Below are 57,671 nucleotides of genomic sequence, written 5' to 3'. Positions count from 1 at the left end.
AGGCGCTGCACCGCAAAAGGCACCCGGCGCACCAGCGGCAATAACCGGTCGGCGCCTTTCAACAACCACTTTTTACGGTTCAACACAGGCCGACCCCCTCGACGCGCAACATGCCGGCCTGGCCATGCCAGTAGCCGTTACAACCGTCGACGAACAGCGGCGGTGTCTCGCCCAGCCGAACCCGTTGATAGGCGGCAATGACCTCGGCCATGCCCTGAGCGCGAGGGCTCAGACGCAACAAGTCGGCGCCACAGGCCACCAGCCCGGTGTAATCCGCCAGCAGATTGGTCACCTCGGCCGACATCGTTTGTATACCGTTAATGGTGAACAGCGCCTGCCCCTCCTGACTGGTCAGCGGCAGACCGTCGGGGTAGTTGATGCAGCAAAACTGGCAGTCGTCCTTGGGCTTGTTTTCCGCCCGAGCGGTGAAGCAGCGCGCGGAATAGGCCAACGGCAAATGTCCGTAGGCAAAGATCTCGACTTCCGGCACCTCACGGCCCAGTTCGCGCACTTGATCGAGCACATCGCCAATCAGCGCCGCCGAGCATTCCACCGGCGGCACCCAACGGGTCATCCCGCAGTCCAGCAGTTGCGCCAGCGTATGACCGTTGTACAGGTTGAGCGCCGGGCCGCCCACGAACGGCAACTTGCGCTCGGCCAGAAACTGCACCGCGCCCATGTCGTTGGCCTCAACCAGCAATTGGCCGTTGTCGCAGAGCCGCCGCAGGCTGGAGAGCTCGGAGGCCGCTTCGATCAGCGTCAGGCTGGAGATCACCAGTTGTGCCTGGCTGCATTCCTGCAACTCGCGCCCCAGACCCAGCCATTGATCCAGTGAAAAGGCCCGGCGTTTCGAACACACGGTTTCCCCCAGATAAATCACATCCAGGGGCAAGGCCGACATCTCGGCGTAAAAGTTGCTGAGTTGCTCTTTGTCCCAATAAAACAGGACCGGTCCAAGGCTGAGCTTCATGTCGCCTCCCTCATTGCCATGATCGATGATATGCACCCAGGGTGGTCTGGCTGCCTTCGGACAAACCGGCCAGCACCCGGCGCCATTCTTCCTTGACCCGAAAACTGCCCGGTGAGCCGCGATGGGCATCCAGTGCCGCGCGCCAGACGCGGGTGACTTGTTCGACATAGGCCGGGCTGCGTTGCCGGCCCTCGATTTTGACCGCCTCGACGCCGATGGCCGTCAATTCCGGCAGCAAATCCAGGGTGTCGAGGCTGGTGGGTTCTTCCAGCGCATGAAAACGCTTGCCGCCGACCAGGAAACGGCCTTTGCACAGGGTTGGGTAACCGGCCGGTTCGTCAGGGGTGTAACGGTCGATCAGCACTTCACTGAGCCGTGCGCTCAAACCTTCCGCGTCGTCGCTCCAGCGCACCGCTTTGGCTGGCGAACAGACACCGCAGAGGTTGGGCGACTCGCCGGTGATGTAGGAAGACAGATGGCAACGCCCTTCGGCCATGATGCACAAGCTGCCGAAGCCAAAGACTTCGATGGGCACCGGGCTGCTCGCGGCGACCTGGCGCACCTGCGCCAACGACAACACCCGCGGCAGCACCGCGCGACGAATCCCGTAGCGCTGCGCATAAAACTCCAGCGCCGCGGCATGGGTTGCCGAGCCCTGGACCGACAGGTGTAACGCCAATTGCGGATGCCGCTGGCTGGCGTAGTTGAGCACGCCGGGGTCGGCGGCGATCAGCGCATCCACGCCGAAATCGGCGGCACGATCAACCGCTCGCTGCCAGCGTTCCCAGCCCTTGGGTTGCGGGTAGGTGTTGACCGCGACGTAGAGTTTGCGTTGATGCTGGCGGATGTGAGCGACCGCTGCGTCGAACTGTTTATCGTCCATGTTCAGCCCCGCGAAATGCCGGGCATTGGTGTCATCGCGAAAACCGACATAGACGGCATCGGCGCCTTGGCGCACTGCCGCTTTTAGCGCAGGCAGGTTCCCTGCCGGGCAGACCAGTTGCATGGGTAATCCTCATGGAAAAACGCGTCTCGATCCTCCATCGATGCCTGTGGCGCAGCGATCGAAAAAGGCGCTGCCAGTCTAGCGAGACCGGCAGACAGAGCCTTGACGGCAATCAATTGCCATCAATGCATCAGGTCGGCGAAGGACAGGAACATCACGTTGTCGTGCTTGAGCACTTGCTGCTCGCACTCGATCACCGCCAACCCGTCGGCCCAACACGCGGCAGTCAACATCGCCGAGCTTTGCTGAGGGTGCAGTTCCACACTCAACTGGCCGTTAGCGTCGGGAGTGAGTCTTGCCCGCAGGTACTGCCGACGCTTGTTGCGCTGCAACCAGTCGAACCCGGCGGGCACGGCCATTGGCACCGGCAACACGTCTTTCACGCCCTGGGCCCTGAGCAGGAACGGACGCACCACCACCAACGCGGTAATCAGCGCTGCCGAAGGATTGCCCGGCATGCCGATCCAGGGTTTGCCGGCCACTTCGCCAAACGCCAGCGGTTTACCCGGCTGAATGGCCAGCCGCCAGAAATCCAGGCTACCGAGTTCCTCGATGGCCTGTTTAAGGTGATCTTCCTCGCCCACCGAGACGCCACCGGAACTCAACAGCAGGTCGCATTCCGAGGACGCCAGGCTCAAGGCATGCCGGCTGGCCGCCAACTCATCGGCCATGACGCCATAGTCGTGCACCTCGACGCCCCAGCCACTCAACAACGCCGCGAGGCAGTAACGATTGCTGTTGTAAATCTGCCCCGGCGCCAATGGATCGCCCGGCTCACGCAGTTCATTGCCGCTGCTGAGCAAGCACACCTGCAACGGTCGATAAACCTCGACCCGCGCGATGCCAGCGCCGGCCAGCAACCCCACTTCTTGCGCACGCAGGCGTTTACCGGCCTGGAGCAACAGGTCTCCCCGGCGAACCTCCTCGCCTTCCTTGCGCACGTGATCGCCAGCGCTTACGGGCGGAAACCAGACACGCTCGCCATCGATCCGGCAGCGCTCCTGCGGCACCACCGTGTCGGCACCCGGCGGCAATGGCGCGCCGGTAAAAATCTGTACCGCCTGCTGCGCGAGCAAGGGGGAACACGCCGGATCACCCGCCGCAATTCGTCCACCAATCGACAAACAGCCGCCGTCCGGTGGCAGGTCAGCGGCCCTGAGGGCGTAACCGTCCATGGCACTGTTGTCCCAGGCCGGCAGGTTGACAGGGGAATGAATGTCCGCCGCCAGAACCCGCCCCAAGGCTTGATCCAGTCCGATCTTTTGCGCCAGGGGCGGCGGCGGTGCCTGATCCAGCAGACGGCTGATGGCCTCGTCCACCGGCATCAGATGGCCGAGGTCGCACACCCGGCCAGTCATGAGCGGGTCTCGCAGGCGTCGGTGACCCGTTGCCCTTGCGGTTTCAAATGCGGGGCGAAATTGCACGGGCCGGTGCGGCTGTCCAATTGTTCGAGCAGGATCTGGTTCCAGGCGGTTCGACACGCGCCCGGCGAACCCGGAACGCAGCACACCAGCACGCCGTTGCTCATCCCGGCCAACGCCCGGGATTGCAGACTGGACATGCCGATTTCCACTAGGGACACCTGACGGAACAGTTCACCGAAGCCTTCCACGTGTTTGTCCAGCAATGGCAAAACCGCTTGCGGAGTGTTGTCGCGCGCGGTGAAGCCGGTGCCGCCGGTCATCAGTATCACTTGAACCTGAGGATCGGCGATCCAGTGGGAAACCTTGGCGCGGATCTGATAAATGTCGTCCTTGACCAGATCACGATCGATCAATACATGCCCGGCCGTTTGCAGTAAATCCGTCAGAGTCTGCCCCGAGGTGTCGGTGTCAAAGGTGCGCGTATCGCTGATGGTCAGCACGGCAATGTTCAAGGGTTCAAAGGTGCGTTGCGCCAGATGGGCCATATCCAAGCCTTCCCGTAGATGAGGTATGGCCCAAAGCCTGAACCGGAATGGCAAGCGAGCCTATTCCTCCAAGGAGGTACCTCCACAGAATCAAAGAGCGTTCAAGGCGCCAAGCGGTTGCGTTGCCATACGCCATCGCGCAAACGGTAATCGAGACGGTCATGCAAGCGGTCGGCACGGCCTTGCCAGAATTCCAGACGCTCAGGGTGCAAGCAGTAGCCGCCCCAATGTTCGGGCCGCGGCACGGTCTTGCCGGCAAAACGTTGGGTGGTTTGTAGCAACAGCGATTCAAGCTCGGCCCGATTGACCAACGGCCGGCTTTGCGGTGAAGCCCAGGCGCCCAGGCGACTGTCCTGTGGGCGGGAATCGAAGTACGCATCCGACAGCGTCGGGTCGAGCCTGGTGACCTGGCCTTCGATACGCACCTGACGCTCCAGTCCCGGCCAGAAAAAGGTCATGGCGGCATGCGGGTTGGCGGCCAGTTGCTGGCCTTTATCACTCTGGTAATTGCCGAAAAAAGTAAAGCCTTCATCGCTCAAACCCTTGAGCAGCAGGACCCGGCAGTGCGGGCGCCCTTCACTGTCGACCGTTGCCAACACCATGCTGTTGGCTTCGACAGGCGCGCGCTCGGTGTCGCGGGCCAGCTGCATCCATTGCCGGAACATCGCCATCGGGTCGTCCAGCGCCGACTCGTCTTGCAGGCCAAAAAGGGTGTAGTTGCGGCGCATCTGTGCCAGGGAAAGGGGCATGACGGTGATCTCCAAAAAGGTTCTGCCCAGTGTGCTATGCACTGCGCAACAGCACCTTGACCACCATCAACACTGAGCATGCCCAGCCTTATTTGAGGCGCAGACGCCGAGCCAGTTTGTGCAGGTTGCTGGGATCGACTTCCAGAATCCGCGCAGCGCTGGCCCAGTTTTCCCCGGACAGGCTCAAGGCCTGGAGAATTTTCTTGCGCTGGTAATCGTCGACCGCTTCACCCAGGGGCAGGAATGGCTCATCAGCCGTCACGTCCAGGGGACTTTCGACGACCGCGCCCTGCCCGTCCATGGCACTGTCGAGGTCCAGAATCTCGGGTTCCAGCGTCATGATCAGGGCACGACTTGTGCCGCGACTGAGCTGCTTCAACGCGGCTCGGCTGATCACATGCTCCAGCTCGCGCACGTTGCCCGGCCAGCTGTAAGTCAGCAGCGCTCGCTCGGCCGCCGGCGACAGACGCAAACCGCGCAGACCGAGCCGCGCCCGATTGAGTTCAAGGAAATGCCCGGCCAGCATCAATACATCATTACCTCGCTCGCGCAGCGGCGGAATCGGCACCGGGTACACCGAGAGCCGGTGATACAGATCGGCCCGAAACAAGCCGTCGCGGATGCTGTCCGGCAGGTGCCGGTTGGTCGCGGCGATGATTCGCACATCGACATGCAACGGCTTGTCGGCGCCGAGGCGCTGGATCTCGCCGTTCTGCAGGGTGCGCAGCAACTTCGCTTGCACGGCCAATGGCAATTCACCGACTTCGTCGAGAAACAGCGTGCCACCGTTGGCCGCATCGAAACGTCCGGCACGGTCACTGGTGGCGCCGGAAAATGCGCCTTTGACATGGCCGAACAATTCACTCTCTGCCAGCGACTCCGGCAAGGCAGCGCAGTTGACCTGCACCAGCGGCTTATGACTGCGGCGCGACAGACGATGCAAGCGCCGGGCGAACAGCTCCTTGCCGACGCCGGTCTCGCCCAGCAGCAACACCGGCAACTCGGAATCGGCCAGTACGTCCAGTTCATTGAGCAACTGATGCAGCACCTCACTCTGCCCGAGGATTTCGCCTTCATCAGCCGGCCTGCGCACGTCTTGAATATCGCTGCGGGACAAGCGCAGGCTGCGGTTTTCCTGCTCAAGCCGGGTGACTCGCACGGCGGCTTCGATCTGCAAGGTACAGCGTTTGAGTTCTTCCCGCGCACGGCTGTCGAAGGTCCCGGCGTGCAGCGCATCGAGAGTGATCGCGCCCCAGATCCGCCCCTCCACATACAGGCTCACGCCCATGCAGTCGTGCACCGGCAGCGGTTCGCCGACGTGGTCGTCGAGCAAGCCGTCATAGGGATCCGGCAGGCGACTGTCGGGCTCGAACCAGGTGGTTTCGCGCGACGCCATGATCGCCGCCAGCCGCGGATGCTGGGCGATGACAAACCGGCGGCCCAACGCTTCATGCACCAGCCCCACCGTCGCGACCGGCCTCAGGCTGTCATCATCCAGACGCAGCAATCCCACGGCGCCACTGTTGAAGTACTCGCGCAGGGTCTGGACCAGTCGTTGCAACCGCACGGCATTGGGCAACTCGACAATCAGGTCGGCCGCCAGGCTTTCACGCAGCATGGTAGTTTTTACCCTCTATGGTTGGATTCACCCTAAAGCGTCTGGGTGCATATCACCACCACTAAAAATTAAGCCATATTTTTCAATACGTTAAATATGGCATGCCGCCATGAGCCTGGGGAACCGTTGAAATCCAAACAAGGAACCCCTGATGAGCCTGACTCTATTGGAACAAAGCCTCGGCCAACTGGCCTGCGACATTCCCGGCGCCACCCGCATTTTCCACACCTTTAAACTGGACTTCTGTTGTGGCGGGCATAAAAGCCTGCGTGAAGCGGCCGCTGGCAAAGACCTCGATCCGGTCCTGATTGCCGATGCGCTGCACCGGCTGCAAGACACCGGCGAAACCCAACACGACTGGCGCAACGAACCGTCTGAGCTGTTGATCGCCCACCTTCTGGCGCGCTACCACGCCCGCCATCGCGAGCAAGCCCGCTCCCACAGGGGATTTGTGTTGCTCACTTATCCGCGGCGGAATCGACTCGGGTCATCTGCCCGCGCTCGTAACGCGGATACAGATGGCTGACGCTGCGGATCAGCTCGTAGCGGCTCAGAGTGATCCCGGTAAACCGTTCAGGAATGAGACTGCGGATCATCTCGGCCATATCACTGCCATTGGCGGCGCCATCGCGCATGAGCTGATCGAGCCAGGTCAGGTAGTCACGCATTTGCTCGAAGGGCTGTTGATCGCTGCCCACGGGGCCGTGACCGGGGACGATCAGCGTCCACGGCAGGCCTTGAAGGGTGGCGATGTCCGCCAGCCACACCGCCGGCCCCGGACTGTTGGGCGTGGTCAGCGCCCGTTGGTAAAACACCAGATCCCCGGCAAACAGCACGCCGGTTTTCTGGTCGAGAATAGCCAGATCCGCGCCCGTGTGCCCACCCAGGCCCAGCAGACGCAGATCGTGATCCCCAAAACTTCGCACACCGGGTGTCAGCGTCCGGGTCGGCAACACCACCTCGGTGCCGCGCATCCAGTCGCCCACCAGTCGGTACAGGTTCTCGGCCATGGCATCGCCCTGCTGATGCAACAGCTCGGTGGTGCCGGCCAGCGCACCGATCGGCACGTCAGTGAAGGCCTGGTTGCCGAGCACATGATCAGGATGATGATGAGTCAGCAGCACCTCAATCACCGGTTTGTCGGTGATCGAGGCAATCGCCTTGCGCATCGCTTCGCCGTAGCGTTTCGACGGCCCGGTGTCGATCACCACCACACCCAGCTCGGTGACGATGAACGAAGTGTTGACGATGTTGCCGCCGTTGGCCTTGGCAAAATTGTCGGTGCTGCCTTCCAGCAGCCAGGTGTCTTCGGCGATCTGCCGGGGCTTGAGTGAGTAGTCCAGATCGGCTAGGGCCGGCAGGCTCAGGCTCATAAACAACAGCAGCATCCAGCGCATCACGCGCTCCTTTGGGTCAGGGTATGACCGCATCGAATTGATTGCCGCTGTTGTCGCGCAGCAACAGGCGCGTCTGCCCTGCCCCTTCGATATCGAAGGCCAGGTTGGGGTTTTCGCTGACAGCGGGAAACAACTCAAGACGGGCCAACAGCTGATCGTTCTGATCCCGCAGTTCGGCATGGTTGATGAAAAATTCCGGAATGCCACTGACCATGCCGTTGTCCATCGGGTGCGCCACTTGCAAGCGCACACGGCTGAACTCGCCACGGGGATAACGACCGCCCAGCACTTCACCGATGTGGTCCTCCCAGCCCGGCTGAGTGCGCACCACACTCGGCGCCGTGCAACCGCCGCCCGCCGCATCGATCAGCGTCGAGCCGACATGCCACAACCCATCACGGGTCAGCACTGCCGCGCGCAACGGCGTGGCCTGTTCGATACGGATGCGGATCGACAGCCACGGCAGCACGCGGTCCAGCGGCTGGAAATCGACAATTTTCGGCAAGGGGTTGAGTTCGGCCCAAGCGAGGATTTTCACCACTTCACCCTTGAACGCTCGCGCGTCGATTTCCAGTGGCACTTGCCGGGCATCTTCGGCGAACGGTGGCGCCAGCAGCTTGACCCGCTCGTCGAACACGAACGGCGCATCGCCGAGCATTTGCTTGTGATAGAAGGCCCACATCACCGAGGGCACCGGGTCCTTGCCCGGGTCGATGTCCACGGCGTGCGCGGCGATGGGTAGCCAACAGGCCAACAGACAACTCGCTCGCCAGTTCACTATTGATACATCTCAGGCACGTCATAGCGCAGGCCGTAATGGCCATAAATGGTTTTGACAGCGCCCTCGCGGATCAAGGCTTCCAGCGCCTCTTCCACGGCATAGGCCAGTTGACGGTTGCTTTCGTGCACCGCCATGCCGATCTCCCAAAGCTGCTTGCCCATGTTCGGGTAGGCGTTTTCTGCCAGCACCACTTGCGGGTCCGCCGCTTCATGCACTTGCCAGTCGATCTCACCGCGCATGGCCATGACTGCGTCGACTTCACCGGCCTTCATGGCGGCAAATGCCTGGGGTACGCCGGGATAGTGATGCGTTTTGCCGGCGAGCATGCCGTTGAACACCGAGGTCAGGTAGAACGACGGCACGCTGTCGACTTCGACGCCGATCGGGTGATGCTCGAACACGGCGACGCTACCGACCTTGTCCAGCCGACGGCGGTCATAGGCCACCTGCCATTGTTCGTTCTGGTACGGCCCGAACATCACCACATGGCCGTTTTCCAGCTCACCCAGTTCATTGCGTTTCTGCGCGTAATCGCGGTCGTACGGCACGCGCATCATCAGGTCAGCCAATTGCAGGTCGTGCAACTGACTGGCACGCCAGATGTAATCGCGCAGGTCGTCATCGAGCTTCTCGCCGGCCGGCGCCCAAATCAACGTCAGGCGCACGCCGAGGGCCTTGGCCAACGCTTCGGCGAGTTCGACATCAACGCCACGGGCCTGGCCGGCGTCTTCAAAACTGTACGGGGCGAAGTCCTTGTAGACCGCCACTTTCAGCTCCCCGGCGGCGATCATTTCGTCATAGGTGCGGACCTGCGCCTGCACGGCCTGGCAGCACAGCAACACAGCGCTGATCAACACAGCGAGCAGGCGCATGGGTTACTCCTCGACGCGAACGGTGTCCAGGTAAGTGCGTACCGCCCACAAGGCTTCCTGGCTCAGGTAGTCGGCCATCTTCGGCATGTAGACCCGGCCGTCACGCACAGCGCCATGGCGCACGCGTTCGACGAACCATTCATCACCCGCCTCGCCGACATCCAGCATGCGCAAATCCGGAGCAATGCCGCCGGATTTGGCTTCCAGGCCATGGCAGGCCGCGCAGTTCTGGTTGTAGGCCGAAGAGCCGATTTCCACGGCCTTATCGTGTTCCGGGGTAGCGCGATAAGGGTTCACCGATGCCCAACCATCGGCATCGACCGGTACGCCAGCGTCCTTGATCGGGGTCAGGCCCGGGGTGGCGACAGCCTGGGGGACCACGTTGCCGTGGGCCCAGACGGAACCTGCGCTGATAAAGCCGGCTAGCAGTCCGGCAACGAGTAAGGCGTTGCGTTTTGTTGTCATTGTTATGCCCTCTTGATTGCACGCAAAACCTCTTTGAAGAGGCTATGGCACCCATCTTAGGAACGGCTTCGCGCAAGCCCCATGCTGCTTTGGTGGCCGCCATCTAGTTCCTTGGTAGTAGGGCTTGTGGCGCACATCCAAATACAGCCGCGGATCGCTAAAACCGCGCCGCCCCGGGCGAGTTACTACCTTGGTACTGGCTCACTGGTACTTTCTGCATATTTCATTCTGCATCGCAGGCTTCCTATGCTGGCGCTACCAGTAATGGAGTGCCCTATGCGCCAGCTTGCCCCTTACGCCCTGATCTACCTGTTGGCGATTGCCTCCGCCGCCGGGGTGGCGACCCAGAGCCAGGCCGCCGACGCACCGTTGCAGGTGCAGATCGGCTACCTGGGCTATCGCCCCGACCCGGGCCCGTTGCTGTCGAACGTCATTCCCGAGCCGGTCGATGCCGGGTTGCGTGGCGCCGAACTGGCGATCACTGACAGCAACAGCACCGGGCGTTTCCTCAACCAGAGCTACAACCTGGTCAGCGCCAACGTCGACAATCCGGATGCCTTGGTCGAAGCGGCCAAGGCTCAACATGAACAAGGTCTGCGCCTATTTGTGGTGAATGCACCGGCGGAGAGCCTGCGCCGGCTCAGCGCGGTGTTACCCGACAGCTTGCTGTTCAATGCCGGCAGTCCCGATGACAGCCTGCGCAGCACCGATTGCCTGCCGAACGTGCTGCACAGCCTGCCGAGTCGGGCGATGCTCGCCGATGCGCTGGCGCAATTTCTGGTGGTGCGCAAATGGCAACGGGCGCTGCTGATCGTCGGCCCGACCCCGGACGATCAAGCCTATGCCGCCGCCCTGCGCCGCGCCGCCAAACGTTTTGGCCTGAAACTGGTCGCGGAAAAAGCCTGGAGTTTCGACAACGATCAGCGCCGCAGCGCCCAGGCCGACATGCCGCTGTTCACCCAGACCGCCGAGTACGACGTGGTGCTGGTGGCGGATGAACGCGGTGATTTCGGCGAATACGTGCCCTACCAGACCTGGTACCCACGGCCGGTCGCCGGCACGCAGGGGCTGACCCCGGTGGGCTGGCACAAAACCGTGGAAACCTACGGCGCCGCCCAGTTGCAGAAACGCTTCGAAGCCCTGACCGGGCGCTGGATGAATGACCGGGATTTCGCGGCCTGGATCGCCGTGCGCAGCATCGCCAGTGCCGTGAGCAAACTGCGTCAGGTCGATCCGGTGACGATCCGTACGCTTGAGATCAGCGATCAATTGCCGCTGGACGGTTTCAAGGGTTGCAAGCTCAGTTATCGGCCGTGGAACGGCCAGTTGCGCCAACCCATTCCCATCGTGCAGCCCCGGGCGTTGGTCAGCACGTCGCCGCAAGACGGCTTCCTGCACCCTTTCAACGAAATGGACAGCCTCGGTTACGACAAACCCGAGGTCAGCTGCCGCTTTCCCTGATCCGACTTTCCACAAGAACTACAACAAAAAGGAATCCACCATGCGTCGCACCCTGCTCTGCCGCTCCCTGCTTTTCTGGGCCCTGCTGCTCGCCGCCGGGCATGCCGCGGCCAGCACCGCCTGGGTCTCCAACGAAAAGGACAATAGCCTGAGCCTGATCGACCTGCAGACCCTGCAAGTCACCGACACCCTGCCCGTTGGCCAGCGCCCGCGCGGCCTGCTGTTGTCCCACGACAATAAGCTGCTGTACATCTGCGCCAGCGACTCGGACCGGGTCCAGGTGATGGACGTCGCCACGCGCAAGATCATCAAGGAACTGCCGTCGGGAAAAGATCCTGAACAGTTCGCCCTGCACCCCAACAATCGTTGGCTGTACGTTTCCAACGAAGACGATGCGCTGGTGACGGTGATCGACACCGAAACCTCCAAGGTGCTGAGTCAGATCAACGTCGGCGTCGAACCCGAAGGCATGGCCGTCAGCCCCGACGGCAAGTGGGCGGTGAACACCAGCGAAACCACCAACATGCTGCACTGGATCGACACCAGCACCCAGACCCTGGCCGACAGCACGCTGGTGGATCAGCGGCCGCGCTTCGTCGAGTTCACGCCGGATGGCTCGAAGCTCTGGGCCTCGGCGGAAATCGGCGGCACGGTGACCATTCTCGACGTCGCGACCCGCCAGATCCTCAAGACCCTGACCTTCCAGATCAAGGGCGTGCACCCGGACAAAGTCCAGCCGGTGGGGATCAAGCTCAGCGCCGACGGCAAATATGGTTTCGTCGCCCTCGGCCCGGCCAATCATGTGGCGGTGATCGACGCCAAGACCTTCGAGATTCTTGATTATCTGTTGGTCGGGCGACGGGTCTGGCAGATGTCGTTTACCCCGGATCAAAAGCAATTGCTGGCCACCAACGGCGTCAGCGGCGACGTGTCGGTGATCGATGTCGACAGCCTCAAGGTGACCAAGTCGATCAAGGTCGGGCGTTATCCGTGGGGCGTGGTGGTGACCCCATGAACGCACTGGAAGTCAGCGAGCTGAGTTTCGCTTATGGTGTGAAAGAGGCGTTGCGTCAGGTGAGTTTCAGCCTGGCACCCGGCCGTTTCGCGGCGCTGCTGGGGCCAAACGGCGCGGGCAAATCGACGCTGATTGCCTTGCTCACTCGACTCTACGATGTGCAGCGCGGGGACATCCGCGTCGGTGGCTGTTCGTTGCGCAACGCGGCGCGTCCGGCGCTCAAGCAATTGGGTGTGGTGTTCCAGCAAAGCACGCTGGACCTGGACCTTAGCGTCGAGCAAAACCTGCGCTATCACGCCGCGCTGCATGGGATGTCGCGGCGTCAGACCGGCCTGCGTGTCGACGCCGAACTGGCTCGTCAGGCCTTGACTGAACGCCGTCGCGAGCGGGTCCGCGAACTCAATGGCGGCCATCGTCGTCGGGTGGAAATCGCCCGCGCCTTGCTGCATGAACCGCGCCTGCTGCTGCTCGACGAGGCCAGCGTCGGCCTCGACCCCGCCAGCCGCCTGGCACTCAATCAACACATTCGCAGTTTGTGCCGCGAGCAAGGCATCAGCGTACTTTGGACCACTCACTTACTCGATGAAGTACAGCCGAGCGACGACCTGTTGATCCTTCATCAGGGCCGGTTGGTCGCCAGCGGGCAAGCCGACGTCCTGAGCCTGGAGCACGGTGGTGACCTGGGTTCGGCCTTCACTCGACTGACGACTTCGGGAGCCGCCCAATGAATGCCTACTGGCAATGTTTCAACGGCATCGTGCTGCGTGAATGGCTGCGTTTTGTGTTGCAGCGCACGCGGTTTCTCAGTGCGCTGGTGCGGCCGTTGCTGTGGCTGCTGGTGTTCGCCGCCGGTTTTCGTGCGGCACTCGGGATCGCGATCATCGAGCCCTATGACACCTACATTCCGTATGAGGTCTACATCATCCCTGGCCTTGCCTGCATGATCCTGCTGTTCAACGGCATGCAAGGTTCGCTGTCGATGGTCTACGACCGGGAAATGGGCAGCATGCGCGTGCTGCTGACCAGCCCCCTGCCCCGAACCTTCCTGCTGTGCAGCAAACTGTTGGCCACCTCGTTGATCTCGCTGTTGCAGGTCTACGCCTTTCTGGCGATTGCCTGGGGGTACGGCGTACAACCACCGGCCATGGGCTTGTTGATTGCGTTGCCGGCGTTGCTGCTGGTGGCATTGATGCTCAGCGCGTTGGGCCTGTTACTGTCCAACGCCATCCGTCAGCTGGAGAACTTTGCCGGGGTGATGAATTTCGTGATCTTCCCGCTGTTTTTCCTGTCGTCGGCGCTGTATCCGCTATGGAAGATGCGCGAGTCCAGCGAGTGGCTGTACTGGTTGTGCGCATTGAGCCCGTTCACCCATGCGGTGGAACTGGTGCGGTTTGCCCTGTATGAACGCTTCAATCCGTTGGCGCTGGCGGTGTGCGTGGGGCTGACGCTGATATTCGCGCTACTCGCCGTACTCACCTTCAACCCGCAACACGCCGCCCTGCGCAAATCCAGCTAACAACACAATTCCAATGTGGGAGCGGCGGTGCGACGATTCCACATTAGATTTCAGTAGATTCGGGGGTGAGTTGTGCCAGGTAGGGCCAGGGGTAGATCCCGCGCTCATGGCCGTCGCTGAAAATCAGTTGAAGGCCATAACCCTGGGAATTGAGTTCGACGACACGGATGCGCTCATCGACTTTCACCCTCAACCCTTGCAGGCGAAACGCCCGGCACTGCGAACACGGACACTGACGGCGCAACTCAGCGTGGTCCAGCAACTGTTCGCGACCATCCGGCCAGTTCACCCGCAGCTGCTGTTTACCTTGGGAATTGCCAATCGCCACCGGGTTCATTGCAGCTGACTCAAGGCGATGCGCACGGCTTTGCGCACTTCCGGGTCGCCGTCATCCTGCGCAGCCTGTAAAGGTGCGATGGCGCCCCGATCGTTCAGTTCTCCGAGCGCCAGGGCAGCTTCCTTACGCAGGTTGCTGATACGGTGGCCGAGGGTTTCGATCAGCGCTTCAAGGGCCGGGACGTAACGCAAACGACCGAGGCTGCGGGTGGCGCGTAGACGGACTTGCCAGTAATCGTCACTCAAGGCTTCGACCAGGGCTGAACCGGCGTCGACATGGCCGACCTTGCCCAGCGTGGAGGCGGCTTCTTCGCGCACTTGCCAGGCTGCGTCCTGCAAGGCGTGACGCAGCGCCGGCAGCACGTGGGCGTCGGAGGCCAGGCCAAGAGCACCGGTGGCGGCGCGGCGGACTTCGGTGTCCGGGTCGTCACTGGCCAATCGAGCAAGCGCCGGCAAGGCATCGAGCTGCTTGAGCCAGCCGAGTACGCCGACGGCTTCGCGGCGGACACTGGCGTCTTCGTCGGTCAATGCCCCTAAAGCGGCAGCGGCGGCAGCGGGGAAGCGCAACTCACGCAATGCCCGGAAAGCGGCGATGCGCACACTGATGTCGGCATGCGCGGTCCACGGCAGAATCACCCTGCCCGCCGCCTCGGTCTTGAGCAGGCTAAGGCTTTGCGCGGCGGCCGCTTGCACGGCTTGGGAAGGATCGGTCAGGGCCTGACACAGCGCTTCCACCACCGGTTCGTCCTCCCAGGCTTCGAGCAATCGCGCGGCTTCGGCGCGAACCTCTTCGGTCGGGTCTTCAGCCAGTCGATTGACCAACCAAAGCAAACCGTCCGGCTCTTCAAGGTCGGCCAGTTCGATCAGGGCAATTCTGCGCACGCCCGGATCGTCATCCGTCAGGCGCGGTTGCAGGGCGAGAATGTCGTCGTTATCGGTTACATCGAATAGAGAGGTCATAGGGCAAATCGCGGCAGTTTGTTTTCAAGGGGAAGTCCGAGAGGGTTCAGGCGCGGTAACTGCCGACCGTCTTCGTGACGCAGCAACTCGAGGCAATGACGCTTCAAGCGGGAAAATTCGTGGCTGGTGGCCCGTTCGGTGGTGCGTGGCCGTGGGAAATCGAGGCGCAGGTCTTCGATGATCCGCCCCGGGCGTGAACTCATGACCAGCAGCCGATCGGCGAGGAACAGCGCTTCATCGATGTCATGGGTGACGAACACCACGGTGGTGCGAATTCGCGTCCAGATGTCCAGCAGCAGCTCCTGCATGTTCAACCGGGTCAGCGCGTCGAGGGCGCCGAAGGGTTCATCCATCAGTAACAGGCGCGGGCGGTTGATCAGCACCCGGGCGATTTCTACCCGTTGCTGCATGCCGCCCGAGAGTTGGTCAGGCCAGCGCTCGGCAAACCCTTCGAGGCCCACCAGGGCAAGGATTTCGTCGGCAGCCTGGTGGCGTTCGGCTTTGCCGATGCCGCGCATTTTCAGGCCGAAAGCAACGTTGTCGCGCACCGTGCGCCAAGGGAACAGCGTGTGGTGCTGGAACACCATGCCGCGCTGTGGGGACGGGCCCGAGACTGGCGCACCGTCGACTTTCAGGGTGCCGGTTCGCGGTTGCAGGTGACCGGCCAGCGCACCGAGCAGGGTCGATTTGCCGCAACCGGACGGCCCGAGGATGCACACGAATTGCCCCGGCTCGATCTGGCAATCCAGACCTTGCACGGCTTCGAAGGCTTGCTTGTCTTCGCCGAGGACGATGGACAATTGTCGGATGTCGATCCGCCCTTCAGGGGTTTGCATCACGCTCATCAGGCTTTTCCTCGTGGTCGGTGCCAGGGAGTGAACAACCCGCCCAGACGTTTGATCAGCAGGCTGCTGCCCATCCCCAGTACGCCAATCAGCAACATGCCAACCACGATGTCGGCGTAGTTCTGGATGGTGTAGGACTCCCAGGTGTAATAGCCGATGCCGTATTGGCCGGAGATCATTTCGGCGGTCACCAGGCAGAACCATGAGGTGCCCATGCCGATAGCAAGGCCGGTGATGATGCTTGGCGCAGCGCCGGGAAGAATCACCTCCAACAGAATCGCCCTACGTCCTGCCCCAAGGCTTTTCGCCGAGGCGATCAGCCGTGGGTCGACGCCTTCGACGCCGTGCACGGTGTTGAGCAGAATCGGGAACAGCGCGCCGGTGAAGGTGATGAAGACCATCGACAGCTCTGATGAGGGAAACATCAGGATCGCCAGAGGAATCCAGGCGACGGCGGGGATCGGACGCAGGACTTCCAGCGGTGGTAGCAGCAGGTCTTCAGCCCATTTCGAGCGACCGATGGCCAGGCCCAAAGCGATGCCGATGATCAGTGCGGTGAGATAACCGGCGAAGACTCGGCTGAGGCTGCTACCGAGGTGCTGCGCAAGCTTGCCGGAGTCGCCGAGGCCGAGGGCGGCTTCGATGACCGCCAGCGGCGTCGGGACGTTGGCGAAGGTGACCAGGCCGAGGTTCCAGTGGTGGCTGGCGGCGAGTTGCCAGAATACAAGGCAGAGCAGCAGTGAAGCGGCTCGGGGGATCCAGCGGGTTGGCGATTTTGGCATGTCGGGTTCCAGTTGTAGATGGTGCAGGACGGGAGAACCACCCCTTGGTCTAACCCTCCCGAAACGTCGGACCGCCCCAGAGGGGCGAGGGGACTGACCGAGTTGTTCTTTCGAGTTACATCGACCTGAAATATCGAGTCGAACTCAGATTTTGGAAATCATGGAGATCGGCTCCCTTTCCCCCTCTCCCCTATGGGGAGAGGGTTGGGGTGAGGGGTGGCTTTTGACTCCCCCCCACAACTCAGCGAGTGGCGACGGCTTGAGTCGTAGCGTCGGTAAAGTCGAACACCTTCCCACCCTGTGCCGTAGCAAATTGCTGAGCCTGACCTCTGAGCAGAAACGCACTCAGGCGCCCTTTCGCATCACTGGCAAACCACGCCTGATCCGCCAGTAACTTGATCCCGCTGTCACTCGCCTGGGCATACACCGCGCGGATGTTTTTGCCTTCCTGCTTCAGGCTGGCCAACGCGGTGAACGCCGACTCTGCCGAGGCGTACTGCCGAACCTTCGGCTCGCCACGCACCCAGATCTCCGCCACATGGCTGAAATCAGTGATGGCTTTGCCGCTAGACGCATCCACAGCCTTGAGCGGTGTCTGCCCGTAGTTGGCCAGTTGCGCGGTGTAGTCCAGGTTCGAGGCCTTGAACGCGGCGCGGATGTATTGGTCGTCGATGAAGGTATTGAGGTCCAACCCGCGATCAGCCTTCTTCAACAGCTTGAGCGTGTCGATGGCAGTCCCGACGGCCTGACGGTATTCCGGCTTCCAGCTCAGGTCGCGCGTTTGCACGCCCAGCGGACCGTGGAACAGGTAATTGACCTCGGCATCGACGCCGGTGACCTTGGCGATCAACTCGCTGTATTTCTCCGGCTCAGCTGCGAGCAACTGGTTGGCTTCAATGCTCGCCCGCAGGTAAGCCACGACGATTTCCGGGTACTTCTTCGCATAGGCCTGATCCACCAGCGCACCGTGGAAGGTCGGCGCATTGGCTTGGGCGCCGTCGTAAATCTTGCGAGCGAAACCACGGCTGGGGAACAGTTCGGCGAACGGCACGAAGTCGGCGTGGGCGTCGATCTTCCCGGCCTGCAGCGCAGAGCCGGCGACTTCCGGCGGCTGGGCGATGATGTTCACGTCTTTCAGCGGGTCCCAGCCTTGGGCCGCGACCGCCCGTAGCAACATGCCGTGCGCCGTCGAGGCAAACGGCACGGAAATGGTCTTGCCCTTGAGCTCCGCCAGCGACTGTACGTTCGAGGCACTCGGCACCACGATGCCGTTGCCGCTGCCCTTGATGCTGCCCGACAGCACGCTGATAAACAGGCTGTGCTTGCCCGCGGTTTCGAACGCCACACCGTTGAACGACCCGGGGAAATCGGCCATGGCGCCGAAGTCGAGTTTGCCGGCGACCATCTCGTTGGTCAGGGGCGCGCCGCTGGTGAAGTTCTTCCACTCCACCTCGTACTTGGCGTCTTTGTAGGGACCGTCGTGGGGCAAGTATTTGTCCAGCAAGCCCAGCTCGCGAATCAACAGACCGCCGGCGGCGCAGTTGATCGTGGTGTCCTGGGTGCCGATGGCAATGCGGATGGTTTCGGCCGACGCCGACAAGGTGAATGAAGCCAGTACCAGACCGGCGAACGCTGCACGCAGCAATATTGACAAAGACATAGGTAAATCCCCTCGAATCATTTTTAGGATGTTCGTCTCCGCCACGATCAGGGCGCGGTGGGAAACGAGGGGTGTTTTGAATCAGGCGTCCGGTGTTGCCGGATAGCTTTTACGGTGTTTGGGCTGGCCTCTTCACGAGCAAGTCGAATCGTCGCACCGCCGCTTCCACATTGGAACTGGGTTTCAGCGCAACAGGTATGGGATCTCGACCTTCACCGCCCCGGTCGGGCAGTCCTTTTCACACGGCATGCAGTACCAGCATTCGTCGAACGCCATGTAGGCTTTTTGCGTGGCCGGGTTGATCGCCAGCAGGTCCATCGGGCACACGTCGACGCACACGGTGCAGCCTTTGTGGGCAATGCAAAGGTCCTCATCGACCGTGACGGGCGCGTTGGAGCGGAAGAAGATTTCCTGGGGTTGATAGGCCATTTTGCGGTCTCTCTTGTTGTGTTGCTCAGGCAGCAAAGGCACCGACTCGCAGCCGGTCGTAGGCCTGCATTTCATCGGCATCCAGCGGGATGATGTAAGGCTCGACGGCTTTTTTGAAACTGGTCATCTGACCGTCGTCGCCCTTTTTCAGGTGGCAATGGCAGAACCAGTCGCTGTCGTTGCGTTGCGGGTGGTCGACCCGATAGTGGTAAAGCCCCCAGCGACTTTCGGCGCGGAACAGCGAAGCGCGGGCGGCCATTTCGGCACAGTCACGGATCATGCTGACTTCCATGGCGCGCATCAGTTCGTGGGCGTTGTGCGCCTTGATCTGATCGAGATCGCGCTGGACATCGCTGAAGCGTTGCAGGCCGATTTGCATCTTCTTGGTCACTTTCGGCGGTTGCAGGTAGTCGTTGACGAAGCGCCGCAGCTTGTACTCGACCTGGGCTGGCGGCAGACCGTGTTCGCGGTCCAGCGGCGCGTAGACCCGAGCTTTTTCCGTTTCGATCTGCTGGGCATCGACCGCTGTAAACTCGCGACCGGCGACAAAGTCCGCCGCGTTGGTGCCGGCAAACCAGCCGTAGGTGAACGCGCCGAGCATGTAGTTATGTGGCACCGCGGCCATGTCACCCGCCGAGTACAAACCCTTGACCGAGGTTTCGGCCTTCTCGTTGACCCACACGCCGGAGGCCGAGTGACCGCTGCAAAAACCGATTTCCGAGATGTGCATTTCGACCATTTGCGTGCGGTAGTCGGTGCCGCGATTGGAGTGGAACTGGCCGCGACTCGGGCGTTCGTTGCTGTGCAGGATCTCTTCGATGTTCTGGATGGTTTCCTCGGCCAGGTGATCGAGTTTGAGGAACACCGGGCCGTTGCCACTTTCGAGTTCCTGATGAAACTCCCACATCATCTGGCCGCTCCAGTAATCGCACTCGATGAAGCGTTCGCCCTTGTTGTTCGCGGTGTAGCCACCCAACGGACCGGTGACGTAGGCGCAGGCCGGGCCGTTGTAATCCTTGATCAGCGGGTTGATCTGGAAGCATTCCAGATTCGCCAGTTCTGCCCCGGCGTGATAGGCCATGGCGTAACCGTCGCCGGCGTTGGTCGGGTTTTCGTAGGTGCCCATCAGGTAACCCGAGGACGGCAAACCCAGACGCCCGGCGGCGCCGCAGCAGAGGATCACGGCTTTGGCCTTGATCGCGTGGAAGTCGGCGGTGCGGCAGTCGAACCCCATCACACCGTTGACTGCGCCCTCTTCGCCCGTCAGCAATCGTGTGCAGACCAGCCGGTTGGTGATGCTCACCCGCGCCCGTTTCAACTGGCGGTACAGGACTTTTTTGATGTCATGCCCTTCCGGCATCGGCAGCACGTAGGCGCCCATGTGGTGGACCTTTTTCACCGCGTAGTCGCCAGTCTCGTCCTTCTCGAACTTCACGCCCCAGCGGTCCAGTTGTGAGAGGGTTTCGAAGCTGTGGGTCGCGTAGGCATACACCGCCGCCTGATTGACGATGCCGTCGTTGGCGATGGTGATTTCCTTGGTGTACTGCTCCGGCGTCGAGTGACCGGGAATGATCGCGTTGTTCAGGCCGTCCATGCCCATGCTGATCGCGCCACTGCGTTTGACGTTGGCCTTGTCGATCAGCAGCACGCGCAAATCGCGGTTGCGCTCCTTGGCCTTGATCGCCGCCATCGGTCCAGCGGTGCCGCCGCCGATCACGACGATGTCGTATTCCTGTTCGAGCGTCTTTCTAGTCATTGAGCCGTGTGTCATGCCTGCGCCCCTTTTTGCCGGTCGATCCGCAGGCGGTACTGGAAGGCATCGCCGCGGTAGTAAAGGTGTTCGAAGTCCACGGGAACGCCTGCGGCGTCGTGGGTCAGGCGCTCGATGCGCATGATCGGCGAGCCGGGTTCGACGTTCAGCGCCTGGGTCAAGTCGCTGTCGGCCAGCACCGCGTCGATGGCCAGATCCGCGTGACCGAGGGCCAGGCCGCAGTCGTTTTCCAGGATCAGGAAAATGTCGCGAGTGACCAGATCGGCCTTCTCCAGACGCTCGCCGATGGCCTTGGGCAGGTAGGTGATCTCCAGGGAAATCGGCTCGCGGTTGATCAGCCGCACGCGTTTGATCTGCGCCACCGTCTCGCCTTCGGCGACGTGCAAGCGCTCGGCAACGAGTTTGTCGGCGGCAATGAATTTGAAGCTGCGCAGGCGGTTGATCACCTCGTAGCCGCGACCGGTCATGGACTCGGCAAGGCCTTGCAGGGTGCTGACGTTCTGGAAGGTTTTTGGCTTGGCGACGAAGGTGCCTTTGCCGTGGATCTTGAAGATCAGCCCTTCTTTCTGTAGATCCCCTAAGGCCTGGCGCACGGTGATGCGGCTGACTTTAAACAGCGCACCGAGTTCGCTTTCGGAAGGCATCTGGCTGTCTTGCGGGTATTCGCCGTCGAGGATGCGGGCGCGAAGCACATCCCGCAGTTGGGTGTGTAGCGGAACGCTACTGAGGGAGAGAACGTTATCGGTCATGGAAGATCACTTGTTATAACGAGTTATGACGTGATCTTAAAGTTCCAATGACAGGCTTGAGAAATACTGTTTGAGCATAAGGTTAGATTCGCCGCACGAGCACGATCCTTTGTAGCAGCTGCCGAGCAGCGCGAGGCTGCGTTCGGCTGCGAAGCAGTCGTGAAATCAGGTAGCGCGGTGTGTCAGGGTAATCTTGCATGCAGGGTTTACGACTGCTCCGCAGCCGAACGCAGCCTCGCGGTGCTCGGCAGCTGCTACATCGGCGGGGCATTCAGTGAGCGTTAGCGGCGCTTGAGGATCTGGTCCATCACCCAATCGGTCTTCAACGCTTGTTCGGCTACCGCCGGGTGCTGCGCTTCGCCACGGATGTGTGCGTTCATGCCGAGCACGTGATGCCACTGGATGTGGTCGTGGTTCTCGATGTGCAGGCTGAGTTTTTCATCGGCTTCAAGCTGAACCGGATGTTCATCGAATACGGAAAAGCTGATCCGGCCTTTGCTGCCGATCAGTGCGACCCGATCATCGCGGCGATCCGCGACGAAATTCCAGCAGCCCATACCCAGGGCGCCAGAAGCGAACCGCCAACTGGCGCTGACGGCATCCTCGGCGGCATACAAACCGGCCTGGTGCGCGGTAAACCCGGCGACTTCGACGATGTCACCGAGCAGGTACTGGAACAGGTCGAACCCATGACTGGCCAGGTCGGCGAAATAACCACCGCCAGCAATGGTCGGGTCGGTGCGCCAGTTATCTGTACCGCCAAGATCGGTCGGAGATGGCGCTTTGGTCAGGGTCCAGGTCAGGTGCCGGACCTCGCCGATCCGCCCTTCCTCCAGCCATTGCCGCACTTGCTGGAAGCGTGGAAGCGAACGTCGGTAGTAGGAAACAAACAGGTGCAGCCCGGCATCGTCAAAGACCTTCTGCATCTCACGGCTTTGCCCGGCATTCAACGACATCGGTTTTTCGACGCAGCAATGTTTGCCAGCGGCAGCCACCCTCAAGACGTAAGTGTGATGACTGTCAGGCGGCGTGGCGATGTACACCGCGTCCACCTCGGAATCATTGATCAGCGCTTCGACGTCAGTGTAGACCCGAGCGATGCCGTGGCGCGCGGCGTAATCCGTCACCGCCTCCAGACGCCGGCCCATCACCGCCACCAGCGCCGAGCCGGGTGCCTTGTAGAAGGCCGGCCCGCTCTTGCGTTCAGCGACGCTGCCACACCCGATCATGCCCCAGCGCACCACGTTCATACTCACTCCTTGATGTTTAGCCGATGCGCAGCGCGCGCAGGTCCAGATGACCGTCCTTGAGCGGCGGGCACCAATAGTAGCCGCCGGTGATCGGCCGGCTGATGCGGTACAAACCGTCGGTGATGCCGTCTTCCAGTCCGCTCATGCGGCGTAGTTGAGCTTCGAAGGCGTCGAGGGAGAAACCGAAGGCCAGGAACATCAGGCCGGCGCGATCGCCTTCGATCCAGGGCATGGAACGGCGCACCACGAAGGCCTCGGGGGCGAAGCTTTCCTGGGCGGTGCGTTTCACGTGAGCAGAGATCGGCGCGTCGTCAATCTCTTCGTTGTCGCTCAAACGACGGCCCATGATGTTGTCCTTCTCATGGGACGGCATCGCGTGGAAGCCCTTCAGGTCGTGCTGCCACTGCTGAATCGCAGCGAAACTGCCGCCGACCATTCCGTCAGCGCCGTCACTCACCAGCGCAGCGGCGACGGCGGCTTCGTCGTGAGGGTTTTCGGTGCCGTCTTCATAACCGGTCAGGTCGTGGCCGGTAAGGTGGCGGAAGGTTTCGTTCATCTGCACCAGGCGCAGGGCCGGGGCCAGCGCCGCTTCGATGGCGTTGCTGCGGTTGAGCAATTCGCCACGGTCGACACCGTGCAACCAGCACCAGAGCGCGTGCTGGGTCGACGGGTTGTCGACGCCGACACCGGTCAACGCTGGAAAGGCGCGCAGGCCTTCGATTTGCCCCTTGAGGGCCTTGACCAGGGATTCACCGAAACCGACCACTGCCGACTTCCCGTCCACCAGTCCCTTAAGATTCTCCAGCGCGGCCGGCAAGGCAGCGGCGGATTCGAGTGCGAAGAACATATGACGGGCTTGAGGCGGAACTGGGGTGGCGAGAATGCCCGGCTGGTAGTAACTCATATGAACTCCTTTAGAAAGAGCGCGAAGTTTAACCGCAGCATCGGCCGTTGTGTGTTCTCAGGTCAAAAGATCGCGGGATCATGAGATCGGCACTTAAAAAGTCGTGCCAATAAGGCGTATAACCTTTGAAGTGAATCTGAACGGCAAGCCGCCAGCGCATGGCTTACATCACATGGAGTAGCGACATGACCACAGCACACATCCTTGGCAACCTGTTTCCCGACTCCAGCGACATTCCGGAAAAATACCGACTCGACGGCCAGACCGAGCAACGTGAATACCTGGTCGACGGCGAGCTGAAAACCTGGTCAGGGCCCCTCGCCGAAGTCCGCAGCCCGGTGTACCTGACCGGCGAAAATGGCGACGAACAAGTGATCCTCGGCAGCACGCCGCTGCTCGATGCCGACACCGCATTGACCGCCCTCGACGCCGCCGTCCGTGCCTATGACCGGGGCCAGGGCCTATGGCCGACGATGCGGGTGGCCGAACGCATCCAGCACGTAGAAGCCTTCCTCGGACGCATGCGTGAACAGCGCGAAGCCGTGGTCAAGTTGCTGATGTGGGAAATCGGCAAGAACCTCAAGGACTCGGAGAAAGAGTTCGACCGCACCTGCGATTACATCGTCGACACCATCAACGCGCTCAAGGAACTCGACCGCCGCTCCAGTCGCTTCGAACTGGAACAGGACACCCTCGGCCAGATCCGCCGCGTACCGCTGGGTGTGGCGTTGTGCATGGGACCTTACAACTACCCGCTGAACGAAACCTTCACCACGCTGATCCCGGCGCTGATCATGGGCAACACCGTGGTGTTCAAACCGGCCAAGCTGGGTGTGCTGCTGATTCGTCCGTTGCTGGAAGCGTTCCGCGACAGCTTCCCGGCCGGGGTGATCAACGTGATCTACGGCAGTGGCCGCGAGACCGTCAGCGCGCTGATGGCCAGCGGCAAGATCGATATCTTTGCGTTTATCGGCACCAACAAAGCTGCCAGCGACCTGAAAAAACTGCATCCAAAGCCGCACCGCTTGCGCGCGGCGTTGGGCCTGGACGCGAAAAACCCCGGCATCGTGCTGCCTGAGGTGGATCTGGACAACGCGGTCAGCGAAGCACTTACCGGCTCGCTGTCGTTCAATGGTCAGCGTTGCACCGCGTTGAAAATCCTCTTCGTCCATGAAGACGTGGTCGACTCGTTCATCGAGAAATTCAACGCCAAACTCGCCAACCTCAGACCCGGCATGCCGTGGGACAGCGGTGTGGCGCTGACGCCGTTGCCCGAAGCGAGCAAAGTCGATTACCTGCACTCGCTGGTGGCGGATGCCGTGAGCAAAGGCGCCGCCGTGGTCAACCCAAATGGTGGTGAAGCCCGCGCTTCGTTCTTCTACCCCGCCGTGCTGTACCCGGTAACGCCGCAAATGCGCGTCTATCAGGAAGAACAGTTCGGCCCGGTCGTGCCGATCGTGCCTTACCGGCATCTGGACACGGTGATCGATTACGTCCTGGAATCGGACTTCGGCCAGCAGCTGAGTATCTTCGGCACCAACCCGGTGGCGGTCGGCCGGCTGGTGGACACCTTCGCCAACCAGGTCGGCCGGATCAACCTCAACGCCCAGTGCCAGCGCGGCCCGGACACCTTCCCGTTCAACGGCCGCAAGAACTCCGCCGAAGGCACGCTGTCGGTGCATGATGCGTTGCGGGTGTTCTCGATCCGGACACTGGTGGCGACCAAGTTCCAGGAAACCAACAAAGAACTCATCAGCGAGATCATCAGCGGACGCAGTTCGAGCTTCCTGAGCACCGATTACATCTTCTGAGGAGACCGAGCCTGAGCACATTCAGAGCCCATCGACTGCCACCGCTAATGCGCCGACTGCTGCGTCCTTTGCTGGACCCGTACCGGCGCTATCGCCACGCCAGAGTGATCCACGCGGTACGTGTGTCGCTGGGGTTGCTGGCAACGATCCTGCTGACCACCGGCATCAATCTGCCCCACGGTGAGTGGGCGTCGGTGACGATGCTGGTGGTGATTGGCGGTTTGCAGCACCACGGCAACATCGGCAAAAAAGCCGCCGAACGCGCCATCGGCACCTTGATCGGAGCCGGCGTCGGCTTGCTGCTGGTGGCGCAACAGGCCTGGCTGGGGATGCCGTGGCTGACCTATTTCGCGATGGCCGTGGTCTGCGGGTTCTTCTCGTACCACGCCATCGGCAAGGGCGGTTACACCGCGTTGCTCTCGGCGATTACCGTGTTTATCGTCGCGGGGCATGGCGACAATCCGATCACCGACGGGTTGTGGCGTGGGGTGGACATCCTGATCGGCATCGCCCTGGCCCTGGCGTTTTCTTTCGCCTTGCCGCTCTACGCGGTTTATTCCTGGCGCTACAACCTGGCCGATGCCTTGCGCGACTGCGCGACGATCTACGGGCGCATCATCAATGGCCAATCGGTCACCGATGACGAACACCATAAACTGGTGGGCCGCCTGAACACGGTGATGGTGCAACTGCGCTCGTTGATGCCGTCGGTGTCCAAGGAAGTACGGATCTCCATGACCGAACTCGATGCCATTCAGCGCCACTTGCGGATGTGCGTCAGCACCCTGGAAATCCTCGGCAACACCCGACCGGATGCCAGTGACCCGGACGCCATGGCCCATCTGCAATCGGCCTTGAAAGCCGAACATCGGTTGATTCGGGTGCAACTGATCGGTATGGCCCGGGCGCTGAAATCCGGTGCGTCCCAGCGGCTCAGTCGGCCCGTCGAACTGCCGTCGGATTCAAGCCTGACCGCGCCGGTTTACAATCAGCTGGACGGCTATCGGTTATTGGTCCGGCAATTAGCCGCCAACATCGACGAGATGCGCCAGCGCCTGGCCAAGACAGCACCGCGCTGGAACATGTGACGTTTCTTTACGGCTTACTGCGTCGTCACCGTCTGACGAAACTTAAGGCTCCAACCTTGTTGCATGCCGGCAGCGGCCAACAGAATCGCGGCAACACCGATCCATTGCAGCGGTTCCAGGCGATGGCCGAAGGCAAACCAGTCAACGAAAATCGCCGCAATCGGGTAGATGAAGGACAACGCACCGGTCAGTGCCGTCGGCAGTTTTTGAATCGCGCCGTAGAGCAGCACGTACATCACGCCGGTGTGGACAATGCCCAGGGTGACCAGACTGGCCCACGCGCTCGGCGCTTGCGGCAGTGCCGAAAAGTGCGCGAATGGCGCGAGTAACAGCACGCCGGTGGTGACCTGGACCAACGCGATCAGATGCGGCGGTGTGCCGGTCAGTCGTTTGATGATCAACGCGGCAATCGCGTAAAGGAATGCCGCCCCCAGCGCCAGAGCGATGCCTATCAGGTAATCATTGCCGCTCTCGCCCTGCCCGCCATGTGCGCTGACAATCGCCAGCATCCCGAGAAACGAAATGCCCAGCCAAAACAGTTTCTGCAGGGTGATTTTCTCGTTGAGGAACAACGCGGCCAACCCCACCAGCATGAACGGTTGAACGTTGTATACCGCGGTGCCGATGGCAATCGAGGCGCGGGAGTAAGAAGCAAACAACAGCACCCAGTTGCCGACAATCGCCACGCCGCTGAGCACGGCCAGCAAGAAGGTGGTGCGGGTCAGAATGCCGGGGCGCAGGAAGCCGAATGCCGCGCAGATCAGCAACAACGTGCCGGCGCCGAACACGCAACGCCAGAACACTACGTCCAGCACCGGTTGCCCGGACACCAGCACGAACCAGCCGATGGTCCCGGAAATCAGCATGGCGGCGGTCATTTCGAATGACCCGTGACGTATTGTTTTGTCCATCATCAGACTCCTGTGTTTGAGCCCAAAGTATGCCAATCCGCCGAGGAGCTTCTCCAGCGCAAAAAGCAGGCTAAACTCGAAATCTGCCTTTTTTATCAAGGCGGTTTGAATTTTTTGCCTAATAGGGGTTTCGCCATGACCGACGATATCGACCAAGTGCTGATCACGGCATTGATGGAAGACTCACGCCGCTCGCTCAAGGCTCTGGCGCAAATCAGCGGCCTGTCTTCGCCCAGCGTCGCCGAGCGTTTGCGCCGCCTCGAAGAGCGTGGTGTGCTCAAGGGTTACACCGTCGAGATCGACCCCAAATGCTTTGGCTATCAACTCCAGGCCATCGTCCGTATTCGTCCGCTGCCAGGCCAGTTGCAGGAAGTGGAACGGCAGATTCAGGCCATCCCGGAGTTCACGGAGTGCGACAAAGTCACCGGCGACGACTGTTTCATCGCCCGCCTGCATGTGCGTTCGATGGAACAACTGGACACCCTGCTCGATCGTCTAAACACCCACGCCGAAACCAACACTGCAATCGTCAAGAAAACCCCGGTCAAGCGCCGCTTGCCACCGATGGCGTGACCCTTAACTCAAATCGCAGGCAAGAAAAAACCCGCCGAAGCGGGTTTTTTCCTCAAGGCTGACGATTAGTCATCGCGGCTCATGATGCCGAACAGCTGCAACAAGCTGACGAACAGGTTGTAGATCGATACATACAGGCTAATGGTCGCCATGATGTAGTTGCGCTCGCCGCCGTGAATGATGGCGCTGGTCTGGAACAGAATGCAGACCGAGGAGAACAGCACGAAACCTGCGCTGATCGCCAGTTGCAGACCGCTGATCTGAAAGAACAGGCTCGCCAGCGTCGCACCCAGCAGCACGAAGAAGCCTGCAGTGATGAAACCACCCAGGAAGCTCATGTCCTTGCGGGTAATCAGCACATAAGCCGACAGACCGCCGAACACCAGCGCAGTCATCGCGAAGGCCGAACTGACCACCTCGGCGCCGCCCTGCATACCCAGGTAACGGTTGAGGATCGGGCCGAGCAGGAAACCCATGAAACCGGTCAGGGCAAATGCCGACACCAGCCCCCAGGCCGAATCACGGAGTTTGTTGGTGAGGAAGAAAAGGCCGTAGAAACCGATCAGCACCACGAAAATATTCGGGTAGCCGACACGCATCTGCTGCGCGACAAACGCCATCACGCCGCTGAATGCGAGGGTGAGAGCGAGTAAGCCGTAAGTGTTGCGCAGGACGCGGCTAACCTCTAGCTGCTCAGCCTGCACGCTGTTATTAACTGCGTAATCCTGTTCGCGCATGGCGATACTCCTGTTGGTTTGAAACGTTCAGTCGCAAAGATCATAACAGACGCTCTGTAACAAGCCATGCAGAGAGTTTGACAGTGTGTTTCATTCAGGTATTATGGCGCCCGCAACGCAAACGGAGGTGTGGCCGAGTGGTTTAAGGCAACGGTCTTGAAAACCGTCGACTGTAACAGGTCCATGAGTTCGAATCCCATCGCCTCCGCCATATTTGTACCGATAAAGCCCTGATTATTCAGGGCTTTGTCGTTTCTGGGGTTTAGTGAGAATCCACCAGCCCATACCTTGACCCGTAGCTTTCGTTGGTTATACGCGGAACACGAAAGAACTGAAGGTTTAGCCAATCTGTTGCATCGACCGGTTGAATCCACAGCCAAAAACGGCCAGTGATGAGGCACCTTAGGCCTTCAACGACCGGAGTGCTGTTCCAGTATTGCGCAGGCTTCGGTGGTAAAGATGTATCTCTTGTCTGGTTGAAAAAGGATTACACCTTCATCACATAGGCGTTTGAGCACTTCACGCACACAAATGAACGACAACTCGGCAGCAAATGATTCCAGGTAGGCATGCACGTCGCGCGCATTGATGGAACGTCCATCTCTGGCGGCGACCAGCAAGGCCTCGATAACTTTCAAGCGGATCAAGCTGGTGCGCAGTCCGTAGTAACGCAGCAACTCACGGATATGTTTATTTGTGCCGCGATCTGACTCGGATGCTCGTTGAGTTGCCGCTCTCTGGAATTGCAATTGCGTAACGGGGGGTGCCGATGCTGAGTGGTTGTACATGCGAATACTCCTTTTCAGAAATGTACGGTTTGCAAAGATTCTTCGAGTCCAAGTCTCCAGATTTAGATGCAAGACTGTTTTGTTTTGGTTTTTTTGACATTTTTTTACCAATCGCTCTCGTAGAGGGGCTTGTCCGGCCATACAGGTAGCTGTCAATGAATCCCCCCAACCCTTGCGAAATGGACGAAGAAATCCTCACTCAAGCTGCGCATTGGTGTATGCGACTGCAAGATGACACCTGTACGACCGAAGAACGCCTGGCGTTTCAGCAGTGGATTCAGACCGATCCGCGTCACGCATTCGAGTACGCCAAAATGCTTGAAATCTGGGACCTCAGCGACCAGTTACCCGACAATCAAAGCACATCGAAAAAACTGCTGACCGACACATCAGCCCGGCATAACGGCGCCCGCAAAATGTAACGTGGGAGCTGAATCCACGTTACCGCGTTCCATCGTCTGCCACGGGCTCGGTGAGGCTGACACGGCGACTACGCAACCGATTTGCCGCGGACAAGACCCAGACAAAGAACACCGGCACCCACAAGACCCCGAGCACTGTCGCCGCCAGCATACCGCCGATCACGCCTGTGCCGATCGCTCGCTGGCTGGCAGCTCCCGCACCAGTTGCAATAGCCAGAGGCACCACGCCGAGAATGAAGGCCAGGGACGTCATGACGATCGGACGAAAACGCAGACGCGCGGCCTGAGCCGCTGCTTGCGCAAGGCTCGCGCCCTGAACGTGAAGTGCCTTGGCAAACTCGACGATGAGGATTGCATTCTTCGCCGCCAGTCCAATGATCGTGATCAGCCCCACCTTGAAATAGACATCATTGGGCAGGCCCATGATCGTCACCGCGGCCACCGAACCGAGCATGCCGACAGGCACGATCAACAGCACGGCAAAGGGAATCGTCCAGCTTTCATACAGCGCCACCAGTACCAGCAGCACCACGATCAACGATAACCCCACCAGCAGCGGCACCTGATCGCTGGCCTGTTGTTCCTGAAGTGACAGCCCGGCCCATTCAAGGCTAAAACCGGCTGGTAACTGACGGGCAATTTTCTGCAGTTCTTCCATGGCTTGACCGGTGCTGTAACCCGGCGCGGCATCACCGGAAAAGCGCAGCGACGCCGACCCGTTGTAGCGCGCGATCTGCAGTGGCCCGACCTGCCACTCAAAACGACTGAAGGCTTCCAGTGGCACCAATCGGTTCTGTCGGTTGGGAACTTGCAGGCGCAGCAGCGCTTCAGGCGTCTGGCGGCTGATGCCGTCCACCTGAACGATCACCCGCTGCATCCGCCCCTGATTGGCAAACTCATTGATTTGTTCCGAACCCAGCGCCGAGGACAACGCTGAACTGATCACATCAAAACTCACGCCGAGGGCTTCGGCTTTTTCGCGGTCGATGCTGACATTGATCTGAGGCGCATCCGCAAGGCCATCCTCCATCAGGTAATCGATCACCGGCGACGCCTTGGCCGCCTCCAGTAATTGGGTTCGGGCCTTCAACAGCGCTTCGTGCCCCTGCCCTGCCAGATCCTGCAACCGTAACTCGAAACCGTTCGAGGTGCCGAGGCCGTCCACCGGCGGCGGCACCACGCTGAACAGCGTGCCGTCAGCGGCGTTCTCAAAAGCCTCATTCGCGCGTCGGGCCACCGCGTCGCTGGCCTGGCCATCGCCGCGAACCGACCAGTCCTTGAGGCTGGTAAACGACAACGCCGCGTTAGCCCCAACCCCGGAAAAACTGAACCCCATGATTGCCAGCACCTGATCCGTGGCGGGTTGCGCCAGGGCATAGTGCTCCCACGCTTGCACCGTCACATCCGTGCGCGAAGCCGAAGCTGCAGGTGGTAGCTGGATATCCGTGATGATATAGCCCTGATCCTCGGACGGCATGAATGAGGATGGCAATCGGTGATAGGCAAAAGCGAGTACCAGCAACAACATAAGGTACAGGCCCATGCTGCGAGTGCTGCGACGGACCCAGCTCGAACTGAACCGCTCGTAGCGCCGGGCCAAGGCATCGAAGCGTCGATTGAAGCCGTTCGCCCAGCGGTTGGGTCGTAGCTCTTTCGCCGGGTCGAAGGGTTTGAGCAAGGTGGCGCACAGGGCCGGCGTCAGGGTCAACGCCAGGAACCCGGAGAATAGAATCGACACCGACAGCGCCATGGAAAACTGCTGGTAGATCACCCCCACCGAACCGCCCATGAACGCCAACGGCAGGAATACCGCCGCCAGCACCAGGGTAATGCCGACAATCGCCCCGCTGATCTGCCGCATCGCTTTGCGGGTCGCGTCTTTGGGCGACAGGCGCTCCTGCGTGATCAAGCGCTCGACGTTCTCTACCACGACAATGGCGTCGTCCACCAGAATGCCAATGGCCAGCACCATGCCAAACAGGGTCATCATGTTGATCGAAAACCCCAGCGGCGCCATCACCGCGAGGGTGCCCAACAGGCAGACCGGCACCACGATGGCCGGAATCAGCGTGTAACGCAGGTTCTGCAAAAACAGCAGCATCACCAGAAACACCAGCACCATGGCTTCGATCAAAGTGTAGATGACTTGCTTGATCGCCACGTCGACAAAGTATGAGGTGTCATAAGGCACGCTCAGCGTCATGTTCGTTGGCAGCGTGCTCGACAGTTGATCCAGCCGGGCCTTGATCGCCGCCGCCGTTTGCAGCGCGTTGGCACCGGGCGCCAATTGCACCGACATGGCCGCCGCAGGTCTGCCGTTCAGGCGAGCGTCGAAGCGGTAGTCCTGACGACCCAGTTCGACTCGGGCCACATCGTGAATCCTGACACTGGAGCCGTCGTCATTAGCCCACAGCACAATGTTGCCGAACGCCTCCACGGATTCGAGCTGACCCTGCACCATGACGGTGGCGGTAATGTGCTGCTCGACAGGCCCCGGACGTTCGCCCATGCTGCCGGCGGGTACTTGCACGTTCTGTCCGGCGATGGCCTTACTTACATCGGCCATCGACAGGTTGTAACCCACAAGCCGGGCAGGATCGACCCAGATGCGCATGGCCCGTTCGGCGGTGTACATCTGCACCCGCCCTACTCCGGCCACGCGGCGAATCTCGTTATTGATGCCCCGCGCGGCGTAATCCGCCAGCCCGATCGAATCCTGCTGCCCATCGGTGTAGGACAAGGCATAGATCATCAGAAAATTGGCACGTACCTGTTCCACTTTCAGGCCTTGCTCGATCACCGCTTGGGGCAAGCGCCCGACTACCCGTTGCAAGCGGTTCTGGACGTCGACCTGCGCCATGTCGGGATCGATGCCCGGCTTGAAGGTGATGGTGGTTTCTGCACTGCCGTTGGCACTGTTGGATTCGTAATACAGCAAATCCTTGAGGCCGTTGAGCTCCTCCTCGATCAGGCTGGTGATGTTCTGATTGATGATCTGCGCCGAGGCACCGGGGTAGCTGGCACTGACACTGATTTGCGGCGGTGCTACGTCCGGGTATTGGCTGACCGGCAAGGTGCCCAGGGTCAGCGCTCCTGCCAGCGCGATGAACAACGCGATGACCCAGGCGAAGTTCGGACGGTTAATGAAAAAATCGGGCATCGGTAAGATCCTGGCTAACAACCGTGGGTAAAAGCGTCACGCCCTCAGTTATGGGCCTGCTGTTCGGCCGAGGTGATTATGTTGACCCTGGTGCCGACACTGAGCTTGTCGGCGCGCTCGACCACCACTTGCTCGCCGGCCACTAGTCCCTGAGTGATCTGCCAGTCGGAACCAAGCATCGCGCCGGTGCTGACCACGCGTTCGCGCACCACCCCCTGGGAGTCCACCAGCATTAACCTGGCCTGGCCGTCGACACCACGCTGCACCGCTTGCTGCGGCACGAACAACGCTTGCGGGTCGATCCCCGCCGGCGCTACGACCCGCACATACATGCCAGGCAGAAGTACGCTGTCCGGATTAGGAAACTCGCCGCGCAAGGTGACTTGCCCGGTGCTTCGATCGACCGAAATATCGGAGAACATCAGCTTGCCTTGTCGGGTTTGTGTCGGGCTGCCAAGTTGTATTGACACCTGCGCTGCGCCCGCTCCAGTCAGGGTCAACCGACCACTGGCGACGGCTTGCTGCAAGGCCACGATCTGATCGACGGACTGGGTAAAGTCGGCGTAAATCGGGTCCAGTTGCTGAATCCGCGCCATTTGCGTGGCTTCGTCCTGGCCTACCAGTGCGCCCTCGCTGACCAGGGCGCGGCCGATACGGCCACTGATCGGCGCTCGCACCTGACAGTAACCGAGGTTGAGTCGGGCGGTCGCCACATCGGCTTGAGCGGCCAGGCGGTTAGCCTTGGCGCTCTTGAGATCAGAGACCGCGTCGTCGAATACCTGAGGGCTGACAGCGTTGATTTCCACCAGTTGTTTGTAGCGCTGTACGTGAGCGTTGGCGCGATAGACATCCGCCTCAGTCTTGGCCAGGGCGCCTTCGACCCGCATCAAGGCGGACTTCAGTGGTGCCGGGTCGATGCTGAAAAGCAGTTGACCAGCCTTGACGTCGCTGCCCTCTTCAAAATGACGGGTCAACACAACACCGGCAATTCGTGCGCGCACCTCGGCGATGCGCACCGGTTCGATTCGGCCAGGCAGGTCTGAGGTCATGGCAAACGGTCGGGGTTGCACGGTGAGCGTCTTGACCTGCGGCGGCGACGTACTGTGTTCAGCGGACTGATCCTGTGCTCCACAGCCGTTCAATGCCAATACGGTCGCCAGCACCCACGTCGGTTTTATCGTCGCTAAAGCCTTACGCATTATCAGTCCCTGTTCAAAACCAAAACGGGCTTGCCGTTCCGTGTCGGCAAACCCTGTGCATCGGCAGATCATTAACGCGTGGAGCGCTCATTGATCGAGCTCGCTGCCTGGAACAGGATTTGTGCGACGAAATCGATTTCCTGTTCGGTGATGATCAGCGGCGGCAAGAAGCGGACGGTCGCACCGTGGCGTCCGCCGAGCTCGACGATCAAACCGTGTTTCAGGCAAGCCTGCTGGAAGGCCTTGGCCCGGACCGCGTCTACCGGCGGGTGACCCTGTACGTCGAGGGCGCCTTGCGGGTCGACGATTTCCATGCCGAGCATTAAACCACGACCGCGAACATCGCCAATCCAGGCGAATTCGCTTTGCAGCATCTGTAACTGCTTACACAGATGCGCGCCAGCGGTTTCGGCGTGTGCCACCAAGCCTTGATCGCGGATGAAACGCAAGGTCGCGGTGCCCGCGGCCATTGCCAGTTGATTGCCACGGAACGTGCCGGCGTGGGCACCCGGCTGCCAGACATCCAGCGAATCGTTGTAGACCATGACCGACAGCGGCAGACCGCCACCGATGGCTTTGGACAAGGTAATGACGTCAGGCGTGATACCCGATTGCTCAAAGCCGAACATCCTGCCGCTGCGGGCGATGCCGCACTGGATCTCGTCGACGATCAACGGAATTCCGTGGGCCTTGGTCAATCGACGAAGCTCCTGAAGCCAGCGGTCCGGCGCGGCAATCACCCCGCCCTCGCCCTGGATCGGCTCCAGAATCATTGCTGCCGGTGCGGTGACACCGCTTTCCGGGTCGTTGAGCAAATGCTCGAGGTAACGCACGTTCAACATCACACCCTGATCACCGGCCACACCGAATGGGCAACGGTAATCGTGGGGGAACGGCAGGCGCTGAACACCTGGCATCAAGGCGCCGAGGGCATTCTTCGGCGACAGGTTACCGCTGATCGCCAGTGTCCCTAGGGTCATACCGTGGTAAGCCCCTTCAAACGCCAGCACCGAATGGCGTCCGGTGGCGGTGCGAGTCAGTTTCAGCGCTGCTTCGACCGCGTCGGCCCCGCTTGGGCCGCAAAACTGGATGCGCGCATTGCGCGCGAATTCTGTAGGCAGACAGCCAAAAATTTCCTGTACGAATGCATCCTTCACCGGCGTCATGAGGTCCAGAGTGTGCATGGGCACACCGGCCGCCATGACCTGAGTGATGGCTTCGATAATCACCGGGTGGTTATGACCCAGCGCCAGGGTGCCGGCACCGGCCAGGCAATCGACGAACACTTGTCCGCGACTGTCCTGCACATAAATACCATGGGCTCGTTCGAGCACAAGCGGAATGCGCCGAGGGTAACTGCGGGCGTTGGATTCCTGCTGTTGCTGGCGCTCCAGCATCGGCGTCGGATCAAGGCAGTAAGGACTCGACAGACCGGTGTGCAACAGGCGTAGCTGTTGCGCGCCACCCGACGTGACATTCGAAAAAGCACTCATGATTTCCTCCAGGGAGGCTGGGTTTGGAAAGGAACAGGGCTGCCTGAAAACGAACGTTTCAGGCAGCGACAGCCGTAAAGCCGGACGCGGGGAATCGGCTTCCCCGCGCCCTTGGGTTTACATGTCGTAACGCAGAACCAGACCCACAGTGCGCGGGGCACCGACATCGATGATGTCGCCGCTGCGGTTGTTGGTGATGTATTCCTTGTCGAAGGCGTTTTTCACGTAACCGGATACGGCGATGTTCTTGGTGATCTTGTACTCGGCGTTGAAGTTGGCCAGCCAGTAAGCGTCGCTCTTGCGCTCATCAGTGACTTGACCCGCGTCATCGAAATCGTACTCCGACGGCGAGGTGCTCTGGTAAATGACGTCGGTGTTCAGGGTCAACCGGTCATTCCAGCGATAGGTACTGCCCAGCGACATCTTGTACTTGGGCGAATAGAGGAAGTCCTCGCCACTCATGTCCCTGCCATCGCCCGTGACGAAGTCCTTGTACTTGCCATCGGTAACGGAGGCACCGGCCGTCAGGGTCAGCTGTTCGGTGAAGTCCTTCTCGAGGGAGACTTCCAGGCCCTTGATGTCACTGCGTCCGGCGTTGAACACGTGAACGAACTCGGTGTTCTGATCCAGCACACTGACCTGCTGGTCTTTCCAGTCGGTGTAGTACAGGTTGGCGCGGGTACGCAGGGTCTGGTCGAAGAACGAGCCTCGGTAGGACAGCTCGTAGTTGGTGGTGTACTCCGGATCGTAAGCTTCGTGACCGGTACCGGTACGAACGTTGACGCCACCGCCGCGATAGCCTTTCTGCACCATAAAGCCTACGTACTGATTGGCAGCCAGTTCATAGTCGATACCCAGCTTCGGCAATACGGCATCGAACGACTTGCTGGTTTTGCCCGAGGAGGAGAAGTCATCCTGTTCGATATCGGTGTCGTTCTTCTCGTGGTCGTAGCGCAGCCCGGTGATCAGTGTCCAGCGCGGGGCGAACGTCCAGTTGATTTCACCGAACACCGCCTTGTTTTCTATCGTCGTATCGCCCTTGACGGTGCCGACCAGTTCGTTGTCAAACAACAACCGGTCGTGGAAGTTGTTGGTGTTGTGGCCGTAGTAGACACCCATGAAGCTCTTCACCGTGTCACCGGTGTAGTTCAGGCGCAGCTCCTGATTGAACAGGTCACCATCCTGCTTGCGCAGAACGACCTCGTTGGCATCGGCTGTCTGGTCGAAGTCCAGGCGGGCGTCGTAGTCCGAACGGGTATTGGCGGTGAGGCTGGTTATGGACCAGTTGTCGTCCAGGCGGTAATCCACCTTGGCGCTGACGGTGTCTTGTTCGAGTTTGTCGAAAGCCTTGGTGTCGGACGACACGTCGTAATAGCGGACCTTGCCGTTTTCGCGCATGACCGAGTTATCGCCCTTGCGGCTTTCACCGTGGGCGTAAGTCAGCAGCACATCCAGATCGTCGTTCGGCAGGATCAGCAGCTTGCCACGGGCATTGTAGGTGCGGGTCGGGTTGGCATCATTATCGAGTGCGATGTTGTCGATGTAACCGTCACCGTCCTGGTAATCCACGGCGATACGACCGGCGATCTTGTCATCGACGATCGCGCCACCACCAGCAAGCGCCCCACCGCTCTCACCGTAGTTGCCCATGTTGCCCTGTAATGAAAGGCTCGGTTCGAAAGTCGGGTTCTTGGTCTGGATGACGACCGCACCGGCCAGCGAGTTGCGGCCCTGGGTAGTGGACTGCGGACCGAGGAACACTTCGACCTGCTCGACGTCCCACAGCGGCATCGGGCTGAGGGTCAGTGCGCGGTTCGGTTGCACGGCGCCGTCGACGAACACCGAAACCGCACCGTTGAGCGTGGCCGGGCCCTGGTCTTCGAAACCGGATACCGGCACGCCTCGAATACCCCAGTTTTCGTTGCCGGACTGGTTGTAGACACCCGGCGTACGGGCGAACACATCAACCAGGTCGTGGTCCTCTTTCTCGCGCAGTTGCTTGCCGGTCACCACAACGACACTCGACTGGGTTTTCTCCAGGGTGCGGTTGATCTTTTCACCCGTCACCGTGATCGGAGCGATCTCCATTGTGTTCGACTGCTCGGCCGCCCATGCGCTGTTAGCCAGGCAGACCGCCGAACCCACAGCCAACGCAATTGTGTTCTTTTTGAAATTCACGCCCCGCTCCCATGCGACAGATATTTTTTGTTTTTCCGGCCGGCCAAATGCTCATTGGGGCCAGCGGGGCGGAGTCTAATCCAAAAAAAAACTTAAATAAATAGTATTGATAATCTATCTCATTAACACCTAATATGCCGCCGTGTATCAGAGCGAATACATTTCAGTCGAACTCTGCAACGGCGGCCTCTGCCCTGTTTTCAAGGCCTGTCCAAGCCGCCCGACTGGCCGAATAAAGATAAAAAAGGATGTGCAAAGGATGACCTCAATCGAACACCTGAGCGGGCGTTCCGAGTCTTTCTCCATTGCTCCAGCGGAAGGCAACGAGCCGTTGTTACCCGTGCTGGTGCAGGCGGCGCCAGGACAGTCAATTCATGATCTCGATGCGTCGGTTCGCAACACGTTGCCCCAGGCACTGACCACCATTGGCGGCGTGCTGTTTCGAGGATTCACCGTCGCCACGCCTATCGACTTCAAGCGCTTCGCCGCCAGTTTCGGCGCACCGCTGGCCAGCTACGAATTCGGTTCCACGCCACGCAGCAAAGTCTTCGCCGGGGTCTATAGCTCTACCGAATACCCGGCCCATCAATTCATTCCTTTGCACAACGAGCAGGCCTACACCCGACCGTGGCCTTCGCGCATCTGGTTCCACTGCATCAAGGCCAGTGAGACCGGTGGCGAAACACCGATTGCCGACAGCCGCCTGATCTACCAGCGCATGCCCGCCGAGATCCGCGAACTGTTTGCCAGTCGCGAGCTGCTTTATGTACGTAACTACAGCGGCGCGCTGGATCTGCCGTGGCAGAAAGTGTTCAACACCGAAGACCGTGCCCAGGTCGAGCGCTATTGCCGGGACAACGACATCGAGTGGGAATGGAAAGCCGATGGCGACCTGCGCACCCGTCAGCGTTGCGCCGCCGTGCTGCAGCATCCCGATACCGGTGAGTGGGTCTGGTTCAATCAGGCGCACTTGTTTCATGTCTCGGCCATCGAGCCGGGCGTGCGCGCCAGCTTGCTGGCCGCGGTGGGGGAAGAGAACCTGCCCCGCCACGTCTACTTCGGCAACGGCTCGGTGATTCCCGATGAGGTGCTCGACACCGTGCGCGAGGTCTATCGCCAGACCGCCATCAGTTTCCCCTGGCAACCCGGCGACGTCCTGATGCTCGACAATCGACTGGTCGCACACGGCCGAAATCCTTACACCGGTGACCGCAAAGTCATCGTTGCCATGGCGTGAATCCCACCATGTTCTCATTCAATCACTGGATCGAAGTGCTGGAGGCCAATGCCCAGCACTTCCCGCAGCGTGCTGCCCTGCACTTCTTGCCGGACGGCGTCGAGATCGGCGAAACCCTGACCTTTGCCCAACTGCACGAGCAGTCCCAATCCCTGGCGGCCGCGCTGCAATCGCGCTATGCGTCAGGCGATCGTGTGCTGTTGATGTTGCCCAGCAGCCTCGACTACGCCCGTGCGTTCTGCGCGTGTTTATATGCCGGCCTGATCGCCGTGCCGTTGTTCCCACCACCGTCGCGCAAACCGCGCCACCTGGATCGCGTGCGCAACGTGGTGGTGGATGCACAGCCGGCACTGATTCTGGCACCGGAGGAACATTGCCAGGGTTTGCTGGAACTGGTGGAAGGCAAGGTCGACGTGTCGACCGTCCAGGACCTCGGTCTGCCGCCGGTCAGTGAATGGATGCGTCCGGATGTCGACGGTGCGACCGTTGCCTTCCTGCAATACACCTCAGGCTCCACCGGCACACCCAAAGGCGTTGAAGTGCGTCAGCGCAACCTGATCGCCAACGTCGAACTGATGCGCCAGGCCTATGGTTTCGATGAGCATGGCGGGATGGTCAACTGGCTGCCGCTGTACCACGACATGGGTTTGATCGGTGGCATGCTGGCCCCGCTTTACAGCGGTATGCCCTGCTACCTGATGGCTTCACAGACTTTCGTCAACGCGCCGTCGACCTGGCTTCAGGCGTTGAGCCGCTACCGCGCCACCGCCAGTTTTGCCCCCAACTTCGCCTATGCCCTGTGCAATCGGGTGGTCAGCGACAACCTGATTGCCCAGCTCGACTTGAGTGCCTGGCAACACGCAATCAACGGCGCCGAGCCGATCCACCCCGGCACCCTTGAAGCCTTTGCCCAGCGCTTTGCCGCTTGCGGCCTCAACCCTTTGGCCATCAGCCCCGGTTATGGCCAGGCCGAAGCCACGCTGTGTGTCAGCGCCACGCCAGCCGACGCGCTGCCGGTGGTGCTTCGCTTGGATAAAGCAGTGCTGGAAACCGGTCGTGTTGCTCTGGCGGTCACCGATGCCGCCGCCGTGGAATTCGTCGCCTGCGGTTACCCGCAGGCCTTGCATGACATTGCCATTGCTGATCCTCAGAGTCACGAGCGCTGCGCCGATGACCGCATTGGCGAAGTCTGGCTGAGGGGCCCGAGCAACGCCGAAGCCTATTGGAAAAAACCAGAAGCCAGTCGCGAAGCCTTTGAAGCACGCATTGTCGGCGAGCCGGGCCATTACCTGCGTTCCGGCGACCTGGGCTTCATGCACGAAGGTCAGGTGGTGATCTGCGGGCGTCTCAAGGACTTGCTGATTCTCAACGGACGCAACCTGTACCCCCACGACATCGAATTCGCCATTACCGATTCCGAGCCGGGCATTCGTACCGGGCGCATCGCCGCGTTTTCGGAAATGGACCCACTGCTGGGCCGCGAGAAACTGGTGATCGTCGCCGAGCCACAACGCAAGTTCGTCGACCCGGCGCATCATCCTGCGCTGTTTGCATCGATGCAAAACGCCGTACGCGAAGCCGCCGACTGCGGCATCGATCAGATTGTGCTGGTAGAAGCCGGCACCATCCCGATGACCACCAGCGGCAAGATCGCCCGTCAAGGCGCGCGCAAACAACTGGCCGCAGGCACGTTGAGCATCATCGCCCAGAGCGGTGGGCAGCTCGCCTCGAGCAACGACACCATCGACCTCATTCAACTAAGGCATCGGGTCGGCAATGCGCCACATCTCGCGCAAACCGCGTGCCGCCAATGGCTGGAGCAAACCCTGCGCGAGGTCAATCCGTACCTCGCGGCAGACTTCGAACTCAGCCTGATCGGACTGGGCCTGGACTCCATCAGCGTGGCCGACTTCGCCGCCCGACTGCACAAGGATCTGGGCTGGAACCTCGATATTCAAAGTCTGTTCGGTGAAAAGACCCTGGCAGAATGGGCGCTGGCCTTGCAGGTATACCTGAGCGATTCGGCCCCGGCGCCCAGCGTCTCGAGCACCCGTGCAAACTTCAGCCGAAGTCGCCAATCCTTCGCCCAAAGCCGCCTGTGGTTCTTGCGTCAACTGAACCCCGACAACACTCGGCATAACCTGGTGTTGCACCTGAGCCTGCAAGGCTCTCTGAATATCGAGACCCTGGCGCTACGGCTGAACACGCTGGTCAACCGTCACAGCGTATTGCGTACGGTGTATCGCGACGGGGTCAATGGCCCGCAGCAACAGGTGTTGCCGGCCAGCGCCGTGCCACTGACCTTGCACGACCTGCGTAACCGGAGCGAGCCGCAGCAACAGCAAGCACTCCACGATTGTCTGGCCAATGAACACGCCACGCCGGTTGAACTGGAAACCGGCCCGCTGCTGCGCGCGCAACTGTTCAGCCGCAACGACGAGAGACACGACCTGCTGCTGACCCTGCATCACATCGCTTTCGACGGCCGCTCGGCGCAAGTGTTGCTGGCGGAACTAGCCGGTGTCACCGACACCGACCAACCAGTGCAGTACCTGGATTTCGCCCACTGGGAAGCCGAACACTGGAGCGCACAACGTATAGCTGCCGAACAGGACTTCTGGCGTGAGCATCTGGCGCATGTGCCTCAAACCCTCGACCTGGGTGGCAGCGGCCAGACTCAAGGCGAGCACAGCCTGAACTTCACCGTGCCTCAGGCCATCTGCGAACACCTCGCAGCCATGGCCCGCGAACACGGCATGACGCTGTTCATGCTGTTGCTGACCAGCTATCAACTGGTGCTCAAGCAATTGAGTGGCCAGGAGCAATTTCTGCTGGGTACCGATGTCAGCGGCCGGCCGTTGGCGGAACACAACGACGTCATCGGTTTCTTCGTCAACCAATTGACCCTGCGCTGCGACCTGCGCGGTGAGCCGACCCTGGCTGGTTTTCTTGAGCGGGTCCGCGATGGCGCGCGGCAGGCCTACGCCCATCAGGGCCTGCCTTTCGATCTGGCGGTGTCGGCACTGGCACCGGAGCGCCGTCCCGGTCACTCGCCGCTGTTCCAGGTCAAGCTCAACTATCAACCGTCGCGTGTAACACCGACCGATATCGCCGGGGCGCACATGGCCGCGCTGGACGTGGCGCAGGCACCGGGCGATTTCCACCTGGTGCTCGATCTGGTGCATGGCGCCGAAGGCATCGACGCAACCCTCAAATACCGCGGCGACTGCTTCGATCAGGATCGCGCCTTGCGCCTGCAACATCTGTGGACGCGTCTGTTGGGCGAAACCCGCAACCTACTGGACGAGCCGCTGCCGGCACTGGTCGAACGCCTCGACGCATGGGATCAAACGTTTCAGCGCGAACGCCAGCAGTCCCAAGCCCTGGCCGGGCGCAGCCAGCTGATGCAAACCAAACGTCGCTCCTTGACCCTTTAACCCAGATCCATTAACCCAGTTGGATGCCTTTATGTCTATCGTGCCCCCACCGTCTCGCGCCCTCGGCGCTGTGCGCCGCAAAGCCATGAACGTCTCGGAACAGCAACTGGTCAGCGAGCGTTTGCTCAGCCCCGACCACGCCTTGCCGCTGGTGATCGAGCCGGCGGTCAGCGGCGTCGATCTGGTTGCCTGGGCAACCCGGGAACGTGAAAGCCTGGAGAAGAAACTGCTGCAATACGGTGCCCTGCTGTTTCGCGGTTTCTCCGTATTGTCCGTGGAGCAATTCGACCAAGTGATCGCCGCCCTCTCCCCCGGCGCGCTGGAATACATGTTCCGCGCCTCGCCGCGCACCCGGGTCGGCGGCAACATCTACACCTCGACCGATTACCCGGCCGACCAGATGATTTTCCCGCACAACGAACATTCCTATTCGCCACGCTTTCCGCTGCGTTTGTTCTTCTATTGCCATATCCCGTCCGAAACCGGTGGCGAAACGCCGATCGGCTCGACTCGTGCCGTGAAGGCGAGCATCAGCCCCGAGATCGAAGCACGTTTCCGTGAAAAAGGTGTGCTGTACGTTCGCAATTACGGCGACGGCTTCGGCCTGCCGTGGCAGACCGTGTTCCAGTCCGAAGACCGCAGCGAAGTGGAAGCCTACTGCGCCAGCGTTGGCATCGAAGTGGAATGGAAAGAAAACAACCGCTTACGCACCCGCCAGCGTGGGCCGGCGTTGGTGCGTCACCCGCGTACCGGCGAAGAAGTCTGGTTCAACCACGCGACCTTCTTCCACATCAGCACCCTGCCCCCGGCGATCCGCGATTCGCTGCAAAGCAACTTCAACGACCTCGACCTGCCTACCAACACCTTTTATGGCGACGGCGAACCGATCGAACCGCAAGTACTGGAGTCCCTGCGAGCAGCCTACCTCGACTCGCTGGTGCGGTTCAGTTGGCAGCAGGGCGACGTGTTGTTCATCGACAACATGCTCGCGGTACACGGTCGTGAACCCTTCACCGGCAAGCGCGCAATCATGACGGGCATGGCCGAAGCCCTGCTGCAGAGTGACGTTGCCGTCTGACTTTCAGCGGGTGCACCCGTTGCTCGCCAGAGGCTGCCTGACATCTGTTCGGCGAGCCTCAGCGCCGCTGTCGTGCCCCAGTTTCAAGCCCCATTTTTAGTCGAGTTGAACATGAGCGGACTTCAAGGTTTTCGTATTTCGCCGCAACAGGCATCGGTGTACCCGCACATCAACGACGCGGTCGAACACTCGTTCAGTTGCCATTTGCAGTGGTCGTTATCCCGGCCGGTGGACGCCGACGCGCTGAACAGCCGTCTGCTGGCGCTGATGGCCGACAGTGAAATCCTGCGCACGCGCCTGATGCCGGTGCCGGGCCTGCGCCACCCGGTGCAAGTGATTCACGACAACTGCGCACTGGCGGTGACCGTTCAGGACTTGCGTCAGCGCAGCTGCGCCGAACAGGAAATCGAGTTGACCCGCCTTGCCGCGCAGGCCCGCGACTGGACGAATCCGCTCGCCGTGACGCTGGTGCAACTGTCGAACGAACAATCGGTGCTGGACCTGGCCGCCGCCAGCAGCCACTTCGACCTCGCCAGCCTGAAACTGCTGGCGGGCGTATTGCTGCAAGACACCCAACCCGACCTGTCCGAATCGCTGCAATACGCCGATTACGCCGAGTGGCGCTGGAGCCTGACGGAAGACGAGCCGGACCATCCGGGCGTGAACTTCTGGAAACCTTTGAGCGAAACCGAACAGCCGACCTTGCAGCTGTCGCTTGAAGACACCATCGGCAGCGGATTTGTGCCGGCACATATGGAGATCGCAGTCCCCACCGATCTCGCCCGCCACCCGGCCCTGACCTCAAACCTGATGCTGACTGCCTGGGCCGCAGTACTCGGACGACTCGCCGGCCAGCAGCAGGTCCCGATCACATTGATCCACGAAAGCCGTGGCCCGGAACTGGAAAACGCTTTGGGTTTGTTCGAGCAGTGCCTGCCGGTGCGCATCGATCTGGATGCTCAGACGACCCTACTGGAGCAAAGCAAACATGTCGGCGCCACGGTCGAACGGACTGTTGGCTGGCAGGACTATTACACCCAGAACCTCAATGGTGGTTACGCCTTTGCCTGGCGTTCGGGCGATGCCCAGGAACGTTTTGCCAGCGCTGTAATGAACCCGGTAAAGGCCTGCCTGAATGTACGACAATTGCCCGACAGCCTTCAGGCCCACATCGTTTACGACCGCCACACGCTAAGCGCCGAAGCGGCGGCCTGTCTCGCCGAACAATGGCTGCAACTGCTGCTGGGCGCGTTGGCCGAACCGCAGCAAGCCTGGGCTCATCTGCCACTGAACGGACCGCTTCAGGCACAGATCATCGGTGCCCAACCGAGCTTGCCGTCGATTGAACCGGTGACCCTGGTCGAGCTGATTGCCCGTCAGGTTCAGCAGCAACCGAACGCTATCGCGCTCAGCGACAAGGACGGCGACCTGAGCTACGCCCAGCTCGATGCCTGCGCGACTTATCTGGCCCATCAACTGGCGGCGGCCGGGATCGGTCCGGGCGTGCCCGTCGGCATTCTGTTCGCCCGCAGCAACGCCGCCATCATCGCCATGCTTGCGGTATTGAAGGCCGGTGGCGCTTACGTGCCGGTTGATCCGACCTACCCGGCGGATCGCCGCGCCTACATGCTCGCCGACAGCGCCATTGCACACATCGTGGTCAGCGCCGAGCTGGCCGACAGCGTGCCCGCCAGCCTGCAACGCTTCGTGCTGGATGACCTGACGACCTCCAACACCAACGACCTGCCGCCACTGCCCATGCCCGACGCGGATGACCTGGCGTACCTGATTTACACCTCCGGTTCCACCGGCGCACCGAAAGCCGTGGAAATCAGCCACGGTGCACTGAGTTTCTCCACGCAGGTACGCATGGCCGCTTATGAGGCGCCGGTGCGCGCCTACCTGCTGCTGTCATCGTTTGCCTTCGACAGCTCGGTCGCCGGGATCTTCTGGACCCTGGCCCAGGGCGGGCGTCTGGTGCTGCCAGCGACCGGCGAAGAGCTTGAGATGGCCCGTCTGGCGCAGTTGATTGCCCAGCATCGGGTCAGCCACGGTCTATCGCTGCCGTCGCTGTATCAGGCCTTGCTCGATCAGTTACAGCGTGCCGGGGCTGTCGACAGCCTTGAGTGCTGGATTGTCGCCGGTGAAGCCTGCCCGCCATCGTTGATCGCCCAGCACAGCAAAACCTTGCCGCACGCGCGACTAGTGAATGAATACGGCCCCACCGAAGCCACGGTCTGGGCCACTTATGAAGTGCTGGACCCGAGCCGGGCGTTGACCATTGGCCGGCCGATTGCCGGCATGGACCTGCGCGTACTGAACGAACACGGCGTCACCAGCGGCATCGGCGAACCGGGCGAAATCGTCCTCGCCGGCCCAACCCTGGCGCGGGGTTATCGCAATAAGCCCGAAGAAACCGCCAAGGCCTTCGTCACCCTGGCCGATGGCACCCGCGCCTACAGCACCGGCGACCTGGCCTGCTGGCTGGCTGATGGGCGCCTGGCGTTCCTCGGCCGCAAGGACCATCAGGTCAAGTTGCGCGGCTACCGCATCGAACTCGGGGAAATCGAGCGTCAACTGTGCAGCCATAGCGATGTGCGCGAAGCCGCAGTGATCGTGCAGGAGCACGCCGCCGGCAAGCGTCTGCTGGCCTACATCCTGGCCGCTCATGGCTACGCGCCGGACTCGGAAGCGATCAAGCGCTTTCTCGGTGAACGCCTGCCGTCGTACATGGTGCCGGCCCGGGTGCTGACCCTGGCGACCTTCCCGCGCACGCCCAACGGCAAGCTCGACACTCGCCAGTTACCCGACCCGGACCAGTTCGACGAAGGCGCCCATGTGGAACCGCGCAATGCGATGGAAACCACCCTGCAAACGATCGTCGCCAAGGTCTTGAAGCTGTCGACCGTGAGCGTCACCGAGAATTTCTTTGCCATCGGCGGCGACTCGATCCTGAGCCTGCAAGTAGTGGCCCAGGCCCACGAGCAAGGCATCGCGCTTTCCGCCAAGCATGTATTTGAGCGCCAGACCATCGCTGCCATGGCTGAAGTTGCACAGCCGCTGGCCGCCATTGCCGTGGAGCCGCAACCCGACAGCACCGAGTTCAGCGCCTCGGGTATGTCCGATGACGAAATGCAAGCGCTGATGGCCGAACTGAACGAGGCCGACCTGTGACCGGTTTCCCTCGCCGCCGCGCCATCGCCGTTGCCCCTTTTTTTGCAGGACGCTTTCAATGACCACCGAAAAAACCACCGCCAATCCGATTGAAGACATCTACCCGCTGTCGCCGTTGCAGCAAGGGATGCTGTTCCACTCCCTGCTGCACGAAGATTCCGGCGTGTACCTGATGCAGGATCGCTACCGCATCGGCGGTGCCATTGATGAAGTTGCGTTCCTTGAATCCTGGCGCCAGGTGGTGGCGCTGCACCCTTCCCTGCGCGCCAGTTTCCAGTGGAAAACCCAGAAGCAACCGGTGCAAGTGATCCATCGCGAGGTCAAGGTGCCGCTGGACACCCTTGACCTGCGTGGGCTCGCCCCACACGAACAGGAAGCGCGGATCCGCACGTTGCTGGAAGACGAGCAGAAAGTCGGTTTCAACCTGTCGAAGCCGCCGCTGATTCGCTTCCGTCTGGTGCGACTGGCCGATGAATCCTACGAGTTCATTCGCAGCTTCCACCACATCCTAATGGACGCCTGGTGCATTTCTCTGGTAACCGTGGACTTCCTCAAAGTCTACGAAGCGCTGTGCAACGACCGGACCCCGGAGCTCAAGAGCCCGCGGCCGTTTCGCGATTACATTCAGTGGTTGCAGCGCCAGGATGCGGGCAAGGCCGAGCAGTTCTGGCGCGGCCAGTTGCAAGGCCTCAATGCGCCCACGCCGCTGACCGTGAACAACGGCGTGGCCCGCGACCGCTACACCGATGCGGTGCTGGTGGACGATCAACTGATTCACTTGACCGAGCCGGAAACCCAGGCACTGGCGGCGTTCTGCCGTAGCCGCCGGATCACCCCAAACACGTTTTTCCAGGGGGTCTGGTCGTTGCTGCTGTCGCGCTACAGCGGCCAACGGGACGTGCTGTTCGGCGTCACCGTGGCCGGTCGTCCGGCGGAACTGACCGGCGTGGCGGAGATGATCGGCCTGTTCATCAACACCCTGCCGCTGCGGGTTTCGGTGGACCCGCAGGCGTCGCTCGGCAGTTGGCTGAGTGCGCTGCAAGGGCTGAACGTCGACATGCGCGACTTTGAACACACGCCCTTGACCGACATTCAGGGCTGGAGCGATTTCCCCCGGGGCGAAACCCTGTTCGACAGCATCCTGGTGTTCGAAAACGCCCCGATCGACGAGCAGATTCTGGAAGGCGGTTTCCAGTTCAGCCTCGAAGGCATGGATCACAGCGTGCACACCCACTACGGTTTGACCGTGGTGATCCTGCCCGGCGAGCAACTGGGCATTCGTGTGTCCTTCGACCGCGAACGTTTCGAGGCGCCGACCGTGCAGCGCTTGCTCGGCCACATCGCCAGTCTGGTGCGCGGCATGCTTGCCGCACCGAACGCGTTGTTGGGCAGTTTCGAACTGCTGGCCTTTGATGAGCGTCAGCAACTGTTGGGCGAGTGGGCCGTCAACCCGCACGACTTCCCTCAGGATCAAAGTTACGCCGAGCTGTTTGCCGCGCAGGTCGCCCAACGCGGCGGGCAGATTGCCGCGATCTGCGACGGTGAATCCCTGACCTACGCCGAACTGGATCAGCGATCCACGCGCCTGGCGCACGCCTTGCGCGACGCCGGCGCCGGTGAAGATCAATTGGTCGCGCTGGTTGCTCCCCGTGGCCTGGCGCTGTTGACCATGATGATTGCCGTGTTCAAGGCCGGCGCAGCGATGCTGCCGCTTGAAGTCAATCACCCGCCGGAGCGCCTGCGGGAAATCCTCAGCCTGTCCCGCGCACCGTTGCTGGTGGCCAGCGAAGACTGCGGCGGCCTGCTCGATCAATTGCTCAGCGGCCTCGATCAGGCGCCAGACGCCCTGCTCGCCGAAGCCTGCTGGAAGTCCGGCAACGATTCGCCGCTGCCGCTGCTCGGCGGTCCGGACAGCCTGGCCTACGTACTGTTCACCTCGGGTTCGACCGGTACGCCCAAAGGCGTGATGATCGAACAACGCGGCATGCTCAATAACATCTTCGGCAAAGTGCCGGCCCTGGGGCTGAACGCCGACGACCGGATTCCACAGACCGCTTCGGTGGCGTTCGACATTTCCGTGTGGCAGTTCCTTGCCGCGCCAGTACTGGGCGCCACGGTGCACATCCTGCCGGACGACGTGGCGCATGACCCACAACGCCTGCTGCAAGTGATCGCCAGCGAACGCCTCAGTGTGCTGGAAATCGTCCCGAGCCTGATGCGCACACTGCTTGCGCTTTGCCCGTGCGATCTGCAACTGCCCGACCTGCGCTGGGTGCTGCCTACTGGTGAAGCGCTGCCGCCGACCGTGGCCCGGGACTGGTTTGCACGTTTCCCCGACATCGCACTGATGAACGCCTACGGCCCGGCCGAATGCGCCGATGACGTGGCCTTCCAGCCGATCTTCGAAGCACCGGACGCTAACGTCAGCCATATGCCCATCGGCCAGCCGACCGCCAACAACCGCTTGTACGTGCTGGATGAAGCGTTGCGGCCGGTGCCAATTGGTGTAGCTGGGGAAATCTGTGTAGGGGGCGTCGGCGTCGGCCGCGGCTACCTGCACGATCCGCAGCGCACCGCTGATGCGTTCATCGACCATCCTCAGCTAGAAGGTCGCCTGTACCGCACCGGCGACCTCGGGCGCTGGCGTGCCGATGGCGTGATCGAATACCTCGGCCGCCGCGACCAGCAGGTGAAATTGCGTGGCCACCGGATCGAACTGACCGAAATCGAACACCGTCTGGCCCAGCACCCGAACGTGCGCGAAGCCGCCGTGCTGCTGCGCGAAAACAGCGTTGGCGAAGCCTGGCTGGTGGCCTACTGGTCGGCCCATGACGATACTTTGGGCAACGACGGGCTAACCGAACACCTGCGCGCACAACTGCCGCCTTACATGGTGCCGGCCGCGTTCGTGTGCCTGGAGCGCTTGCCGCTGAACAACAACGGCAAGGTCGATCGCAAGGCACTGGCCGCCCAGGAACTGAGCTGGCAGGCCAACACCCAGGAAAGCATCGCACCGCGAAATGAGCTGGAAGCCGCTGTGGCGAAAATCTGGGCTGAGGTACTGGGTCGCGACACCGTTGGCGTGGAAGACAACTTCTTCACCCTCGGCGGCCACTCGCTGCTGGCCACTCAGATCGTCGCGCGCCTGCGCAGCCATTTCAAACTCGACCTGCCGTTGCGGGTGCTGTTCGAACAACCGACGGTAGCGCTGCTGGCCGTCGCCATCGCCGCGCGCCAGGCAGACGCCGCCGCACCACAAGCCGTCGCAATCAGCGTGCCAAAGGCCCAGGTACGTCCGGCACTACTGCCGTTGTCATTCTCGCAACAGCGCCTGTGGTTCATCGAGCAACTGACGCCGGGCACGACGCTGTTCAACATCCCGTTCGCCCTGCACCTCAAAGGTGAACTCAACGTCGAAGCGCTGCACGCCAGCCTGAATGACTTGCTGGTGCGTCATGAAATCCTGCGTACCGGCATCCGCAGCACCGATGGCGTGCCCAGCCAGCACATCAGCGAATCGCTGAACATTGCATTGCCGTTCGATGATTTGTCGGGCCTGGGCGCGACGGCTCGTGAAGGTGCGCAGTTCAATGCCCTGCAAGAAACCTTTGAGCAACCGTTCGACCTGACTTCACCGCCGTTGCTGCGGGCGCGTCTGCTACGTGTGGCGCCGGGTGAACACGTGCTGGGTATCGCCCTGCATCACCTGGTCTCGGACGCGTGGTCGGCGACCATCGCACTGCGCGAGCTGACCCTGGGTTACGAAGCCCGTTGCAACGGCGCGCCCGCCGAACTGCCGGCCTTGCCGGTGCAATACGCCGACTTCGCCCTGTGGCAACGGGAACACCTGCAAGGTGCCGAGTTCAAGCGCCAGCTCGATTACTGGACCACCACGCTGGATCGACGCAACAGCGAAGGCAGCCCATTGCTGGCACTGCCGACCGACCATCCACGGCCGTCGATGCAAACTTACCGCGCCGGGATCGTACAGCGTGAACTCAGTGCCGAACTCAGTGGCCGGGTGCAAGCCTTCGCCAGTCGCCTGGGCACCACGCCGTTCACCGTGTTGTTCGCCGGCTTCGCGGTGCTGATGCACCGTTTGAGTGGCGACACCACGGTGCTGATCGGCACCCCGGTCACGCACCGCGAACAACCGGGCACCGAAGGCCTGCTCGGCATTTTGCTGAACAACCTGGCGATCCGTGCCGACTTTGAACCACAAGCAGATTTCACCGCGCTGGTGGGTCAGGTGGCCAAGCGCTTGCGCGAAGGCTTGCAGCATCAAGACCTGCCATTCGAGCAATTGGTCGACAGCCTGCAACTGCCACGCAGCCTCAGCCATGCTCCGCTGTATCAAGTGATGGTCGCGCAGCAATTGGCCATGGAGTCGCGGCTGCGTTTCCCGGGACTGGACTTCGAGGCCCTGGACACCCCGCTCAAGCACTCCGAATGCGATCTGGATTTGCACGTGCTGTGCCCGGCCAATGCGCCGATTCAACTGGAGTTGATGTTCGCCCTGGACCTGTTCGCCGCCGACAGCGCCCGCCAGACCCTCGCCCGCCTGGAGCACTTGCTCGAGCAAATGCTCGCCGAGCCGCAACGCCCGGTGGCTGCCCTGCCACTGCTGATGGCCACGGAATGGCAGCGCACCGTGGTCGAGTGGAACCGCACCGAGATGGAGGTGCCACAGCATCTGACCTTCGCCCAGCTGTTTGAACAGCAGGCCGAGCGCACGCCTGAGCGCGATGCGCTGTGTTTCGAAGGTCGCAGCCTGAGCTACGCCGAACTGAACCGCCGGGCCAACCAGGTGGCGCATTACCTGCGCAGTCGCGGTGTGGTCGCCAATCGTCCGGTGGCGCTGTGTGTCGAGCGGTCGCTGGAGTTGTTGATCGGTTTGCTGGGCATTCTCAAAGCGGGTGGTGCCTACGTGCCGCTGGACCCGACCTATCCGGTCGATCGTCTGGCGTACATGCTCGAAGACGCGCAACCGGCGTTGTTCCTCGGCCAGCAAGGCTTGATGGAACAGTTGGGCGCCGAACTGCCGCGTCTGCGGCTGGACAGCGACGCCGCCCTGTTCGCCGATCAACCGGACAGCAACCTCACCCCACTCGCCGGTCCCGATGACCTGGCCTACATCATGTACACCTCCGGCTCGACCGGTAAGCCCAAGGGCACTCTGGTCACCAACGGCTCGGTGGTCAACCTCGCCTGGGCGCGCATCCATGGCTTGTATCGCCGCTATACCGATCAGCCGATGCGCACCAGTTTCAACTACTCGTTTGCCTTCGACAGTTCGGTGGCCGAGCTCATCTTGCTGCTCGACGGCCACAGCCTGTACCTGACTCCGGAAGACGTGCGCTACGACCCTGAGGCCCTGGCGCAGTTTTTCCGCGAAACCCGCCTGGAAGCCTTCGAATGCACCCCGGCGCAGCTCAAGGCTCTGCTCGAAAGTGATGGCGTGCGTCGGGGCGAAGTGTATCTGCCGCGCTTCGTGCTGTTCGGTGGCGACGCGGTGGATGCGCAGCTTTGGCAGCGTCTGCCATCGATTGCCGGCAGCCGCTTCTTCAACACCTACGGTCCGACCGAATGCACGGTTGATGCGACCGGTTGCGCCGTCGACGATTTCCCGCAGCGTCCGATCATCGGGCGGCCAATCGCCAACGTGCGCACGTACGTACTCGATGCCTTCCTCAATCCGATGCCGGTCGGCGTACCGGGGGAACTGCACATCGGCGGTGCCGGCGTGACCCTGGGCTACCTCAATCGCACCGAACAGACCGCGAAGGTGTTCATCGACGACCCGTTCTCGCCGCTGGCGGGTGCGCGGATGTACAAGTCCGGTGACCTGGTGCGCTGGCTCCCTGACGGCCAACTCGAATACCTGGGGCGCATGGACCATCAGGTGAAAATCCGTGGTTTCCGTGTCGAACTGGGTGAAATCGAAGCGCTGATCGGCGCCCAACCGGGCGTCCGTCAGGCGGTGGTATTGGCCCGTGAAGACGTGCCCGGCGACAAGCGCCTGGTGGCGTATGTCACCTGCGATCAGCAGGCCGACATCAACGCCTGGCGCAAAACCATCGGCGCCGCCCTGCCCGACTACATGGTGCCGTCAGCGTTTGTGCTGCTCGATGAGTTGCCGCTGACCGACAACGGCAAACTCAACCGCAAGGCCCTGCCTGCCCCGGACATTCAGGCTGAACCCGACGCCCAGGACCCACCGCGTACTGTCGCCGAACAGCAACTCGCCGCCCTGTGGTCCGAGCTGCTGAACGTGCCGCTGACCCAGATCGGCCGCGACAGTCACTTCTTCTACCTCGGCGGTCATTCGCTGCTGGCAGCGGTGCTGTTTGCCCGATTGCGCCAACAGTTCACCACGGTTCCGCCGCTGCGTGCGGTGTTTGAACACCCAACCCTCGATGCACTGGCCGCCCTGTTGGGTGAGCCGCTGCAAGCGCCAGCGGCGACCTTCGTCCCGGTGGCACGTCCCGCCCGTTTGCCGTTGTCGTTCGAACAGCAACGCTTGTGGTTCCTCGAACAATTGAGTGCTGGCGGTGGCGAATACAACGTGGTCAGCGCCGTGCAGTTCGACGGCGAGCTGAACACCCAGGCCTTGCAATCCGCCTTGAACAGCGTGGTTCAACGCCACGAAATCCTGCGCAGCCGCATCGTGCGTGAGACCGATGGCGAGTTGGGGCTGATCATCGAACCGCAGGTCAACCTCATCTTGCGCGTGGCAGCGCTGGATGCGGCGACTGACGACACCTGGCAACAGCTGACCGATGAGGCCATCCACGCCGAAACCGGGCAGCGTTTCGACCTTGCCACTCAAGTGCCAATCCGCGCCACGCTGATACAACGCAGCGGCCGCACCCAGGCGTTGCTGTTACTGACCGTGCATCACTGCGCCACCGACGATGCCTCCAGCCAGAACCTGCTGAATGAACTGGCACAGCTCTATACCGCGCAATGCCAAAGCTCTGTCGCCGCATTGCCGAATCTGGCGCTGCAATACCCGGATTACGCGCTGTGGCAGCGTGAATCAGGGCAGCAGGCGTTGTTCCGCAGTCAACTCGATTACTGGCGCACGCAACTGGAAGACGGCAATTACCTGTTGGACCTGCCCACCGAACAAGGGCGGCCAAACCAGCTCGACCCGGTTGCCGGCGCGGTACAACTGCAACTGCCGTCAGAACTGGTGGGACGCTTGCGCCAGTTCGCCCAGCAACGCGGCGCCACCCTGTACATGTTGATGCTCAGTGCGGCGCAGTTGTTGTTGGGACGTTACGCCAACCAACGCGACGTGCGGATCGGCAGCCCGGTCGCCCAGCGTCCGCTGGCCGAACTGCAACCGCTGATCGGTTGCTTCGTTAACACTCTGGTGATGCGCGCCGACCTCGACCCAGCGCTGAATTTCGAAGGGTTGTTGAGCCAGGTGCGCAATAACGTGCTGGACGCGCAACAGCATCAGGACGTGCCGTTCGACCAGGTCGTCGAACACCTGTCGCCGGAGCGTAGCCTCGCTCAGACGCCGTTGTTCCAGGTGTTGTTCGTGATGCAGAACACCGACACTTCGGCCAGTCACTGGCCACAATTGCAGGTCCGCGAACGAGCGGTAACCGCTCAGGCGACCAAGTTCGATCTGAACTGGGAAGTGCATGACGGCGAGGTGCTGTCGGTGTTGCTCGAATACCGTGCCGCGCTGTTCAGCGAAACCACGGCCCGACGTTGGTTGGCGCAATGGCAACAATTGCTCGAAACCATGCTCGATGCTCCCCAGGCCCGCCTTGGCGACTGGTCACCGTTGACGGTGCCAGAGCGTCAACGCCAATTGGTCGAGTGGAACGCGACCGAACGTCATTACAGCGGCCCGACCAACCTGCACACGGCCCTGACCCAGCAAGCGGCCCTCAGCCCCAACGCTCCAGCGCTGGTGTTCGAAGGCCAGCGCCTGAGTTACGCCGAACTCGATCAACGCGCGCAAACCGTCGCCAAAGCCTTGCGCGCTGCCGGTATTGGTAGCGGCGCCATCGTTCCGGTGTGCATGGAGCGCTCCGTGGAAATGGTGGTGGCCTTGCTCGGCATCGTGCATGCCGGCGCCGCGTGGTTGCCGCTGGATCCGGAATTGCCGGCTACGCGGTTGGCGTTTCTCATTGAGGACGCTGATGCTCAGGTCACCTTGACCCAAGCGCAGTGGCTGTCGCGCCTGCCGGTCGGGCACAACGCCTGGACGCTGGATACGTTGCCAAAAGCAGAAAGCGGAGAACCGATCAGCGTCAGCCCGAGCGATCTGGCCTACGTGCTCTACACCTCCGGTTCCACCGGTCAACCGAAAGGCGTGATGAACGAACACGGCGCCTTGATGAACCGTCTGCACTGGATGCAGGACGCCTTCCCGATTGGCCCGAACGACCGCGTGTTGCAGAAAACCCCGTACAGCTTCGACGTGTCGGTGTGGGAATTCTTCTGGCCGTTGATCACCGGCGCCACGCTGGTGGTCGCTCGCCCGGACGGCCATCGTGACCCGGCGTACCTCAGCCAATTGATCCAGCAAGAGCAGGTCACCACCCTGCACTTCGTGCCGTCGATGCTGCGAGCCTTTGTCGAAGAACCGAGCCTGGTCAACTGCCACAGCCTGCGTCAGGTGTTCGCCAGCGGCGAAGCGCTGCCGGTGGATCTGGTGCGGCGCTTCATGAGCCAACACCCGGCGGCACTGGTCAACCTCTATGGCCCGACCGAAGCGGCCATCGACGTCTCGGTATGGCACTGTTCGGTGGACGACGTGATCGTGCCGATTGGCAAACCGATCGCCAACCTGCGTTTGTACATCCTCGACGAGGCGCAACAACCTCTGCCAATAGGCAGTATCGGCGAGCTGTACATCGGCGGGGTCGGCGTGGCTCGCGGTTACCTGAAACGTGCGGACCTGACCGAGGAACGTTTCCTCGCCAGCCCGTTCATCGACGGTGATCGCCTGTACCGCACCGGTGACCGTTGCCGTTTCCTCGCCGATGGCAACATCGAGTACCTCGGCCGTCTCGACCATCAGGTGAAGCTGCGTGGCCAACGGATCGAACTGGGGGAAATCGACGCTGAACTGCTGGCACAGTCCGGCGTTCGCGACGCTGCCACACTGTTGCTTGATCAGCGTCTGGTGAGTTTCTGGTGCGGTGACGCCGAAGAAGCATCGCTGCGTACGGCATTGAGCGACAACTTGCCGTCGCACATGCTGCCAAGCCTGTTGGTGCAACTCGACAGCTTGCCGCTCAACAGCAACGGCAAACTCGATCGCAAGGCGCTGGCCGCCCTGCCATTGCCGCAAACCAAAAGCGACCAGCCACGCAGAGCGCCGCGCAACACCACTGAAACCGTGCTGTGCGAGTTGTTCAGCGAAGTGCTGGAATGCCCGTTGGTGGGGATCGACGATCATTTCTTCCACCTCGGCGGCCACTCCTTGCTGGCCACGCGACTGGTCGCCCGGGTTCGTGAACGCCTCGGTGCCAGCCTGCCGCTGGCGCTGGTGTTCGCCCAGCCGACGGTGGCGGCGCTGGCCGGTCATCTGCGCGCGGCGATGCCGGGCGAACTGATCACCGCCCAACCGCGTCCGGCACAGTTGCCGCTGGGCCTGGCGCAGCAGCGGTTCTGGATGCTCAGCCGTCTGGTGCCGGATTCGCGCGAATATCACATGCCGTTCGCCCTGACCTTGCATGGCGAGCTTCAGGTTCAGGCCTTGCGCGAGGCATTCGAGCAAGTCAGCGAGCGCCATCTGGTGCTGCGCAGCCGCATCATCGAAGTTGAAGGCGAGCCGCAGTTGCTGATCGACAATCAGGGCCCGGCGCTCGCGGTCACTTCGGTCACCACACAAGACTGGGCGGCCGCGTGCGCCGATGCTCAGAACGAGCTGATGGCACCGTTCGACCTTGCCACCGCCGCACCTTGGCGTGCACACCTGTTGCAACGTCAAGGCAGCGACGAAAGCCTGTTGCTGGTGTGTCTGCATCACAGCGCCACCGACGGTTGGGCGATGCAGTTGCTGATCGACGAACTGGCCCAGGCCTACAGCGCCGGCCTTAACGGGCAGTCGCCTGCCTGGACCGCGCTGGACGTCGACTATGTTGATTTCGCCCTGTGGCAGCAGCACCCGGACACACAGGTTCGGCGCAATGACAGCCTGGATTACTGGAAAAATCACCTCGGCCAGGACGACTACCAACTCGATCTGCCCCTGGACCATCCACGCGGTGCCGAAGCGGATCGTCGCGCCCAACTGCTGACAGTCAGCCTCGGCGCTCAGCGGGCGGAAGCGATCCGTCAGTTCGCCCGCCAACGCGGCAGCACCACCTATGTCGTTCTGGCCACTGCCTTGAGTGCCTTGCTCGCGCGCTATAGCGGTCAGCGTGAAATTCGCCTCGGCACCCCGGCCGATCAGCGCGATCAGCCGCAAACCCAGGCACTGCTTGCGTGTCTGGTGAATACGTTGGTGATTCGCAGTGAAGTCGATCAACAGGCCCCGGCCGAGCAGTTGCTGGCCAGCCTTGAAGCCGATTTGCGCGCAGCCCAGGCCCATGCCGACCTGCCGTTCGCCACATTGGTCGGCGCCGTGGCCCAGCGTCGCGACCTGAACCGCACACCGCTGTTCCAGGTGATGTTCTCCCTCAACCACGGCCGCATGGACAGCAGCCAATGGCCGGGCCTGAACATCGAAGAGCAGACGCTGCCGGTGATCGACGCCAAGTTCGAACAGAGCTGGGAAGTCCAGGACGATGGCAGCGACATGATCCTCGCGCTGGAATACCAGGCGGCGCTGTTTGACGAATTGACGATGCAGCGCTGGAGCGCGCAATGGTGTGCGCTGCTGGACGCACTGGTGGCGACGCCGGCCCGGACGCTGGTCGAGTTGTTCCCGCAGCAACAAGATCAGCAACAACTGGATCGCTGGAACG

Annotated in this window: 41 protein-coding genes, 1 tRNA gene and 1 pseudogene (2 of these 43 only partly in view); 15 read left to right on the top strand and 28 right to left on the bottom strand. The window is 61.4% G+C overall.

Translation table 11 applies throughout. The features are described 5' to 3' along the window. The 7 genes from ubiT to norR all read right to left on the bottom strand — a co-directional run. A protein-coding gene (ubiT, locus tag QFX16_RS12120) for a ubiquinone anaerobic biosynthesis accessory factor UbiT (protein WP_283184093.1) crosses the window boundary here: on the bottom strand, positions 1–86 show its 5' portion. The gene continues 385 nt to the left of window position 1, outside the view; only the first 86 of its 471 coding nucleotides appear in the window; it begins with the start codon at positions 84–86; its stop codon lies beyond the left edge, outside the window. Continuing rightward, positions 80–970, bottom strand: coding sequence for a U32 family peptidase (locus QFX16_RS12115; protein ID WP_283184092.1), 891 nt, complete (start codon positions 968–970; stop codon positions 80–82). The genes ubiT and QFX16_RS12115 overlap by 7 nt, the downstream gene beginning before the upstream one ends. Before the next feature lie 10 nt (positions 971–980). Further along, positions 981–1,976 (bottom strand): ubiquinone anaerobic biosynthesis protein UbiU, encoded by a 996-nt coding sequence (gene ubiU, locus QFX16_RS12110; protein ID WP_283184091.1) that lies wholly within the window; start codon positions 1,974–1,976, stop codon positions 981–983. A 122-nt stretch (positions 1,977–2,098) separates the two neighbouring features. Continuing rightward, the gene (locus tag QFX16_RS12105) at positions 2,099–3,334 is read right to left on the bottom strand and encodes a molybdopterin molybdotransferase MoeA (RefSeq protein WP_283184090.1); all 1,236 of its coding nucleotides are present in this window, start codon (positions 3,332–3,334) and stop codon (positions 2,099–2,101) included. Then, positions 3,331–3,885: a molybdenum cofactor biosynthesis protein B gene (moaB, locus tag QFX16_RS12100; RefSeq protein WP_283184089.1), complete on the bottom strand. Its 555-nt coding sequence runs from the start codon at positions 3,883–3,885 to the stop codon at positions 3,331–3,333. Before moaB ends, QFX16_RS12105 begins: the two co-directional genes overlap by 4 nt. Positions 3,886–3,986: 101 nt before the next feature. Then, positions 3,987–4,634 carry a pyridoxamine 5'-phosphate oxidase gene (gene pdxH, locus QFX16_RS12095; RefSeq protein WP_283184088.1) on the bottom strand — a complete coding sequence of 216 codons (648 nt, stop codon included), beginning with the start codon at positions 4,632–4,634 and terminating at the stop codon, positions 3,987–3,989. A gap of 88 nt (positions 4,635–4,722) precedes the next feature. Further along, positions 4,723–6,252: a nitric oxide reductase transcriptional regulator NorR gene (gene norR, locus QFX16_RS12090; RefSeq protein ID WP_283184087.1), complete on the bottom strand. Its 1,530-nt coding sequence runs from the start codon at positions 6,250–6,252 to the stop codon at positions 4,723–4,725. A gap of 151 nt (positions 6,253–6,403) precedes the next feature. On the opposite strand from norR, the pseudogene QFX16_RS12085 reads away from it, so the two are divergent. Beyond that, a pseudogene (locus QFX16_RS12085) lies at positions 6,404–6,682 on the top strand (DUF542 domain-containing protein); the annotation flags it as partial. A 28-nt stretch (positions 6,683–6,710) separates the two neighbouring features. On the opposite strand, the gene QFX16_RS12080 reads toward QFX16_RS12085, so the two are convergent. Genes QFX16_RS12080 through pedF form a run of 4 tightly spaced genes read right to left on the bottom strand, consistent with a single transcriptional unit; the run spans position 6,711 to position 9,767 of the window. After that, positions 6,711–7,649 (bottom strand): quinoprotein relay system zinc metallohydrolase 1, encoded by a 939-nt coding sequence (locus QFX16_RS12080; RefSeq protein WP_283184086.1) that lies wholly within the window; start codon positions 7,647–7,649, stop codon positions 6,711–6,713. 16 nt (positions 7,650–7,665) lie between these two features. Then, complete coding sequence (locus QFX16_RS12075) at positions 7,666–8,427, bottom strand: quinoprotein dehydrogenase-associated SoxYZ-like carrier (protein ID WP_283184085.1); 762 nt, start codon at positions 8,425–8,427, stop codon at positions 7,666–7,668. Continuing rightward, positions 8,427–9,302: a substrate-binding periplasmic protein gene (locus tag QFX16_RS12070; RefSeq protein WP_283184084.1), complete on the bottom strand. Its 876-nt coding sequence runs from the start codon at positions 9,300–9,302 to the stop codon at positions 8,427–8,429. The genes QFX16_RS12075 and QFX16_RS12070 overlap by 1 nt, the downstream gene beginning before the upstream one ends. 3 nt (positions 9,303–9,305) lie before the next feature. After that, the gene (gene pedF / locus QFX16_RS12065) at positions 9,306–9,767 is read right to left on the bottom strand and encodes a cytochrome c-550 PedF (RefSeq protein WP_283184083.1); all 462 of its coding nucleotides are present in this window, start codon (positions 9,765–9,767) and stop codon (positions 9,306–9,308) included. Positions 9,768–10,043: 276 nt separating this feature from the next. Here pedF and QFX16_RS12060 point away from each other — a divergent pair, with 276 nt between their 5' ends. The 4 genes from QFX16_RS12060 to QFX16_RS12045 are packed head-to-tail and all read left to right on the top strand — an operon-like array spanning position 10,044 to position 13,759. Beyond that, entirely contained in the window at positions 10,044–11,228 is a 1,185-nt protein-coding gene (locus tag QFX16_RS12060) for an ABC transporter substrate-binding protein (protein ID WP_283184082.1), read from the top strand. A 40-nt stretch (positions 11,229–11,268) separates the two neighbouring features. Continuing rightward, the gene (locus tag QFX16_RS12055; protein WP_283184081.1) at positions 11,269–12,243 is read left to right on the top strand and encodes a YVTN family beta-propeller repeat protein; all 975 of its coding nucleotides are present in this window, start codon (positions 11,269–11,271) and stop codon (positions 12,241–12,243) included. Continuing rightward, entirely contained in the window at positions 12,240–12,971 is a 732-nt protein-coding gene (locus QFX16_RS12050) for an ABC transporter ATP-binding protein (RefSeq protein ID WP_283184080.1), read from the top strand. The genes QFX16_RS12055 and QFX16_RS12050 overlap by 4 nt, the downstream gene beginning before the upstream one ends. Further along, a complete protein-coding gene (locus QFX16_RS12045) occupies positions 12,968–13,759 on the top strand; it encodes an ABC transporter permease (protein ID WP_283184079.1) in 792 nt (263 codons plus the stop codon). Before QFX16_RS12050 ends, QFX16_RS12045 begins: the two co-directional genes overlap by 4 nt. 43 nt (positions 13,760–13,802) lie before the next feature. On the opposite strand, the gene QFX16_RS12040 is transcribed toward QFX16_RS12045, so the two are convergent. From QFX16_RS12040 to QFX16_RS11995, 10 genes are all read right to left on the bottom strand, one after another. Next, positions 13,803–14,096: a DUF971 domain-containing protein gene (locus QFX16_RS12040; protein WP_283184078.1), complete on the bottom strand. Its 294-nt coding sequence runs from the start codon at positions 14,094–14,096 to the stop codon at positions 13,803–13,805. Continuing rightward, positions 14,093–15,055 (bottom strand): HEAT repeat domain-containing protein, encoded by a 963-nt coding sequence (locus QFX16_RS12035; protein ID WP_283184077.1) that lies wholly within the window; start codon positions 15,053–15,055, stop codon positions 14,093–14,095. The genes QFX16_RS12040 and QFX16_RS12035 overlap by 4 nt, the downstream gene beginning before the upstream one ends. After that, positions 15,052–15,900, bottom strand: a complete 849-nt coding sequence (locus QFX16_RS12030) for an ABC transporter ATP-binding protein (RefSeq protein ID WP_283184076.1) — start codon at positions 15,898–15,900, stop codon at positions 15,052–15,054. Before QFX16_RS12030 ends, QFX16_RS12035 begins: the two co-directional genes overlap by 4 nt. Next, complete coding sequence (locus QFX16_RS12025; RefSeq protein WP_283184075.1) at positions 15,900–16,682, bottom strand: ABC transporter permease; 783 nt, start codon at positions 16,680–16,682, stop codon at positions 15,900–15,902. The genes QFX16_RS12030 and QFX16_RS12025 overlap by 1 nt, the downstream gene beginning before the upstream one ends. Positions 16,683–16,923: 241 nt before the next feature. Beyond that, positions 16,924–18,330 carry an ABC transporter substrate-binding protein gene (locus tag QFX16_RS12020; RefSeq protein WP_283184557.1) on the bottom strand — a complete coding sequence of 469 codons (1,407 nt, stop codon included), beginning with the start codon at positions 18,328–18,330 and terminating at the stop codon, positions 16,924–16,926. 195 nt (positions 18,331–18,525) lie between these two features. After that, on the bottom strand, positions 18,526–18,771 hold the full coding sequence (locus QFX16_RS12015; protein ID WP_007946457.1) for a 4Fe-4S dicluster domain-containing protein: 246 nt from the start codon (positions 18,769–18,771) through the stop codon (positions 18,526–18,528). Positions 18,772–18,796: 25 nt separating this feature from the next. Continuing rightward, entirely contained in the window at positions 18,797–20,527 is a 1,731-nt protein-coding gene (locus QFX16_RS12010) for a fumarate reductase/succinate dehydrogenase flavoprotein subunit (protein ID WP_283184074.1), read from the bottom strand. Between the two features lie 11 nt (positions 20,528–20,538). Next, positions 20,539–21,291: a GntR family transcriptional regulator gene (locus tag QFX16_RS12005; RefSeq protein ID WP_283184073.1), complete on the bottom strand. Its 753-nt coding sequence runs from the start codon at positions 21,289–21,291 to the stop codon at positions 20,539–20,541. Between the two features lie 281 nt (positions 21,292–21,572). Further along, complete coding sequence (locus tag QFX16_RS12000) at positions 21,573–22,541, bottom strand: Gfo/Idh/MocA family protein (protein WP_283184072.1); 969 nt, start codon at positions 22,539–22,541, stop codon at positions 21,573–21,575. Between the two features lie 16 nt (positions 22,542–22,557). After that, positions 22,558–23,445 (bottom strand): Dyp-type peroxidase, encoded by an 888-nt coding sequence (locus tag QFX16_RS11995; RefSeq protein ID WP_283184071.1) that lies wholly within the window; start codon positions 23,443–23,445, stop codon positions 22,558–22,560. A gap of 185 nt (positions 23,446–23,630) precedes the next feature. On the opposite strand from QFX16_RS11995, the gene QFX16_RS11990 reads away from it, so the two are divergent. After that, positions 23,631–25,256: an NADP-dependent glyceraldehyde-3-phosphate dehydrogenase gene (locus QFX16_RS11990; protein WP_283184070.1), complete on the top strand. Its 1,626-nt coding sequence runs from the start codon at positions 23,631–23,633 to the stop codon at positions 25,254–25,256. A 47-nt stretch (positions 25,257–25,303) separates the two neighbouring features. Beyond that, a complete protein-coding gene (locus tag QFX16_RS11985; RefSeq protein ID WP_283184069.1) occupies positions 25,304–26,344 on the top strand; it encodes an FUSC family protein in 1,041 nt (346 codons plus the stop codon). A 14-nt stretch (positions 26,345–26,358) separates the two neighbouring features. Here the strand turns inward: QFX16_RS11985 and QFX16_RS11980 are convergent, their stop codons facing one another. Beyond that, entirely contained in the window at positions 26,359–27,255 is an 897-nt protein-coding gene (locus QFX16_RS11980; RefSeq protein ID WP_283184068.1) for a DMT family transporter, read from the bottom strand. Between the two features lie 135 nt (positions 27,256–27,390). On the opposite strand from QFX16_RS11980, the gene QFX16_RS11975 reads away from it, so the two are divergent. Continuing rightward, positions 27,391–27,828 carry an Lrp/AsnC family transcriptional regulator gene (locus QFX16_RS11975; RefSeq protein WP_008155029.1) on the top strand — a complete coding sequence of 146 codons (438 nt, stop codon included), beginning with the start codon at positions 27,391–27,393 and terminating at the stop codon, positions 27,826–27,828. A 65-nt stretch (positions 27,829–27,893) separates the two neighbouring features. Here QFX16_RS11975 and QFX16_RS11970 read toward each other — a convergent pair whose 3' ends face one another. Beyond that, the gene (locus tag QFX16_RS11970) at positions 27,894–28,565 is read right to left on the bottom strand and encodes a Bax inhibitor-1/YccA family protein (RefSeq protein ID WP_007898177.1); all 672 of its coding nucleotides are present in this window, start codon (positions 28,563–28,565) and stop codon (positions 27,894–27,896) included. 123 nt (positions 28,566–28,688) lie between these two features. Between QFX16_RS11970 and QFX16_RS11965 the strand changes: the two genes are divergently transcribed. Continuing rightward, a tRNA-Ser gene (locus tag QFX16_RS11965) sits at positions 28,689–28,776 on the top strand. A 199-nt stretch (positions 28,777–28,975) separates the two neighbouring features. Here the strand turns inward: QFX16_RS11965 and QFX16_RS11960 are convergent. Next, the gene (locus QFX16_RS11960; protein WP_283184067.1) at positions 28,976–29,353 is read right to left on the bottom strand and encodes a fe2+ zn2+ uptake regulation protein; all 378 of its coding nucleotides are present in this window, start codon (positions 29,351–29,353) and stop codon (positions 28,976–28,978) included. Between the two features lie 155 nt (positions 29,354–29,508). On the opposite strand from QFX16_RS11960, the gene QFX16_RS11955 reads away from it, so the two are divergent. Continuing rightward, on the top strand, positions 29,509–29,775 hold the full coding sequence (locus tag QFX16_RS11955; protein WP_283184066.1) for a FecR/PupR family sigma factor regulator: 267 nt from the start codon (positions 29,509–29,511) through the stop codon (positions 29,773–29,775). 19 nt (positions 29,776–29,794) lie between these two features. Here QFX16_RS11955 and QFX16_RS11950 read toward each other — a convergent pair whose 3' ends face one another. The 4 genes from QFX16_RS11950 to QFX16_RS11935 all read right to left on the bottom strand — a co-directional run bounded on the left by QFX16_RS11950 (position 29,795) and on the right by QFX16_RS11935 (position 37,805). Then, the gene (locus QFX16_RS11950; protein WP_283184065.1) at positions 29,795–32,935 is read right to left on the bottom strand and encodes a multidrug efflux RND transporter permease subunit; all 3,141 of its coding nucleotides are present in this window, start codon (positions 32,933–32,935) and stop codon (positions 29,795–29,797) included. Positions 32,936–32,979: 44 nt separating this feature from the next. After that, positions 32,980–34,134 carry an efflux RND transporter periplasmic adaptor subunit gene (locus tag QFX16_RS11945; protein ID WP_283184064.1) on the bottom strand — a complete coding sequence of 385 codons (1,155 nt, stop codon included), beginning with the start codon at positions 34,132–34,134 and terminating at the stop codon, positions 32,980–32,982. A gap of 71 nt (positions 34,135–34,205) precedes the next feature. After that, complete coding sequence (locus QFX16_RS11940; protein WP_283184063.1) at positions 34,206–35,627, bottom strand: diaminobutyrate--2-oxoglutarate transaminase; 1,422 nt, start codon at positions 35,625–35,627, stop codon at positions 34,206–34,208. A 117-nt stretch (positions 35,628–35,744) separates the two neighbouring features. Continuing rightward, entirely contained in the window at positions 35,745–37,805 is a 2,061-nt protein-coding gene (locus QFX16_RS11935; RefSeq protein ID WP_283184062.1) for a TonB-dependent receptor, read from the bottom strand. A gap of 259 nt (positions 37,806–38,064) precedes the next feature. On the opposite strand from QFX16_RS11935, the gene QFX16_RS11930 reads away from it, so the two are divergent. From QFX16_RS11930 to QFX16_RS11910, 5 genes are all read left to right on the top strand, one after another. Further along, a complete protein-coding gene (locus tag QFX16_RS11930) occupies positions 38,065–39,042 on the top strand; it encodes a TauD/TfdA family dioxygenase (protein ID WP_283184061.1) in 978 nt (325 codons plus the stop codon). An 8-nt stretch (positions 39,043–39,050) separates the two neighbouring features. Then, complete coding sequence (locus QFX16_RS11925) at positions 39,051–42,479, top strand: condensation domain-containing protein (RefSeq protein WP_283184060.1); 3,429 nt, start codon at positions 39,051–39,053, stop codon at positions 42,477–42,479. A 31-nt stretch (positions 42,480–42,510) separates the two neighbouring features. Then, positions 42,511–43,557: a TauD/TfdA family dioxygenase gene (locus tag QFX16_RS11920; protein ID WP_283184059.1), complete on the top strand. Its 1,047-nt coding sequence runs from the start codon at positions 42,511–42,513 to the stop codon at positions 43,555–43,557. 111 nt (positions 43,558–43,668) lie between these two features. After that, positions 43,669–46,731, top strand: coding sequence for a non-ribosomal peptide synthetase (locus tag QFX16_RS11915; RefSeq protein WP_283184058.1), 3,063 nt, complete (start codon positions 43,669–43,671; stop codon positions 46,729–46,731). A 58-nt stretch (positions 46,732–46,789) separates the two neighbouring features. Continuing rightward, positions 46,790–57,671: the 5' portion of a non-ribosomal peptide synthase/polyketide synthase gene (locus QFX16_RS11910; RefSeq protein WP_283184057.1), read on the top strand. 3,065 nt of this gene lie beyond the right edge of the window; only the first 10,882 of its 13,947 coding nucleotides appear in the window; the start codon lies at positions 46,790–46,792; its stop codon lies off the right edge, out of view.

Source organism: Pseudomonas svalbardensis, assembly GCF_030053115.1.
In the GTDB taxonomy this organism is placed as follows: domain Bacteria; phylum Pseudomonadota; class Gammaproteobacteria; order Pseudomonadales; family Pseudomonadaceae; genus Aquipseudomonas; species Aquipseudomonas svalbardensis.
The sequence above is the reverse complement of the archived record's forward strand: the minus strand, read 5'-3'. Positions and strand labels throughout refer to the sequence as shown.

What these genes read in the sequence shown, in the direction of transcription:
- QFX16_RS12115 (WP_283184092.1), bottom strand. Translation starts at nt 970, where the DNA reads ATGAAGCTCAGCCTTGGACCGGTCCTGTTTTATTGGGACAAAGAGCAA.
- ubiU (WP_283184091.1), bottom strand. Translation starts at nt 1,976, where the DNA reads ATGCAACTGGTCTGCCCGGCAGGGAACCTGCCTGCGCTAAAAGCGGCA.
- QFX16_RS12105 (WP_283184090.1), bottom strand. Translation starts at nt 3,334, where the DNA reads ATGACTGGCCGGGTGTGCGACCTCGGCCATCTGATGCCGGTGGACGAG.
- moaB (WP_283184089.1), bottom strand. Translation starts at nt 3,885, where the DNA reads ATGGCCCATCTGGCGCAACGCACCTTTGAACCCTTGAACATTGCCGTG.
- pdxH (WP_283184088.1), bottom strand. Translation starts at nt 4,634, where the DNA reads ATGCCCCTTTCCCTGGCACAGATGCGCCGCAACTACACCCTTTTTGGC.
- norR (WP_283184087.1), bottom strand. Translation starts at nt 6,252, where the DNA reads ATGCTGCGTGAAAGCCTGGCGGCCGACCTGATTGTCGAGTTGCCCAAT.
- QFX16_RS12080 (WP_283184086.1), bottom strand. Translation starts at nt 7,649, where the DNA reads ATGCGCTGGATGCTGCTGTTGTTTATGAGCCTGAGCCTGCCGGCCCTA.
- QFX16_RS12070 (WP_283184084.1), bottom strand. Translation starts at nt 9,302, where the DNA reads ATGCGCCTGCTCGCTGTGTTGATCAGCGCTGTGTTGCTGTGCTGCCAG.
- pedF (WP_283184083.1), bottom strand. Translation starts at nt 9,767, where the DNA reads ATGACAACAAAACGCAACGCCTTACTCGTTGCCGGACTGCTAGCCGGC.
- QFX16_RS12060 (WP_283184082.1), top strand. Translation starts at nt 10,044, where the DNA reads ATGCGCCAGCTTGCCCCTTACGCCCTGATCTACCTGTTGGCGATTGCC.
- QFX16_RS12055 (WP_283184081.1), top strand. Translation starts at nt 11,269, where the DNA reads ATGCGTCGCACCCTGCTCTGCCGCTCCCTGCTTTTCTGGGCCCTGCTG.
- QFX16_RS12050 (WP_283184080.1), top strand. Translation starts at nt 12,240, where the DNA reads ATGAACGCACTGGAAGTCAGCGAGCTGAGTTTCGCTTATGGTGTGAAA.
- QFX16_RS12045 (WP_283184079.1), top strand. Translation starts at nt 12,968, where the DNA reads ATGAATGCCTACTGGCAATGTTTCAACGGCATCGTGCTGCGTGAATGG.
- QFX16_RS12040 (WP_283184078.1), bottom strand. Translation starts at nt 14,096, where the DNA reads ATGAACCCGGTGGCGATTGGCAATTCCCAAGGTAAACAGCAGCTGCGG.
- QFX16_RS12035 (WP_283184077.1), bottom strand. Translation starts at nt 15,055, where the DNA reads ATGACCTCTCTATTCGATGTAACCGATAACGACGACATTCTCGCCCTG.
- QFX16_RS12030 (WP_283184076.1), bottom strand. Translation starts at nt 15,900, where the DNA reads ATGAGCGTGATGCAAACCCCTGAAGGGCGGATCGACATCCGACAATTG.
- QFX16_RS12025 (WP_283184075.1), bottom strand. Translation starts at nt 16,682, where the DNA reads ATGCCAAAATCGCCAACCCGCTGGATCCCCCGAGCCGCTTCACTGCTG.
- QFX16_RS12015 (WP_007946457.1), bottom strand. Translation starts at nt 18,771, where the DNA reads ATGGCCTATCAACCCCAGGAAATCTTCTTCCGCTCCAACGCGCCCGTC.
- QFX16_RS12010 (WP_283184074.1), bottom strand. Translation starts at nt 20,527, where the DNA reads ATGACTAGAAAGACGCTCGAACAGGAATACGACATCGTCGTGATCGGC.
- QFX16_RS12005 (WP_283184073.1), bottom strand. Translation starts at nt 21,291, where the DNA reads ATGACCGATAACGTTCTCTCCCTCAGTAGCGTTCCGCTACACACCCAA.
- QFX16_RS12000 (WP_283184072.1), bottom strand. Translation starts at nt 22,541, where the DNA reads ATGAACGTGGTGCGCTGGGGCATGATCGGGTGTGGCAGCGTCGCTGAA.
- QFX16_RS11995 (WP_283184071.1), bottom strand. Translation starts at nt 23,445, where the DNA reads ATGAGTTACTACCAGCCGGGCATTCTCGCCACCCCAGTTCCGCCTCAA.
- QFX16_RS11990 (WP_283184070.1), top strand. Translation starts at nt 23,631, where the DNA reads ATGACCACAGCACACATCCTTGGCAACCTGTTTCCCGACTCCAGCGAC.
- QFX16_RS11985 (WP_283184069.1), top strand. Translation starts at nt 25,304, where the DNA reads ATGCGCCGACTGCTGCGTCCTTTGCTGGACCCGTACCGGCGCTATCGC.
- QFX16_RS11980 (WP_283184068.1), bottom strand. Translation starts at nt 27,255, where the DNA reads ATGGACAAAACAATACGTCACGGGTCATTCGAAATGACCGCCGCCATG.
- QFX16_RS11975 (WP_008155029.1), top strand. Translation starts at nt 27,391, where the DNA reads ATGACCGACGATATCGACCAAGTGCTGATCACGGCATTGATGGAAGAC.
- QFX16_RS11970 (WP_007898177.1), bottom strand. Translation starts at nt 28,565, where the DNA reads ATGCGCGAACAGGATTACGCAGTTAATAACAGCGTGCAGGCTGAGCAG.
- QFX16_RS11960 (WP_283184067.1), bottom strand. Translation starts at nt 29,353, where the DNA reads ATGTACAACCACTCAGCATCGGCACCCCCCGTTACGCAATTGCAATTC.
- QFX16_RS11955 (WP_283184066.1), top strand. Translation starts at nt 29,509, where the DNA reads ATGAATCCCCCCAACCCTTGCGAAATGGACGAAGAAATCCTCACTCAA.
- QFX16_RS11950 (WP_283184065.1), bottom strand. Translation starts at nt 32,935, where the DNA reads ATGCCCGATTTTTTCATTAACCGTCCGAACTTCGCCTGGGTCATCGCG.
- QFX16_RS11945 (WP_283184064.1), bottom strand. Translation starts at nt 34,134, where the DNA reads ATGCGTAAGGCTTTAGCGACGATAAAACCGACGTGGGTGCTGGCGACC.
- QFX16_RS11940 (WP_283184063.1), bottom strand. Translation starts at nt 35,627, where the DNA reads ATGAGTGCTTTTTCGAATGTCACGTCGGGTGGCGCGCAACAGCTACGC.
- QFX16_RS11930 (WP_283184061.1), top strand. Translation starts at nt 38,065, where the DNA reads ATGACCTCAATCGAACACCTGAGCGGGCGTTCCGAGTCTTTCTCCATT.
- QFX16_RS11925 (WP_283184060.1), top strand. Translation starts at nt 39,051, where the DNA reads ATGTTCTCATTCAATCACTGGATCGAAGTGCTGGAGGCCAATGCCCAG.
- QFX16_RS11920 (WP_283184059.1), top strand. Translation starts at nt 42,511, where the DNA reads ATGTCTATCGTGCCCCCACCGTCTCGCGCCCTCGGCGCTGTGCGCCGC.
- QFX16_RS11915 (WP_283184058.1), top strand. Translation starts at nt 43,669, where the DNA reads ATGAGCGGACTTCAAGGTTTTCGTATTTCGCCGCAACAGGCATCGGTG.